Here is a 56568-nt window from a genome sequence, read left to right as displayed (position 1 = left end):
GCTGTTGCTGGTCGGACTGCTGATCATACTTTTCGCCGTGTTCACCGTGCTCAAGGCCGTGCGGATCGTCCCGCAGGCGCGGGCGCGCAACGTCGAGCGGCTCGGCCGCTACCACCGCACGCTCAAGCCGGGTCTCAACTTCGTCATCCCGTACATCGACCGCGTCTACCCCATGATCGACCTGCGCGAACAGGTCGTCTCCTTCCGCCCGCAGCCCGTCATCACCGAGGACAACCTCGTCGTCGAGATCGACACGGTCCTCTACTTCCAGGTCACCGACCCGCGGGCGGCGGCGTACGAGATCGCCAACTACATCCAGGCCGTCGAGCAGCTGACCGTCACCACACTGCGTAACGTGGTCGGCTCCATGGACCTGGAGAAGACCCTGACCTCGCGTGACACCATCAACAGCCAGCTACGCGGCGTGCTCGACGAGGCCACCGGCAAGTGGGGCATCCGCGTCAACCGCGTCGAGATCAAGGCCATCGACCCGCCCAAGACCATCAAGGACGCGATGGAGAAGCAGATGCGGGCCGAACGCGACAAGCGCGCCGCGATCCTCACCGCCGAGGGCCAGCGACAGTCGCAGATCCTCACGGCACAAGGTGACAAGCAGAGCCGCATCCTGCGCGCCGAGGGCCAGCGCACGGCGGCCATCCTCGAGGCCGAGGGCCAGTCCCGCGCCATCGACCAGGTCTTCCAGGCGGTCCACCGCAACGACCCCGACCCCAAGCTGCTGGCGTACCAGTACCTGCAGGTGCTGCCGCAGCTCGCGCAGGGCGACGGCAACACGTTCTGGGTGATCCCGAGCGAGGTCACTTCGGCGCTGCAGGGTGTCTCGAAGGCGTTCACGGAGGCGCTGCCGCGGTCGGCGGCGACGCGCGAGGAGGTGCCCGAGACGTCGCAGACGGACGAGGAGGTGCTCAAGGCCTCGGAGGCGGCCGCCGAGGCGGTCGCGGACGCCCAGGAGGCGGAGAGCCCCAGGGGGCCGCGCCAGCTCACCGAGGGCGCCCAGGAGCCGTCACCGTTCCCGGAGCTCGACCGGGAACGCAAGGAGGCCGAGCGCTGACCCTTTCCCGGCGGACGGCAGGTCAGTTGAGGAGTGAGCCGTCCGCCGGGATCAGCAGGCGATCTCGTAGATGTGACCCACTTGGGCCTGCTGATTACTCTCCCGGGCGCGGCAGGCCAGTTTGACCGCGGCATCGGCGATGACGATGTCGCGATTCACCGGCGGGATGTCATCGCCCATCTCGGTGCGCAACCACTCCGAGATTTCGGCCCAGGAGTAGAGGCTGATGTTGTCGGCCTCGATCAGCGGCTTCGGGAAACCACCGGGACCGCGCTGCCCCGTGGCGAGCTGCCGCAGGCTGGCCTGCGTGCGCCCCCCGTGGCGGCGCGCCGCGTCCCCCAGCGTCACCCCGTCGTCCTCTCCGACGCCGGTCGCCCAGAGACCCGGGACTGTCCTGATCTGGATGAGAACGGATTCGATCGCGTCCATCAGGCTCTCCGCCTCACGGTCGCACATGACGTAGCTGTTGCCGTCTCTGAAGCCCGATATGGAGCAGTCGTCCAGACCTGCTTCGTAGAGGGCGTCCAACTCGTCATCGGTGGGCGCTCGATTCAGAGTGATGCGGAAGTCCCACGTGATCATGACGTCTCCTCGTTCTTTGCGCACTCCGCGTGCTCCTCGATCCATCGGAAAATGCGCTTCGCGTGGTTGCCCGGGTTACGCGGCGTGCACCAGATTGGTTGCGGACCCACGCCACAGGCGCACTCGATCCGTCCCCAGCGGTGCCCGTTGTGGGTTTCCACAACGGTGAACCACTCGATCTCACGGATCGCTCTGAGGGCCGCGTTGATCTCGTTGTGTTGATGTCTTCCTCGACTGACCATGTTCCAAGCTTGCAACAGTGTTACACAATTAGAACGGCAATTCCAACCCTGGAGCCCTGACTAACGACAACGGCGCCCGCCGCACACGAGCGTGCCGCCGGGCGCCGTCGTTTCGCCGGGTCAGTGCGACAGCGGCGCCTCCGTGGTGTCCACGAGCTCGCACTCCGCGATCGGGTCCTGGCCGACGGCGGCCCAGATGCCCGCCACGATGCCCCCACGGTCGTTCTCCGAGACGCTGAACTCCAGCACCCCCGTCTGGCCAGGGCCGATCACGCTCGGGTCGATGACGAAGCCCGGCTTCGAGCCCTCAGGAGCTGGGAAGACCGACAGCCGTGCCTCCTCCTTACTGAGGAAGTGGCTGCTGCGCGGCTGCGGGCTGCACTTCTTGCCGTAGGGGATGTAGTTCACCACCACGTTCGCCCCCATGGCCCGCAGGTCCGCCTGGAGCTTGTCCGGATCCTTGGCCTCTCGGATGCCGATGTGGATGAGGCCGTCGGGACCCTTGGTGACGGCGTACGCGGGGGCGCCGCCGAAGAGCAGCGGTACGGCCACCGCGGCGGCAGCCGCCAGCCCCGCGAGGGGGGCCAGGACGGCGAGGCGCTTCCGCGTGGGCTTGCGATCGATCTCGGTCATCACGAACTCCTTGAGCAGTCGGTGACGGCCCTCGGGAAGATCGCGTTCGGCCGGCCAGTTCATCGGATCTCCTCCTTCTTCTCGGGGCCGAGGTCACCTACTACCTGTCTGTTCGCCGGGGGTGGTTCCGTGGCGAGCTTCTTCCTGGCCCGCGACAACCGGGACTTCACGGTGCCCACCGGGACGCCGAGCGCCTCCGCCGCCTGGGCATAGTCGAGCCCGGCCATGACGCACAGCGCGAACACGTCCTGCTCCTGGCGGCGCAGCCGCCCGTACGCCTCCCGCACCGCCGCCATGCGCTCGGCGTCGTCGATGCGGCCCACGACCTCGTCGGCGAAGTCCGGCACCTCTTCGCCCCGCGGCAGCCGGGCCAGGGCGTCGTCGTGCCTGCGGGCGGCCCGGCGCACGTTCCGGGCGACGTTGGTGGCGATGCCGAGGAGCCAGGGCCGCAGGGACCCGCCCTCGGGGTCGATCCGGCCCCGTAACCGCCAGGCCTCCAGGAACGTCAGCGCCATCACGTCCTCGGCCGTGGACCAGTTGGCGGTCAGGCGGAAGGCATGGTTGTAGACGGATTTCGCGTAGTCGTCGAAGAGCTCGCCGAACGCCGCCTTGTCTCCGTCACGTATACGGGCACGTATCGACATATCCACATCTGTCTACTGTCCGCAGGGCCGGGCCGGGTTCCGCGTCCTCAGCCCGGCGTGGCGGTTGAGGAACGGCACCACGTCCTCGATGGCTCTGGCGTGCCAGTCGGGGATCCGCACCTCAGGAGGCCATCAACCGTGGAATGCGGCGGATCTCGTCGAGCTCCGAGATAGCGCCGAGCTCCGGGAAGGTGAGCTCCCACACCGCTCGGTAGATCGGGTCAAGCCGCCACCACAAGTCGAACCAGTGGCCGATCAGGAGCGTGTGATTGAGCAGGCCGACGATGTCTTCGCGGGTCGGGGAAGGGGGGAGGACGGTCTCGGCGTATTTCCCGTGACCCAGGTGGCAGATCCTCGAAGGTGGTCACCTCCCGGCCCTTCCCGAGACATCTCTCCCCCAGCGTATCCCGGTCAGCCCTGCCCGGCGTCGAAGTACGCGGCCAGCTCCGGATCCAGCGGCGGCACGTCGTACGGCATGCCGCCGTCCCGCAGTGACATCGTGGCCATGTAGCCCGCCGCCACGCTCATCCTGGCCGCCACCGGAGAGGTGTCCGTCGCGCCGCCGTCCCGGACGAACCGGCAGAACTCCGCCATGATCTGCGGGTCCGCGCCCCCGTGCGACCCCTCCGCGAGCGGCACCTTGTACGCGATGTCGCAGTCGTCCCGGTAGGCCGTGGGGCCCGTGTTCCACACCTTGACCGTGTCCCCCGGCCCGTCGCCGAAGTTCTCCAGGCGGCCCTCCGTGCCGATGACCGTGTAGTTGCGCATGTAGTCGGGCGTGAAGTGGCACTGCTGGTACGCCGCGATGACACCGTTGTCGAGCCGCATGTTCATGACCGACACGTCCTCGACGTCCACGATGTGGTGCAGGCCGGTGCGCGAGGCCGGCGGCCACTCGTACTCCTGCAGCCACCCGTCGGGCCGCGGCGTGCCGGGCGCGCGGCGCGGCAGGTCGCCGTAGACCATGAGGTCGCCGAAGGCGTTCACCCTGGTCGTGTAGCCGCCGGCGAGCCAGTGGATCACGTCCAGGTCGTGCGCCGCCTTCTGCAGCAGCAGGCCCGTGGTGCGGGTGCGGTCGGCGTGCCAGTCCTTGAAGTAGTAGTCGCCGCCGTACGACACGAAGTGGCGCACCCAGACGGTCTTCGGCTCGCCGATGACGCCCTTGCGGATGATGTCGCGCATGAGGCGTACCACGCCCATGTGGCGCATGTTGTGCCCCACGTACAGGCGGGTCCCGGTTTCGTGGGCGGCGCGCAGGATGTTGTCGCAGCCCTCCACCGTGATCGCCATCGGCTTCTCCACGTAGACGGGCTTCCCTGCTCGGAGGCAGTCGATCGCGATGGCCTCGTGGGTGTCGTCGGGGGTGTTGACGACGATCGCGTCGAGGTCGCGCCGGTCGAGCAGCTCGCGGTAGTCCCCCGTCAGGAACTCCGCCTCGAACCTCCCGGCCTGCCGTTTGAGCGCCGCCGGGTCGGAGTCGCACAGGGCGGTCACGATCGAGCCCCTGCCCGGCCGGTGCGCGTGCAGGGCGAGGCTCGTCCGCAGGCCGAGGCCGATGACGCCGATGCGCAGGTCTTCCACTGGTGTCCTCTCAAGAGAAATGATCAACCTTTGGCGATGGAGGCCTCGTACTCGGCCCGCATCGCCTCGCCGCCCCTGCTCAGCCACTTCTTCACGAACGCGGGCCAGTCCGACAGCGGCTTGCGGCCGGTGACGATGTCCACGACCATGTCCGAGCCCATGGTGCTGAGCTCGCCGTTCTTCTGCGTGTAGGTGTCGGAGAAATGGCCGGTCGTGACGCGTTGCTGGAGCATCGGCGCGACCTTGGTCTCGAAGTCGTGGATCAGCTTGGTCTGCTCGGGCTGGCCGGGCAGGAAGAGCGCGGAGGGCGAGCCGATCACGAACGAGATCGGCTGGAGCGTGGTGGGCACCTCGGCCCTGCCCTTGTCGGTGAGGCTCAGATCGCCGTCCTTCTTGGTGAAATGGGTGCCCTCCACGCCGAAGTTGACGAGCTGGTACTCCTCGGTGCCGAACGGCGCCGCCATGTAGTTCAGCACGCCCAGCAGCGTCTCGATGCGCTTGGGGTCGACCTTCTTGCTGATCGAGGTGAAGCCCACCGAGCCGAGGCCCGCGTTGTAGACCGGCCTGGACGACGGGGTGGCGGCGAAGGGCACGATGAGCGACTGGTAGGTGTCGATCATCCCGAGTTCCTTGACCATGAGGTAGCTGGGGATCATGCCCGGCGTGAACAGGAACGTGGCCAGCACCATCAGCAGGATCGGCCTGCCGCCGAGCATGCCGCGCCGCGACAGCGCGTACCCGAGGAAGACCGTGCAGATGAGGCTGAGCGCGGTGCCGGTGACCGTGATGCCGATGCTGATCAGCACCGATCTGGTGACCGCGCCGCCGGACAGGATCAGCTCGTACGCCTCGAAGGTCGGGTGGGACGGCCACAACACGTAGCTGCCGCCGTTGGCGATGCTCTCCGCGCGGCTCATCAGGCTGGTCCCGACGGCCAGCCCGAACGGGTACAGCACGGCCAGCGTGATCGCGGCCAGCACCACGAACTTGAGCGTGCGCCCCGCGATCGTCGGGCGCTCCATCCACGGCGGCCTCATCGATAGATCCCCTGCTCTCCGAAGCGGTGCGCGAGCTTGTTCGCCGCGTAGATCAGCGCCGCGCCGATGAGGCCCTTCATGAGGCCGGCGGCGGTGCTCATGCCCCAGTCGCCGTCGCGGATGCCGTGGTAGTAGACGTACGTGTCGATCACCTCGGCGGCGCCCGCGCCCACGGCTTCGCGCTGCAGGACCATCTGCTCGAAGCCGACGGACAGGATGTCGCCCAGGCGCAGGATGAGCATCATGAGGACGACCGAGCGGATACCGGGCAGCGTGACGTGCCACAGGCGGCGCTTCCAGTCGGCGCCGTCGATCGCGGCGGCCTCGTAATGGCTCATGTCGATGGCGGTGATCGCGGCGAGGAAGATGATCGTTCCCCAGCCGCAGTCCTTCCAGATCACCTGAGCCGTCACGAGGAGCTTGAACGTGTCCGGGTTCGACATCAGGTTGCCGATGGTGATCCCGTGCGCGTTCAGGAACGTGCTGACCGTCCCCGCACCCCCGATGACCTGCTGGAACATCGCGACCACGACCACCCACGAGAGGAAGTGCGGCAGGTAGACGACGGTCTGGACGAAGCGCTTGATCCGGTGGCCGACGAGCGAGTTCAGCAGGAGCGCGAGCGCGATCGGGGCCGGGAAGTAGAGGACGAGCTGCAGCACGGTGATCTGCAGGGTGTTGCCGACCGCGCTCCAGAACTCCGGCTCCTCCAGCAGCATCACGAAGTTGTCCAGCCCCACCCACGGGCTGTCCGCGATGCCGAGGAACGGCGCGTAGTCCTTGAAGGCGATCACGTTGCCCAGCAGGGGAACGTAGAAGAACGCTGCGAAATACAGGATGCCGGGCAGGCACAGCACCAGCAGCGTCCAGTCGCGCCTCAGCCGCTCGAGCAGGGGAACAGCGGCCACGCTCACCTCCAGTCCGTACGAGTTGGCTGGAGGCTAGTCCGTATTTATGCAAATAACTAGGCTAAATCTTGCAGCTCTGAGCAAGACAGGCGGATCGATGCCGCTCAGCGACATGGCCGTGACGGAACAGTTATCTAATTAGCCAAGTTGTCTACGTAAAGAGCAGGCGGTCGGCGTGGTCCAGCGCGAACCGCACCGCCCCGAGCGTGATGCACTCGCTGCCCAGCTCCGACGCCACCACCTCGGGCGGGTAAGCACAGAACTCCTCGAACAGCTCCCTGACCGGCTCCACCAGCAGGTCACCGGCCGAGGACAGGCTGCCGCCGATCACCACCATCTCGGGGTCGAGCGGATTGACCACGGTGATCAGCCCGGCGGCCAGGCCGCGTGCGAGCTCCCTGACCGCGTGCCCGGCCTTCTCGTCGCCCGCCCGCGCCCTGGCGATCGCGAACTCCGCGCTCTGCCTGCTGGAGCGGAGCTCCCCCGGCTCCACGGCCATGGCGTAGTCCATCACGTGGCGGTAGGCGGTCCAGTTGTTGTACGGCTGGGCTCCGATCTCGCCGGAGGCGGCGTGGGCTCCCCGGTGCGGGCGGCCGCCGATGAGCAGGCCCATGCCGATCCTGTCGCCGGTGAACAGGTAGATCACGTCGTGGCGGCCCCTGGCGGCGCCGCGCCAGTGCTCGGCCAGCACGGCCAGGCGCATGTCGTTCTCGACCAGCACCGGCGCGGGCAATCTGCGGCTCAGCTCGCCCTGCAGGTCGAGGCCGGTCCAGCCGGACAGCACCATGCTCTTCACGACCCGCCCGGCGCCGTCCACCGTGCCCGTGGTGCCCACGCCGACGACGGCGACGTCCGCGAGCGCGACGCCCGCCTCGGCGGCGGCTTCGGCGGCCAGCGCGGCGACGGCGTCGAGCCGCTCGCCCGCGGGCATCTCGCGGTGGTTGGGCGCGCGACGGCTGACCACGATCGTGCCGTTGAGGTCGGTGACCATGGCACGCAGCCGGGAGCCGCCGATCCCGATCCCCAGCACGTGAGCCGCCGCCGCGCGGAACCTGAACCGCCTGGCCGGGCGCCCCCGCTGGCGGTCGCCCGGCTCCTCGCCGCACTCCTCGGCCCAGCCCTCCGCCACCAGCTCGTCCACGATGACCTCGGCCGTCGGCCTGGACACCCGGGCCGCCCTGGCCAGCTCGGACAGCGTCGCGACCTGGGCCTCGCGCAGGATGCGCAGGATCGCCGCCGAGTTGAGCCTGCGCAGAAGGGAGGCGTCGCCGCTCTGCTGCCGCACCGCGACCTCCATAGCATTAAGTACAAGTTACTTACCTAATTATGCCTGCCTTTGCCGCAGCGTGAAGCAGAGCTGTGGGGGCACTTAAGAATCCCTCGATGGACATGCTCGGAGGTGAGCGGGCACAGTGCGTTAGGTTCGGACTAGGGGGATGCAGCCATGAAAGCGCTGGTCAAGGAGAAGGCCGAGGCCGGCCTCTGGCTGGTCGACGTGCCTGAGCCGGAAGTGGGCCCCGGCGAGGTGAAGATCCGGGTCCTGCGGACCGGCATCTGCGGCACCGACCTACATATCCGGAAATTTGATGATTGGGCGCGGCATACCCTGCGGCTCCCGCTGATCGTCGGGCACGAGTTCTGCGGCCACGTGATCGAGGTGGCGCCGGGCGTCGAGGACGTCTCCGTCGGCGACCTCGTCAGCGGCGAGGGCCACATCGTGTGCGGCAAGTGCCGCAACTGCATGGCGGGGCGCAGGCACCTGTGCCGCAACACGATCGGGCTCGGCGTCAACAGGAACGGCGCCTTCGCCGAATACGTCACGCTGCCCGCCTCCAACGTCTGGGTGCACCGGGTCCCCGTCCACCCCGACGTGGCGGCCATCTTCGACCCGTTCGGGAACGCCGTACACACGGCTCTGTCGTTTCCCCTGGTCGGCGAGGACGTGCTGATCACCGGGGCGGGCCCGATCGGGCTGATGGCCGCGGCGGTGGCCACGCACGTGGGCGCGCGCAACGTGATGATCACCGACGTCAGCGACGAGCGGCTCGACCTGGCCGGCAAGCTCGGCGTCTCCCTCGCCCTGAACGTCTCCAGGTCGTCGATCGCCGACGGCATGCGGCAGCTCCACCTGCGCGAGGGCTTCGACGTGGGGCTGGAGATGTCCGGCAACCCGCAGGCCATGCGCGACATGATCGCGAACATGACCCACGGCGGGAAGATCGCCATGCTGGGGCTGCCCGCGGAGGAGTTCGCGGTCGACTGGGCGACCGTCGTGACGTCCATGATCACGATCAAGGGCGTGTACGGCCGGGAGATGTACGAGACCTGGTACAACATGTCCGTCCTGTTGGAGAAGGGGCTCGATCTCTCCCCCGTGATCACCGACCGGTTCCCGTACCAGGACTTCGACGCCGCCTTCGACACGGCCGCCAGCGGCCGGACGGGCAAGGTCATCCTGGATTGGAGCGGAGGAGCTCGGCCGGAGAGAGCGAGGAACGAGCCAACGGAGGCCGAAGCGGCCGCGACCATGAACCGGAGTGCCTGATGTTCACAAATGTCCGCGAGCAGCTGCGTACGACGCTCGACGAGATCACCGAGGCCGGGCTGCTCAAGCCCGAGCGCGTGATCACCACCCCGCAGAGCTCGTCGGTGAGCGTGGCCGGGCGCGAGGTCCTGAACTTCTGCGCCAACAACTACCTCGGCCTCGCCGACAACCCCACCGTGGTCGAGGCCGCCAAGGAGGCGCTGGACCGGTGGGGGTTCGGCATGGCGTCCGTGCGGTTCATCTGCGGCACCCAGGAGGTGCACAAGGAGCTCGAAACGCGCCTGTCGGACTTCCTCGGCATGGAGGACACCGTCCTCTACAGCTCGTGCTTCGACGCGAACGGCGGCGTCTTCGAGACCCTGCTCGACGCCCAGGACGCGGTGATCTCCGACGCGCTCAACCACGCCAGCATCATCGACGGCATCAGGCTCTCCAAGGCCCAGCGCTTCCGTTATGCCAACCGCGACATGGCCGAGCTGGAGGCCCGGCTGAAGGAGGCGTCGGAGGCGCGGCGGCGGCTGATCGTGACCGACGGCGTGTTCTCCATGGACGGATATCTCGCGCCGTTGCGGGAGATCTGCGACCTGGCCGAACGGTACGACGCCATGGTGATGGTCGACGACTCCCACGCTGTCGGCTTCGTCGGGCCCACCGGTCGCGGCACCCCCGAGCTGCACGGCGTCACCGACCGGATCGACATCATCACCGGCACGCTGGGCAAGGCGCTCGGCGGCGCCAGCGGCGGCTACGTCTCGGCCCGCAAGGAGATCTGCGAGCTGCTGCGGCAGCGCTCACGCCCGTACCTGTTCTCCAACTCGCTCGCCCCCGTCATCGCCTCGGCGTCGCTGCGCATCCTCGACCTGCTGGAGACCTCGAACGAGGCCCGCGAGCGGCTCCGCTCCAACACCGCGCGCTTCCGCAGCGAGATGGCCAGGGCCGGGTTCGACATCCTGCCCGGCGACCACCCGATCGTGCCCGTCATGATCGGCGACGCCGCCGAGGCCGCCGCCATGGCCGAACGCCTGCTCGACCTCGGCATCTACGTCATCGGCTTCTCGTACCCCGTCGTACCGCACGGCCAGGCCCGGATCCGCGTCCAGCTGTCGGCCGCCCACTCGGAGCAGGACGTGGATCACGCCGTCCAGGCGTTCATCCAGGCCCGCGGGTGAGTATTCTCGCTGCGTGATAGACACGCGGCGGCTCCGCACGCTGCGGGCGGTGGCCGACCACGGCACGGTCACCGCCGCGGCGGCCGCGCTGCACCTCACCCCGTCGGCGGTGTCCCAGCAGCTCGTCGCGCTGGAGCACGAGGTGGGCCACCGGCTGCTCACCCGTGACGGGCGCGGCGTGCACCTCACCGCCGTCGGCAAGATCATGCTCGGCCACGCCAACGAGGTCCTCGCGCAGCTCGAACGCGCCGAGGCCGAGGTGGCCGCGTACACCACGGGAGAGGCGGGCGAGGTCACGGTGGCCTGCTTCGCCACCGCCATCAGCGCCGTGCTCTCCCCCGCCATCGCCGCCCTGCGCGCCACGTCCCCCGGCGTGCACGTACGCGTGCTGGACGCCGAGGGTGACCACAGCCTGGCGATGCTGCTGGACGGCGAGGCCGACCTGGCCATCACGGTCGAGTACCGAGGCGCGCCCGACGCGGCCGACCGGCGCCTGTCGCGTCTGCCGCTGTACGCCGAGCCGTTCGACCTGGTGCTCCCCCAGGACCACCCGCTGGCGGAGTCTGCCACCCTCGTGTCGCTCTCCGATGCGACCTGGATCGGGCCATATCCCGGCAACCCGGTGCACGACATGATCACGTTCGCGTGCCAGCAGGCGGGTTTCACGCCGAACCTCGCGCACTGCTCCGACGACTTCCGCGCCGTGGTCGCCCTGGTCGGGGCGGGGGCAGGCGTGGCTCTCGTGCCGCGGCTGGCCCTGCGCGACATGGCGCTGGCAGGCGTCGTGGTCCGCCAGACGCCGGGGCCCGAGCGCCGCGTCTTCGCCGCCATCCGCCGCGGCGCCGACGCCCATCCTCTCCTGCGCCCGCTCCTCACGGCGCTGCGCACGATCGGCGGCTCCCTCGGGACCGAGTGAAACATCTCGGCTTATCCGGACATCTCCTCCGGTGTGTTCGCCAATTGGAAGGACCGCCACATGGGGCCACCCGAGCCCGAGCAGCGCTTCGCGGCGCCGACCCCGCGTACGAGGCGTTCAAGCGGCTCTCCGACGACGACCGGGAGCTGCTCGCGCTGGTCGCGTGGGAGGGGCTCAGCGGGGCCGAGATCGCGAAGGTGCTCGGCTGCTCGCGCGGTGCCGCCAGGATCCGGCTGCACCGCGCCCGCAAACGGCTCGCCAAGGAGCTGGCGGACCTCGACCCCGACCTCACCGGATACGGGCAGCGTGCCGTGTCCCTCGCGAAAGGCCGGCAATGACCGAGAACATCGACCAGATCGTCGCCCGGTTCGCGGCTCCGCCGGTGCCGGAGGTCAGCGAGGGCGCCCGCGAGCTGATGCACGAGATCACGGCCGGATCACCCGCTCCCGCGCCCGGCCGGAGGCGCAGGCGGCTGAGTCTGCGCGTGGCCGTCCCCGCGGGCGCGTTGCTGACCGCCGGCATCGTGGCGCTGACCTGGCTGCATACGACCTCCCCGGCCGCGGCGCTGGACATCAAGGAGGAGGGCGGCTACTACGTCATCGAGATCAAGGATCTCTACGCCAACCCGAAGATGTACGAGGAGCAGCTACGAAAGTACGGGCTTGACGTCTCGCTCATCGTGCAGCCCGCCACGGCCGCGTTCGAGCGCCAAGTGTTGGCCACCGCCCCGGACCACAATGTCGTGAGCGAGATCCAAGGCATCAACCCACCGGGCCCGTGCGACATGGTGGGGGACGCCTGCGCGATCGGGCTCAAGATCCCCGTCGGTTTCAAGGGCACGGCCCAGGTCTCGGTCAGCAGGAAGGCCAGGCCCGGCGAGAAGTACCAGATATCCACCACCTGGGACGCCAAGGGCGAGCCCCTGCGCTGCGTCCCCTTCTTCAACAAGACGGTCGCCGAAGTGCGGGCCATGCTGAAGGAACGCGGCGTACGCATCGGCGAGTTCGTCGTCCACGACCCCACCAGCAAGGACATCAGCGACATCCGAACGGAGGCATCCGTGCCCGACACCTGGCTGGTGAACGGCGGCTCTCTCACCGAACCCGGAGTCGCCACCGTGCGGGCGCATACGACTCCGGTGCCACAGAAGTTCATCGACAACCGCAACAAGGGCAACGACTGCCCCACGTCCTGATCTTCAGGGATAGCGTGCGGCGTATGGAGCCGGTGCGGGGCTGGCGGCCGTGCTGCTGCGGCCTTCACGTGCCGTCCAGGGCTCGGTTGATCGCCGCCATGAAGCGGGCGTACCGGTCGAGCTCCGCTCTTACGGGAGCCAGCACGAGCTCGTCGCTCACCTGGCCGATGGCCGTACGCAGGGCTCTGGCCGTACGCCTGGCCCTTCTCCTTCCGCCTGCCCACGCGGCCAGCCGGGACAACAACGCGATGAGCACCCCGGCGAGCGCACCGCCCAGCAGCAGCACCGTCGGCCACGGCACCACGCCCACGGTCGGGAGCGGCGGCTGGGGCAGGCGCAAATAGTCCATCGCGAACAACCCGCCCAGCCACAGGGCACCGGCCAGCATGGCCGCGAACACCAGCCACTGCAGCGCGTTCACCGCCCGCCACCACCTGGGACGCCTGGTGGCGCGGAAGGACGTCGTGGCCACCGCGCGGTCCACCTCGTCGGCCAGCTCCCGGGACCGGGACCGCGCCGCCTGCCGCACCGCCGCCGCCCACGGGCCGGGCAGACCCGCCGCGGCCGCCTCGCCGACGTCCCTGATCGCCGTCTCGACCTTCGCCCTCTGTACGGCCGAGGCCGCGGGCACGGACGTACGACCGACGATCCCCACCCCCGGCGGCCGGTCGGCCGATCCCCCCGACGGCTCACCCGGCAGCTCGTCCCGTGGCGCGCCTGCCAGTTCACCCCGTGGCCTGCCCGGCAGCTCGTCCCGCGGCTTGCCCGCCACTTCACCCCGCAGCCTGGCCGGCGGCCGGCTCGGCCGTTCGTCTGCCGGAGCGGCGGTGCCGATGCGCAGCCTGCGGAGCGGGTCGGGCCGGAATTTGCGGATCCAGCGGGTGACGGGCCATCCGGTGGTGACGACAGCACGGTGCCGATGACCTTTCGCCACGGCCTCCACGACCAGCGGCACCCCGGCCGCGTCACACAGCGCAGCGGTGAGCGCCCGGTCCATCCCCGCCGTCCGCCCCGCGCCGCCCTCTGCCACCCCGCTCGCCGTACCGTCCTCCGCTGCTGGTCCGCAGAGGTGGGTGGCGGCGGTGGTGACGTCGGCGGCGAGCCGCGTGGACCAGGACTTGCGGTGCGCGACCCGATCGCCGAGCAGCGAGCGGAGCTCCGCGAGCCCGGCGCCCGTACGGGCCGAGGCGGCAAGGGCCGGGACACCCGTCAGTCCGTCCTCGTCCAGCAGGCGGCGGAGGTCTCCAAGGCAACGCTCGACAGCGTGCGCGGGGAGGCGGTCCGCCTGGTTGAGCACCACCAGCATCACGTCCCGGTGGGCGGAGAGCGGGCGGAGGTAGCGGTCGTGGAGTGCGGCGTCGGCGTACTTCTGCGGGTCCACCACCCACACCAGCAGGTCCACCAGCTCCACCAGGCGGTCCACCTCCAGGCGGTGGGAGAGCTGGATGGAGTCGTGGTCGGGCAAGTCCAGGAGGATAAGTCCGGACAAGTCGGGGGCGGGGGCGGCGGAGTGGCGCTGGGGGATGTCCAGCCAGTCCAGCAGTGAACCGGAGCCCTCGCCGTCCCACAGCGCCGCCTGGGCGGTCGAGGTGGTGGGCCGTACGACGCCCACCGCCGCCAACTCCTCCCCGGCCAGGGCGTTGTAGAGCGACGACTTGCCGCTGCCCGTCGCACCCGCCAGCGCGGCCACCGTGTGGTCGACGGAGAGGTTACGGCGCGCCCCGGCGCGTTCCGCGACCACGCGTGCGCCGGACACCGCCTCTTCGGCCAGCCGCCCCTCGGCCAGCGACGCCGCCTCGAGCAGGGCCGCCAGCCGGGAGTCGAGAGACGGGCCTTCCTTGCGGCGAAGCAGCTTCATGGGCTCTCCCCCGTGGTCAGCGGGAGCTCCGCGCGGTGGATGTGGATGCGCTCGGCCGCCACCCGGAGCGCGTTCGCCGTCCCGTCCGGCGGCTCCACCGCCTCCAGTTGGGCCATGAACCGGTACGACTCCTCCTCCAGCAGCCTTCGCACCCGATCCCGCAGGTCCGCCCGCGCGGCCACGGTCAGCGTACGCACCGCCTGATCCCCGAAGACGGCCTCAAGCAGCTTCTGCGACAGCAGGCTCGTCCCGCCCGCGATGCCCACCTCGATCCCGGTCAACCCGCCCGTCGAGGCGAACGCGCCCAGCATGAGCAGCAGCCCCGCCCCGTTCACCCCGAACGACGCCACGCGGGCGGCCGTCCGCCGCTCGGCCCCCTCCTCTCGTACGAGGTCAAGGACGTACTCCTGCCACCCGCGGACCGCCGACTCCGAACGCTTGCCCAGGTCGGCCGAGGCGGGCGGACTCCATGGGGCCGATCCGTTCCAGCAGGCCGGGTCCGCCGGGCGCGGCCGACCAGCCTTCCAGGGCGCGCTCGGCGGCCCCGTCGGCGGCGCCCCTGATGAGCGCCTCCACGCCGCTCTCCAGGGCGTCCCTGAGCTGGAGCTCCGGCACTCGCCCCGTGAAGAAGCCGACGATCCTGTCGCGCAGCCAGCCGACCCGGCTCTCCAGGGAGCGCATGAGGTCGCCGGTGCCGATGAAGTCCTGCCAGCGGGCCAGCACCTCGCCCCGCAGCAGCGACCCGTCACGCATGCCCGCGTCGAAGTCGGCCAGCCCGCCCGCGTAAGCGCCCGCCACGATGGAGCGCAGGCCGTCGAAGGCTGCCTGCTGGCGTTCGACGGCCTGGGCCAGCGCGGGAACCCGGGTGGCCAGGCTGTCGAGCGCTCCCGACAGCGTCTGGCGTACGACGCGGGATCTCTCCGCGGCGTCGGCGGCCAGCCCGCTGAGCCAGGAGGAGATGGGCCGTACGGTGTCCGCGGGCAGCCTGGCCTTCTCCGCGGGGAGCACGGCCTCGGGGACGGTGAACAGCAGGGTGCCGTCGAGTCCGTTCTCGGCGAGCAGGCGGGAGAGGTCGCGCGAGACCGGGCCGACCGCGTCAGGGGGCACCCGGTCGAGTACGAGGGCCAGGGCGGTGCTGCGTTCGCGGGCGGAGCGCAGGAAGCTCCACGGCACCTCGTCGGCGTACCGGGCGGCGGTCGTGACGAACAGCCAGAGATCGGCGGCGGCCAGCAGCTGGGCGGCGAGCTCCCGGTTGGCGACCACCACAGAGTCGATGTCGGGCGCGTCGAGCAGCGCGAGACCGGCGCCCAGCGCATCCGACGTGACCACCCGCAGCGCCCCCGGCCCGGTGCCCGTGGCACGGGACAGGCCGGGGAGCACGTTCTGGCCCATGAACCAGGCGCGGTCGGCGGGGCTGACCACGAGCGTGGGCACCAGCGTGGTGGGCCGCAGCACGCCGGGCTCCGTCACGTCGGCCCCGACCAGCGAGTTGACCAGCGTGGACTTGCCCGCTCCCGTGGATCCGCCGACGACGGCCAGCAGCGGCGCGTCGAGGGCGCGCAGCCGGGGCAGCAGGTAGTCGTCGAGCTGCCCGGCGAGCTCACGCTGCGCGCGCCGATCGCTCGCCGCCTCGCCCACCGCCAGCGGGAACAGCTCGCGATCCAGCGGCCGGCGCAGCGCCTCCAACGCGGCCAGCAGGTCCATAAACTCAAGCTACCCATGGTTGACCGCGTTCAGCGGTCAACCGCTCAGCCTGCGGGCGGTTCCCTCAGCACGTAGCCGACGCTGCGGAGGGTGTGGATGAGCCGCGGCTCGACGTCGTCCACCTTGCGCCTGAGGTAGGAGACGTACGACTCGACGACGCCGGCATCGCCACCGAAGTCGTAGTTCCACACGTGGTCCAGGATCTGCGCCTTCGACAGGACACGGCCCGCGTTGACCATGAAGTAGTGCAGCAGCTTGAACTCCGTCGGCGACAGACGCACCTGCCGCCCGCCCCGCCACACCTCGCGGGCGTCCTCGTCCAGCTCCAGGTCGGCCACCTTCAGCTTGCTGGCGGGCACGCCCTCCCCGCGCGTGCGCCGCAGCACCGCCCGGATCCTGGCCTGCACCTCCTCCAGGCTGAACGGCTTGGTGACGTAGTCGTCGCCCACCCGCAGCCCCGCGATCTTGTCCTCGGTGTCGCCGCGGGCGGTCAGGAACAGCACAGGGGCGTCGATCCGCCTGGCCACCTCGAACCCGTCCAGATCCGGCAGCATCACGTCGAGCACCACAAGGTCGGGCGAGGCCCGATCGGCCACCTCCACGGCCTCCTGCCCGTCGGCGGCGGTCAGCACCTCGAACCCGGAGAAGCGCAGGCTGGCGGAGAGCAGATCCCTGATGCTGGGTTCGTCGTCCACCACCATGATCAGCGCCTCGGGTTTCGTCACCTACTTAGAGTGACTCAACCACCTGAGGGTTAGCTGAAGGCTCACTCCAAGGCGAGTGGGAGTTCCACCCGGAAGGTGGAGCCGCCTGCCGGTGAGCTGTCCAGCGTCACCGTGCCGCCGTGGGCGCGGACGAGGGCCTGCACGATGGCCAGGCCGAGCCCGCTGCCCCTGTCCTCACCTGAACGGCGGCGCGACCTGGCGGAGTCGGCGCGGTAGAAGCGCTCGAAGACGTGCTCGACCTGCTCCGGGGTGAGTCCCGGGCCCTGGTCGACCACTTCGAGGAAGAACGTGTCCGCGCCCGCCCCGGCCCGGACGATGATCGGCGAGCCGGGCTCGGTGTGGATGATGGCGTTGGTGACGAGGTTGCTGATGACCTGGCGCAGCCGTACCTCGTCGCCCGAGACGATCAGGGCCGCGCCGCCGACCACGTCCAGCTTGATGATCCGGTCGGGCGCGAGGATCCTGGCGTCCTGTACGGCGTCCGCGGCCAGGGCCAGCATGTCCACCGGGCGCATCTTGAGCGGCCGCTGCTGGTCCACCCTGGCCAGCAGCAGCAGGTCGTCCACCAGCAGGCTCATCCGGCCCGCGGCCTTCTCCACGCGCTGCATCAGCTCGGCGGGGTCGGCGCCGGGGTTCTGCCTGGCGTACTCGGCGAAACCGCGGATGGAGGTCAGCGGGGTGCGCAGCTCGTGCGAGGCGTCGCCGACGAACTGTCGCATGCGGTCCTCGGAGCGGCGCGCCGCCGCCTCGGACGCCGACCGCGCCGTGAACGCGGCCTCGATCTGGGCGAGCATCCCGTTGAGCGACCTGGCCAGGCGTCCGACCTCGGTACGCGGGTCGGCGTCCGGCACCCGGCGGCCCAGCTCTCCCCCGGCGATGGCCTCGGCCGTGCGCTCGATCTGGCCGAGCGGGCGCATGCTGCGCCGCACGATGGTGATGCCCACGACGGCCAGCAGCAGCAGGATGCCGCCGCCGCCCAGGAGCTCGATGAGCACGAGCCGCCTGGTGATCGCGTCGACCTCCTCCATGTCCACCGCGACCACGAGCGTGCGCCGCTGGACCGTGCTCTCCAGCACCCGCCACTCGCCGGCGCCGCTGATCGCGCGGGTGGTGTACGGATCCGCGCCCGGCGACGGCGACAGCACCGGCTTCGGCTTCACGTCCACGTCGCGGTCGGTCAGCATCGGCACGAACTGGCCGCCCGGCTCCTTGACCAGGGCGATCGCGTCGGACTCGATGAGGATCGGCCGGTCGGAGGTCTCCCTGTCGTTGCGCCAGTCGCTCCTGACCTTCTTGACCATGCGGGCGCTGAGCAGGGTGAGCTGGCTGTCCACCCGATCCATGAGATAGCCGTGCAGCACCGAGACGCTCACCAGGCCGATGAAGGTCAGGCCGAACCCGAGCAGGGCCAGCATCGACGCGATGAGCTTGATCCGCAGCGGCAGGCCACGCATCAGGGACTCGGTGGCAGGCGTAGGACGTAGCCGACACCGCGCAGGGTGTGGATGAGCCGGGGGCTGCGGTTGTCGATCTTCCGGCGCAGCACGGACACGTACGACTCGACGATGCCCACCTCGCCCCGGAAGTCGTAGTCCCACACGTGGTCGAGGATCTGCGGCTTGGACAGGACGCGGCCGGCGTTCGTCATGAAGTAGCGCAGCAGCTTGAACTCGGTCGGCGACAGCGCCACCGCGTTGCCCCCGCGCCACACCTCGTGGCTCTCCTCGTCGAGCTCGATGTCGGCGAACGTCAGCCGCGGCGGTGCCGCCGGGAGGTCGCCGCTCGTACGGCGCAGGACCGCGTGGATCCTGGCGACCACCTCCTCCAGGCTGAACGGCTTGGTCACGTAGTCGTCGCCGCCGATCGTGAGCCCGCGGATCTTGTCCTCGGTCTCGTCACGGGCGGTGAGGAACACCACGGGCGTGTGCAACCCGCCGCCGCGCAGCCGCCTGACGATCTCGAACCCGTCCAGGTCGGGCAGCATCACGTCGAGCACGACGAGGTCAGGGCGGTGCCGCTGCACGGCGGCCACGGCGTCGTGGCCGCTCTTAGCGGTGGTCACGTCGAATCCCGCGAACCTCAGGCTCGCGGCGAGGAGCTCGAGGATGTTCGGGTCGTCCTCGACTATCAGCAGGCGTGATTCCATCACATTCAAGGATGCACTCATCGGACGAGTGCTGGGACAATTCCGGCGATATGCCGGGCAATTGCCAGGCTGGAGGTGGCCGCGGGCGAAGGCGCGTTGCGTACCAGGACGATGTTGCCGTGCACGTCCACCACGAAGTCGTCGAGCAGCTTGCCGTCCCTGGAGACGGCCTGGGCGCGGACGCCGCCGGGAGCTCGTACGAGGTCGGGGGCGGTGAGCTCGGGGACGTAGCGGCGGGCTCCATTGAGGAAGACTTTCTTGACGAAAGATCCGTACGCCTCCTTTATCCCGGTACGCCAGTGGGCCATGGCCATGCGCAACGTCCCGGGCCAGCCAAGTATCTGCCCGAAATCACGGATATTTCGCCATTGGTAGCCTTCGTAAGCCAGGGCGAGCACCGCGTTCGGCCCCACCAGCACCCCGCCATCGATCTGCCGCGTCAGATGCACCCCCAGGAACGGATACCGCGGGTCCGGCACCGGGTAGATCAGCCCGCGCACCAGGTCCTTGGCCGCACCCTGGAGCGCGTAGAACTCCCCCCTGAACGGGACGATCCGCACCTCACCCGGATATCCCGCCATCTCGGCCACCTTGTCGGTCCCCAGCCCGCCGCACACCACCAGGCGGTCGAAGGCGAACTTCCGGTTCGCCGCCACGACCTCGACTTTTCCTGAACGCTCCCGGATCCCCCTGACCGGATGCGAAAGGCGCACAGAACCGCCCATCTCCGCCACATCGAGCGCGAGCCGGCGCGCGACGGCGGGGAAGTCGCAGATCGCCGTGTGCGGCGAGTGGATCGCGCCGACGCCGACCGCGTGCGGCTCGATCTCGCGCAGGCCGAGCGCGTCGAGCTCGGCGATGCCGGGCACGCCGTTGGCGCGCGCCCGCTCGGCCAGCGCGCTCAGCAGCGGCCGCTCGGCCTGGTTACTGGCGACGACCAGCTTGCCGGCCTCTTCGTACGGCAGCGCGTGCGCGGCGCAGTACTCCTTGAGCAGCGCCACACCCTCGCGGCACAACCTGGCCTTGAGCGAGCCGGGCGGGTAGTAGATGCCCGCGTGGACGACGCCGCTGTTGTGCCCGGTCTGGTGGGCGCCGACGCGCGGCTCCTTCTCCAGCACGGTCACTTCGGCGCCCCTGACCTCGGCCAGCTCGCGTGCCACGGCCAGGCCGACGATGCCGGCTCCCACGACCCCGATCTTCTCCGTCACACTGCCGATTTTCCGGCTAACCGGCCGTCCCCGCCATATCTTGACGAATCATGCCCTCCTTTGTCTGGACGCTCTTCTCCTCCTCGCCGCCGCCGACCGGGACTGCCTCGAGCTGCCCTTCTTCCCCCGCGACGAGGAGAAGGCCGCCCCCGCCGCATGACCCCCGCCCCCTCCGGAACGCGGCGGCCCACCGGTCCGCCGCGTTCCCCCCCCGGCTCTCGCGCTTGATCATCCCGAGAACTGTGCCAAGCAGCTGGTTCAGGCCGACGAGGGACCCGCTCGCCTCCCTCGCCCACGCAGGGTCGCGGTGAAGATCTCGCCGCGCAGGGCTTGCCCGACCACCTCGATCGAGCGGGCCAGAACGGCAACCTCCGCAATTGAAAAGAAGGGCTCGTCCATCAGGCCGCTCAGACCCTCTAGCTGATCAAGCTCCCCGCTCGGAGATGACCATGTCGTACGTCATCGAAAGTTGCGCATGGTCGCGGTGAACATGTCGCCACGCAAGGCTTGCTCGACGACGGCGATGGAGCGGGCCAGGCGGACCAGGCGTGGCCCCTCCTCGCGATAGACGTCGAGCACCGCCTCGACAGCATGAGGAGGGAGTTGGCTTTTGAGGTCCACCGCGGCGCTCCGGTATCCCGCCCGAGCGGCTTCAACCGACGCGTTCACGTGGTGAATAGCCATTCTGGCCAAGGCGATTGGGTAGCGTTTCAAAATTTCATAGGCCCTGTAGTCGGGGGGCACGGCGTCGAGCAGCCAGGCCACGGCCGAGGTCTCCCAGTCGGGGACGCTGGGTGGGCGGACCTCGGGCGGCCACTCCGGCGGAAGATACACAAGGACATCGTACTCACGTTCGATTGCCAGAGGGAGGTCTGCCCCTCCGTGCCTCCCCCGCGCGGGGGAGCGGCAAGATCGCCTGCGTCGGCGATGTCGTCAAAGGCTGATTTTTCGAGACTTGTCGGTGTTCGCAGCACTTCGTAGACGGAGAAACACCGATGAAGCTCGTGGCCGCAGCTCTGCTGGCAGCGTCCCTCCACACCCCGGCCACCCATGACGTCCAGCTGAAGACCACCGACGTGACCTTCACGACCGCGGACGGGCAGCGGCTGGGCGGCGAGATCCTCCAGCCCGCGCACGCGACCGGCGAGCTGCCGGGCCTCCTCCTCGTGCACGGCTCGGGCGCCGGCAACAGCCGGCGGGAGCTGAGGGCCGAGGCCGAGGCCTTCGCCAAGCAGGGCATGGTGGTTCTGGCCCCCGACAAGCGCGCCGTCGGCTATGACAAAACTCACCGCGACTACTCACAACTGGCCGATGACGCCCTTGCGGCGCTGGCCGTGCTCAAGAAGCAGCCCGGCGTGGGGCGCACCGGGCTGTGGGGGCTCAGCGAGGGTGGCTGGGTTGCGCCGATCGCGGCCACCCGATCGAAGGACGTGGAGTTCCTGGTCACCGTGGGCGGCCCCGGTCTCGCTCCGCTACGCACCCAGTCCTGGAACGCCACGAACAAGCTCGACCGTGCCGGCGTACGCGGGTCGTTGCGCGGGGCCTACGCCGGCTTGCACCGGCTCGTGGCCGACGCCGGGCTCTTCCCCGAGGCGCACTACGACCCGGCGCCCACGCTCGGCAAGCTCACGCAGCCGGTGCTGGCCATGTGGGGCGCCGAGGACAACCAGGTGATGCCGGCCGAGAGCGCCGAGCGGTTCCGCGCGTACGTGAACGGCAGCCTGACCGTGAAGTTCTTCCAGGACGCCCCCCACGCCCTGCACTCGGACGAGAACACCCTCACCCCCGGGTACGCCGAGGCGGTGGGCACCTGGGTGAAGAACGTGGCCGCGGGAAATGTGCCGGCCTCCAGCGCGGAGCCCTATCCCGCGCAGGAGTCGCGCAGCGTGGACACTCCGCCGTCGGCGTGGTGGGAGTCGTGGCAACTGATGATCGGCGGCATGGCGCTGATGCTGCTGGCCTTCCTGGCCTACGCCGTCCGCCGGCTGGGTGCGGGCTCCTGGCCCGCCCGCGTCCTCGCCGTCTCGGGCGCCCTGTCGATCGTCGGCACGTCGTACACGCTGATGAGCCTGCTCATGACGTCCAACGGCCGCGGCGTCACGACAGGCCCCATGCTGCTCGGCCGCCCCGTCACCTGGCTCGCCTCCCAGTTGCTCGCCGCCGTCGCCGCCGTCGCCGTGATCGCCTGTCTCTCCCGGTGGCGTACGGCCTCGGCCAGGGTGCGCATGGTCGCGGTCGCCGGCACGCTGTTCCTCCCCTGGGCCCTGTACTGGGGGCTCCTCGTCCCGTGACCGCGTCAGCGGGTGCGGCGGGCGATGAAGGCGATGGTGCCGAGGGCGGTCGCGGCGGCGGCGAGCCAGATCAGGATGTTCTTGGCCGTGAAGCCGCCCTCCGCCGCACGTGCCTGGCCCGTGTCCGCGGCCGCCGGAGTGGCCGGGATCGAGGCCTTTGCAGAGGTGGACGGGGTGGGAGTGGCGCCGGCGGGGAGAGGGACGCGGTAGACCGGGCTGCGCGAGCCCTCCGTGCCCGTGAGGAGGGCCTTGCCGTCGGCCGTGTACGCGATCGACTCCGCCTGCTTCAGCTCCGGCATCGACACCTTGGCGATCGTCTCGCCGGACGGGCGGTAGAGGGTGGCCGAGAAGTACGTGCGGATGACGTACGAGGAGCCGTCGGGGGCGTACGCGGCGTCCGTGGCCATGAGGGGGGCGGAGGCCACCTTGCGCAGGATGTTCGTCTTGTCGGTGCGGAGTTTCTTCGGCGCGGCGTAGACCGCCCCCGCGAACTCCTTGGACACCACGTAGAGGCGGCCCGTCCGAGGGTTGACCATGATGCCTTCGGCGTTGCGGCCGCCGTCGGCGTAGCGGAAGCGGTAGCGGGTCGCGGGCAGTGTCGCGTCGTTGAGGGTCTGCGGCTCCATCACCCGGTAGACGGAGACGTCCGGCCACGCCCCGTCGAGGTTGTCGCCGATGTCGGCGAACCAGAGCACGCCCCGCCCCGTCGCCGGGTCCTTGGTCGCCGCCATGGCCTCCCAGTCCCTGGCCTGGGCGCCTCGTACCCGGAAGGTGGCTTTCGTCCGGCCCTTGCCGTCAACGGCGTAGAAGGTGGGGGCGGCGGAGCTGTCGTTGTGCGTGTAGTAGACGCCGTCGTGCGTCGGCGAGACGGCCAGGCCGCTCGACTCGGTGATCCGGGGATCCTTGAAGGTGAAGACCTGGTCCTCGCCATTGTCCGCCCTCGCCTGGGCGGGAACGGCGAGCAGCACGCAGGCCGCCGCCACCACAGCCCCCGACGCCCGGAACACGACATCCCCCACGCGGACATCATGCCCCACGTGCCGACTTCCAACGCGGCCGCTCCCGTTCGCGTTGATGGCTGCCGGGGTTCTGACCTCCCGAGCCCACCTTGGCGCTGTGGCGGTGGAAGCCGGTGCCCTGCAGCACCACCAGCAGCCCGTTGGCCACCGTCATGGCCACCCACAGGCCCGTGATCCCCCAGGTCCTGGCCACGGGTACGGCGGCCACGACCAGCAGCCCGTACCCGATCGCGAAGTAGCCCAGGCTCGCCGCGGACCGCTTGAGCGCAGTGAGTCCGAAGCCCTGCACCGCCTGGGCACCGTCGAGCACCGACGACAGCAGCATCAGCGGCAGCAGTGCGAGCACGCGCTCCCGCACCGCGGCGTCGTCGCTGAACAGCACCAGCAGCCGGTCCCCGAACCCGAGCAGCAAGCCGGCGCCGACGAGCGTCCCTGCGATGGCGAGCAGCGCCGCGCTCCGGTTGGCCCGGCGCGCCCCGGCCGCGTCGCAGGCGCGGGCCACGTCCGGCACGGCCGCCTGGGCGATGGAGAGCGAGGCCAGCATGATGAAGCCGGTGAGCGTGGTCAGCACCGCGTGGGCGGCGGTGTCGCGGGTGTTCGTGGTGCTCGCGGCGAAGGTGACGACCCCCAGCACACCGAACTTGATCAGCACGGTGCCGGCCAGCGGGATGCTGACCTTCGCCAGCTTGACGATCTCGCCGCCCCTGGGCCTGGCCTGCCCGACGGCCCGTCCGAGCGCGCGCCGCACGCTGCAGGTGGCCACGCCCGCCGCCGCCACGCCCGCGATCACCCAGGCCAGGCCCACCCCGTCGAGCCCCAGCGGCGGCACCAGCGCGACGGTCAGCACGCTCAGCAGCACGCCGGAGACCAGCGTCGGCCAGAGCACGCTACGGCTGCGCCCCAGCGCGATCAGGATGGTGCTCGAGCCGCCGGTGGAGGCGAAGACCAGGAGCTGCACCGCGAGGAGATACGGCAGCAGGCCCATCTCGCGCACGACCTCGCCGGGCACTCCGGTGACGCTCGCGAGCAGCGGCACGCAGATCACGGCGAGGGCGCCGACCGCGCCGGTCGCGAGGCTGAGCCAGCGCGCGTCCCGCACGATCGGCACGGCCTTCGCCGGGTCGTCCCGGTAGGGGGCGATGAACGGCCCGAGCCCGCGCAGCGCGCCCTGGACCGCGGCGCTGGCCGGATTGAGCACGGCGGTCACGACCGCGAACGCGGCGAGGGTGACGGTGTCATGCTTGCCCAGCACCGAGGTGACCACCAGCGAGCCGACCGTGCCCGCGATCATCGCCAGGAAGAGCGGCACGGCCGTGCGGAGTAATGCGATCATGAAGCGCGGGTTTCCCGCAGCGCTCCATTCGAGATCACGGACCTAGTGTATGGCCTGGAGTGCACTCCAGCTCTTTAGGGTTGAGTCATGGACTACGTCAACCTCGGACGCAGTGGCCTCCAGGTGAGCCCGCTCTGCCTCGGCACCATGAACTTCGGCCCGCAGACCTCGGAGGAAGACTCCTTCGCGATCATGGACAGGGCCCTTGATCTGGGCATCAACTTCTTCGACACGGCCGACGTCTACGGATGGAAGCTGGGCGAGGGCATCACGGAGCAGATCATCGGCCGGTGGTTCGCGCAGGGCGGCGGTCGCCGGGAGAAGACCGTCATCGCGACCAAGCTCAACGGCCCGATGAGCGACTGGCCCAACGACCGGAAGCTTTCGGCGCTCCACATCCGCAAAGCCTGCGACGCCTCACTGAAGCGCCTGCAGACCGACTACATCGACATCTACCAGGCACACCACATCGACCGGGACACCCCGTTCGAGGAGTTCTGGGAGGCGATGGAGGTCCTGCGCCAGCAGGGCAAGATCATCTACGTCGGCTCCTCGAACTTCGCCGGCTGGCACATCGCCAAGGCCCAGGAGTCGGCCGCCAGGCGCAACTTCAACGGCCTCGTCAGCGAGCAGTCCCACTACAACCTGCTCACCCGCACGGTCGAGCTGGAGGTGCTGCCCGCCTGCGAGGACTACGGCCTCGGCGTGATCCCGTGGAGCCCGCTGGCCGGCGGCCTGCTCGGCGGCGTGCTCCGCAAGATCGACAAGGGCCGCTCGGCCGCCGACCACATGATCACGCAGCTCGAGAAGCACCGCGACAAGATCGAGCAGTACGAGAAGCTCTGCGACGAGCTGGGCGAGGAGCCGGCGTACGTGGCCCTGGCCTGGCTGCTCAAGCAGCGGGCGGTCACCGCGCCGATCATCGGCCCGCGCACCCTTGAGCAGCTCGAGGGCAGCCTGCGCACCCTGGAGATCGACCTCGACGAGGCCACTTTGGCCCGGCTCGACGAGATCTTCCCGGGTCACAAGACGGCCCCTGAGGACTACGCCTGGTAAATCAGCTCAGCAACGCGCCGATCACGACGATGAGCAGCAGCAGGCCGAGCACGATGGGCAGCAGCCATGGGCGAGGACGATCCACGACCTGGAGCCTAGCTCTCGCCGGCGGGTGCCAGCGCCCATTCGGCGAGTGACTCGTACCTCACCTGGGGCCCGGTGTGACTGCGGACGAGATGGACGTGCTCCGCCCGCCACGGCGAGCCGCTGAACCCGGACAGCGACTCCACCAGCGGGCGGAGGTCCGTCTCCGTCTTGGCCCGGGCGAGCGTGAGGTGCGGGTGAAACCGCTTCTCATCGGTCTGTACGGCTCCCGCCCGCCGCGCCCCCGCCTTGACGGAGTCCGCCAGCCTGGTCATGGAGTCGCCGGTGACGCCCACCCAGAAGACCCTGGCCCGGCGGGCGGATGAGAAGGCGCCGAAGCCCTCGAAGGCCAGGTCGAGCACGCTGTAGCGGTGCACGGCGCGGGCCAGGCGCACCTCCAGCTCGGGCAGCGCCTGCTCGGGCACCTCACCGAAGAAGCCCAGCGTGATGTGCCAGGTGGCCCGGTCGGGCCAGCGCAGCCCCGGCACCTGCCCGACGTACGGGGCGATCGCGTGCGAGATCTCGTCCAGCACCTCGTCGGGCGGCACCAGCGCCGCAAAGAGCCTCATGCCACCCGATTCTCCCCCGCCACCGCCCCGGGTCCCCCTTCAGGGGCCGGGCTCAGGCGACGGCGAGTGACGGCCTGGCGACCCGGGAGCTGATCAGCCGCGTCATCAGCACCGCCAGTCCGGTGCCGACCAGGACCAGCACGCCGGACAGGACCACGCCCATCCGCGGACCGCCCAGCTCGGACAGCCACCCGATCAGCGGCGCGCCCAGCGGAGCCCCGCCGGTGAACACCAGCATGTAGATCCCCATGACCCGACCCCGCATGTCCGGCGACGTGGCCATCTGGACGCTGGCGTTCGCGGCCGTGTTGATGGTGATCAGCGCGATCCCGGTCGGGATCAGCAGCAAGAGGTAGACGGGGTAGAACGGGGCCAGCCCGGTGGCGATCTGGAAGAGCCCGAAGCCGAGCGCCCCCGCCATCAGCAGCTTCCGTGTCAGCCGCGCCCTCCGTGCCGCGAGCAGGGCGCCGCCAAGTGCACCCACCGCGAACATGCTGGAGGCCAGTCCGAACGAGGACGCTCCCGCGCCGAACTCCTGGCGGGCCATCAGCGCGATCGACATCGAGAACGACTGCGAGAACATCGACACGAACCCGATCAGCAGCACCGGCATGAGCAGCTCTTCGCGCTGGATCACGTAGCGGAGCCCCTCGCGGAGCTGCCCCTTGGCACGGGGCACGGGCGCGGCGGGGTTCAGCTCGGACGAGCGCATGAAGACCAGGCTCGAGATCACCGCGCCGAAGGTCAGCGCGTTGATCAGGAAGATGGGGCCCGTGCCGCCGAGCACGTAGATCAGCACACCGGCCAGCGCCGGGCCGACCACGCGGGCGAGGTTGAAGATCGAGCTGTTCAGGGCGATCGCGTTGGGCAGGTCGCGCCGTCCGACCATCTCGACCACGAACGCCTGCCGCGTCGGCACCTCGACGCAGGAGATCATGCCGAGCAGGAACGCCATCACGTACACGTGCCAGACCTGGGCGGCGCCCGTCATGGTCAGCACGCCGATGGTGAGCGCCAGCGCGGCCATCAGCGACTGGGCGGCGATGAGGATGGGCCGCTTGGTGTAGCGGTCGGCGAGCACGCCGCCGAACATCCCGAACAGCAGCATCGGCAGGAACTGCAGGGCGGTCGCCGTTCCGAGCGCCGCCGCGCTGCCGTGGGTCAGATCGAGCACCAGCCAGTCCTGGGCGGTGCGCTGCAGCCAGGTGCCGACGTTGGAGACCATGCCCCCGGCTGCGAACATGCGATAGTTACGAACCTTGAGAGACCGGAACATTCCGGTCTTGGGTTCTTCGGGCTCTATATCCTGCTGAGCTTCTCCAGGATCGGTGCCGCCTGCCGGAGAATCGACCGCTCCTCCGGCGTGAGCTCCTTCAGCCGCTGCGTCAGCCACGCCTCCTTGCGGCGCCGCTCTTCCTTCAGCAGCTTCTGGGCGGCCTCGGTCACGCTCACGGTCACCTGCCGCCGGTCGGTCGGATGCGGGGAGCGCGACACCAGGCCGCGCTCCTCGAGCGCGGCGATCACGCGCGTCATCGAGGGCGGTTGTACCTTCTCGAGCTCGGCCAATTCGCCGGGGGTTATCCCGGAATGCCGTTCCACTGCGGCGAGCGTCGCGAACTGTGTGGGAGTCAGCGAGTGGGCTGCCGCCTGTCGTCGTAGGCGCCTGGTCAGCCTTGCCAGTGAGACGCGCAGGGCTGAAGCCAGGCCTGCGTCGCTGCGCAGGTCTGTCTTGTGCTGGGGGTTGGTTAGCATGTGTCATTACCTTTGCTAACTATACGGCATCTCAAGATATTTCCCCAATCAAATATCGGGCTGCCTCCTTGGTACCTCGAAGCCGCCCCGCACGCGCAGGGCGGCTTCTTCCCGCGTACTCAGACTCCGAACAGCGCCCGGATCGGCCCGATCGCGAAGTAGAGGACGAACAGGACCGTGACCCCCCACAGCAGCGGGTGGATCTCGCGCGCCTTGCCCCGCACGGCCTTGACCAGCACGTAGCTGATGAAGCCGGCGCCGATGCCGTTGGAGATCGAGTAGGTGAACGGCATGACGACGATGGTGAGGAACGCCGGGATGGAGATCTCGTAGTCGTTCCAGTCGATGTCGCGGATCGCGGTCATCATCAGGAAACCGACCACGACCAGCGCGGGCGCGGCGGCCTCGTACGGGACGACCGTGACGAGCGGCGCGAAGAAGATCGCCACGAGGAACAGCAACCCGGTGACCACGCTGGCCAGACCGGTGCGCGCGCCCTCGCCGACCCCGGCTGCCGACTCGATGTAGGTGGTGTTCGAGGAGACGGAGCCGGCGCCGCCGGCCGCCGCGCCGATCGAGTCGACGAGCAGGATCTCCCTGGTACGCGGCAGGGTCCCGTCCTCCTGCACCAGGTTCGCCTGGCGGCCGACGCCCACGATGGTGCCCATCGTGTCGAAGAAGTCCGTGATGAGCAGGGTGAAGACGAACAGCACGGCCAGGAGCACGGAAACGCGGCTGAACGCGCCGAACGGGTCGAACTCCGTGAACAGCGTGAGCGGGTTGTGGAAGCCGAAGATCTCTTTGGGGATGGTGGGGACGTTCAGCTGCCAGCCGCCCGGGTTCTTGGCCGAGAACGCGCCGGACTTGGTGAACTGCTCGACGATGATCGCCAGCACGGTGGTGCCCACGATGCCGATGAGGATGGCGCCCTTGACCTTCCGCGCGACCAGCGCCGCCGTGACGAGCAGCCCGGCCACGAACACGAAGATCGGCCACGAGGTCAGGGTGCCCTTGATGCCCATCTCCAGCGGCGGTCCGGCCGGCACCCGCCGCACGAAGCCCGCGTCCACGAAGCCGATCAACGCGATGAACAGGCCGATGCCGACACTGATGGCGGTCTTGAGCTGGGCCGGGATGGCGTGGAACACCGCCGTCCTGAGCCCGGTCAGCACCAGGATGGCGATGATGACGCCTTCGAGGAAGACCAGGCCCATGGCCTCCTCCCAGGTCATCACCGTGGCGATGTTGAAGGTCACGAAGGCGTTCAGCCCGAGCCCGGCCGCCATCGCGAAGGGGACCCTGCCGACGACGCCCATGAGGATCGTCAGCAGGCCCGCCACGAAAGCCGTCCCGGCGGCGACGAGCGCCACGTTGGGCGTCGTGCCGTCGCCGATGACCTGCTTGTCCACGTCCGTGCCGTTGGCAATGATGATGGGGTTCAGCACCACGATGTAGGCCATGGTGAAGAACGTGGCCAGGCCGCCGCGTATCTCACGGGAGACTGTTGAACCTCTTGCGGAGATTGCGAAGAAACGATCTATTGCGTTACGAGTGTCACTCACGACGCGAAGAGTGACAGTCGCGGTGACCTGCGGAAAGAGTCAGTAATGAGATCGAGACCCGATTGGAAGCTAGGCTGGACAACGTGAAGCAGCAGTGGCATCCCGATCCGGAGCCCATCAAGACCAACGACACCGCCGCCATCGCCGTGGGCATCGGGCTCTGGGCCGTCGCCCTGGTCGTCCTGCTGATCTTCCGCCCCGCCCCGGAGCACACGTGGTGGATCTGGACCTGCCTGGTCGGGATCGGGTTCGGGTTCTTCGGCATCTGGTTCGTACGCCGGCCGCGCCGGAATTGACATTAGTCATCTTCAAGTGGTGTTTCGGCCCACTACCTAGGCGGACCCCCGATTGATCATGCTTGTCAGCATGAAGAAGGCCATAGTGACATTCCTCCTGGGCGCGGCCGTCCTCGCCGGATGCGGCGAGGCTCCCGTCCAGGACCCGGGTACGGTCGCGTGGAGCACGTGCACCGACCTGCTCGGCGCGGACGGCAAGCCGGCCGCCCCGGCTTCCGGCATAGAGTGCGGCAAGATCCAGGTCCCGCTCGACCACGCCAAGCCGGACGGCGAGAAGATCGACCTCGCGCTCATCCGCGTCAAGGCCACCGGCGACCGCCTCGGCTCACTGGTCTTCAACTTCGGCGGTCCCGGCGCGTCGGGCGTGGACACGCTGGCACAGGCCGCCAGGGCGTTCGGCAACCTGGGCACCCGCTATGACCTGGTCAGCTTCGACCCGCGCGGCGTCGAGCGCAGCTCCGGCGTCAAGTGCGGCGGCCAGATCGGCAAGCTCATCGACGCCTCGGCGCGGGCCGACGGCGACCGGCTGGCCAAGGAGTTCGCCTCCGCGTGTCAGAAGGACTCCGGCAAGGTCCTGCCGTACGTCGGCACCGTGAACGCCGCCAAGGACCTCGACCTGCTGCGGACCGCGCTCGGGGACAAGAAGCTCAACTACTTCGGCTTCTCGTACGGCACGCACCTGGGCGCCGTGTACGCCACCCAATTCCCCAAGAACGTCGGCCGTTTCGTCCTGGACGGCGCCTTCGACCCCACGGTCACGTGGGAGGACCGCGCGGTGACGCAGGCGGAGGGGTTCCACCAGGCGTTCGGGGCGTTCGCGAAGGACTGCGTGGCGCAGAGCTGCGAGCTCGGCGCCGACCCCGCCGCCGTCGAGAAGGCGGTCGAGGGCCTGCTCGACGGGCTGAAGACCAAGCCGCTCAAGGTGGGGGACCGCGAGCTCACGTACGGGCTGGCCCAGCTCGCCGTCATCACCCCGCTGTACGCCAAGGCCGCCTGGCCGGTGCTGGAGCAGGCCGCCGCGGCGGCGATCAAGGGCGACGGCCGGACCCTGCTCACGCTGGCGGACTCGTACACGGGGCGCAAGGCGGACGGGACGTACACGACGTCGATGACGAGCATGCAGGCGATCAGCTGCGCCGACACCACCGAGCGGCCCACCGCCGCCGAGGTCGCCGAGATCAACGACCGGGTGGAGAAGACCTTCCCGATCCTGGCGGCCGAGGGCTCGGCCCCCTGCGCCCACTGGGCGGTGCGGGGTGACGACGCGGCCAGGCACATCGACGCGACCGGCTCCGGCCCCATCGTGGTCATCGGCGGCAAGGGCGACCCGGCCACCCCGTACCAGTGGGCGACCCGGCTCACGGCCCAGCTCAAGACGGGTGTGCTGGTCACCTACGAGGGCGAGGGACATGGGGCGTACCTGACCGGCGACGCCTGCGTCCTGCGGACGGTGGACGCGTACGTGCTGGAGGGCAAGGTCCCCGCCTCCGCCACCACCTGCGCCGCCTGACCTCGCGGCGGATCGGCATCGGCGGCTCCTGGGGTCAGAGGTCGAGCACCAGTTTGGGGCAGGCGGCGCGGGATACGCAGATGAACATGGTGTCGTTGGCCGCCCGCTCGTCCGGCGTGAGGAGGGCGTCCCTGTGGTCGACCTCGCCCGCGAGCACGGTGGTCTCGCAGGTGCCGCAGGTGCCCTCGCGGCACGACGACAGGATCGGCACGCCCGCCTCCTCCACGACCTCGAGGATCGACTGCCGCGGGGGCACAGTGAGGGTGCGGCCGGTGACGGCCAGCTCGACCTCGAAGGACTCTGCCACGACGGGGGCGCCCGGGTCCTTGGGCGTGAAGCGCTCCATGCGGAGCGTGCCGCTCGGCCGGTCGGCGCAGCGCTGCTCGACGGCCTCCAGCAGCGGCGCGGGACCGCAGCAGTAGATGAGGGCATCCGGCGGCTCGCCCGCCAGGATGGCGTCGAGATCGAGCGGTCCGTGCTCGTCCTGCGGCCTCAAGACCACCCGGTCGCCATGAGCCGCCTGGAGCTCGCGGGCGAAGGCCATGGACGTGGCCGTGCGGCCGCCGTAGACCAGTCTCCACTGCGAGTCCGCGGCGGCGATCATCGGAAGGATGGGGGTGATGCCGATCCCTCCGGCGATGAACAGGTGGCGGGGAGCGGAGTGGAAGGGGAAGTGGTTGCGAGGGCCGCGGGCGAGGATCGTCGTGCCGGGGTGGAGCTCGTCGTGGACGAACGCCGAACCGCCACGGCCGCCCGGCTCACGCAGCACGGCGATGCGCCATGTCGTACGGTCGGCCGGGTCGCCGCACAGCGAGTACTGACGAACGAGACCGTCGGCGAGGATCAGGTCGACGTGCGCGCCGGGCGTCCAGGCGGGCAGCTCGGCGCCGGCCGGGTCACGCAGGTCGAGAGCGACGACGCCGTCGGCCACCTGCTCGCGGCCATGGACGCGCAGCTTGCGCTCGACCTCCGGACCGGCATCGGCCTTCCCGCGGGTCCCGGGCTGCACGGCGGTCATCGTGTGACTCCCGCGGTGAACAGGGCGGGAGCCTCATCCGCGGGAGGGGCGATGTGGCCGGCGGGGTGGGCGAGGAGCCACTCCCACACCTCGGCCGGGCCCTCGGCCACGTGTGTCGCGCCGCAGTGGCAGGTGCCCAGCAGAAGGTCGCTGCCCGGCAGCCAGGTCACCCGGAGCACCTCGCGACCGGCGAGCACCGGCTGGATGGGGATCATGAGCGGTGCACCGCGGCGGGGCCGTCCTGCCCGGCCAGCTCGGCCAGCAGACGCCGGGCCGCCAGCCCTCCGGTGTCGATGTTGATCGACAGCTCCTGGTAGCCCCTGGGCTCGGTGGCGATCACCTGCTCCAGCACGTCCAGCGCGGCCACGTCCTGCAGCACGACTGTGCGGTTCTGCTCGGCCAGGAAGTCCGACACGTCCTGATCGTCGAGGGCGAAGTCGCGTGCGACAGCCCAGAAGTCGTGGGTGGTGTGCTCGGTCTCGGGGGTGATGGCGTAGACGACCTCTACGTGGAAGGCGTGGGGGTCGGTGCCGTCCTCGTTCGGCAGGACACCGAGCGGGGCGATGCGCGAGTGCAGCTTGTACAGGCACGGCGGGGCGTACTCGATGTCCTGCCAGCGCATGATGCGCCCGGTCAGACCGGTCGACTTGGCGTAGAAGGGCGGGCATTCGGCGTCGTCCATGTGGCGGCTGACATGGATGACGCCTGCCTGCTCGTCCACCGCGGTGGTGATCGGGGTGGCGGCCACCTCGGGGGTCCCGATGTAGCCGCCGTGCAGGTACGTCTCGTGCGACAGGTCGAGGAGGTTGTCCACCAGCAGCCCGAACCGCGCCTTGAGCGGCTCCATCCCGGACACCGTGGTGTAGTCCGGCGAGACCAGCCAGGGCGCCCGCGGGATGCGCGCCGCGTCGGCCTTGGCGGGATCGCCGATCCAGACCCAGACGAACGAGTCCTGCTCGACCACCGGATGGCTCTTCAGCCGGGCGGTGCGCGGCACCCGGGTCTGGCCCGGGACGGCGACGCAGACTCCGTCAGCGCCGTAGGTGAAGCCGTGGTAGCCGCACACCACCTGGTCGTCGACCAGCCGGCTGGGCGCCTGCGACAGCGGGAAGCGGCGGTGCACGCAACGGTCCGACATCGCGGTGACGGTCCCGGCACGGGTGCGCCAGAACAGGATCGACTCGCCGCAGACGGTGCGGCTGAACAGCTCCTGGCCGATCTCGCGCCCGTACGCGGCGACGTACCACTGGTCGCGGGGGATGCTCGACATCGGACGGCTCCTTCGGATAATCCCTGATGGGAACGATGGTTACCTCAGGTATGCAGATCACGGAACGTCGTTTCCCGGATGCCGGAAACCGAATGTCCCTAGAACCGCAGGACCGGCTTGATGGTGTCGCCGGCGGCGATGTCGCCCACCGCGCGCTGGATCTCCTCGAACTTGTAGTGCCTGATCAGCCGGTCGATCGGCAACCGCCCGGCGGACACGAGCTCCACGAGGACCGGGATCAGCGACTCCGTCTCGCTGTCGCCCAGAGTCAGGCCCATAACCTTGCGGCCCGGCAGCATGAAGTTGACGTCCACGGGGACTGAGGAGCCGAACGGCGGTGCGCCCACCAGCACCGCGGTGCCGCGGGCGGCGAGTACGGCGACAGCCGCGCCCGCGATCGCCAGGTTGCCGGTGGTCTCCACCACGCCGTCTGCGCCCTGGCCGCCGGTGATCTCGGAGATCGCGTCCGCGAGGTCGGCGGTGCCGGTGTCGACGGTGTGCGTGGCGCCTAGCTCGCGGGCCAGCTCCAGCCGGGACGGGACGCGGTCGACCGCGATGACACGGGTGGCCGGGGTGAGCCGGGCCGCCATGACCGCGGACAACCCGACCGCGCCCGCCCCGGTGACGACGAGGGTGGCGCCGGGGCGGGGGCGCAGGACATTCCATACCGCCCCGGCGCCAGTCTGCACGCCGCAGCCGAGCGGCGCCAGCAGTTCGAGCGGCGCGTCGGCGGGCACCTTGACGAGGCTGCGCTCGTCGACCAGGGCGTGCCTGGCGAAGGACGACTGGCCGAAGAAGTGCCCGCCGATCACCGCGCCGTCCCTGGTCACCGTGGGCGAGCCGTCCGCGCGGGCGCCGCCGAGCAGGTTCAGCGGCAGCCAGACCGCGCAGTAGGCGGGGTGCCCGTCACGACAGTTCGCGCATCTCCCGCACGAGGTGAAGGAGAGCAGCACCTGGTCGCCGGGGCTGACCCGGGTCACCGCGGAGCCGACCGCCTCTACGACGCCCGCGCCCTCGTGCCCGAGAACTCCGGGGAGCGGGAACGGCAGGCCGCCGGCGGCGACGCCCAGGTCGGTGTGGCAGATCCCGGCGGCGACCATCCGGACCAGCACCTCGTCCGGCCGCGGATCGGCCAGCTCGATCTCGCTCAGGTGGAAGCCCGCGCCCGCGGACTCGACGACGGCCGCTGCAGTGGTGGTCATGGCGGTTCCTTTCCCGGTCAGGGCGCGAGGGAGATGACGACGGACTTGACCTTGGTGTACGACTCCAGCACCTCGGGCCCGTACTCCCGCCCGTGGCCGGACTGCTTGACGCCGCCGAAGGGGATCGCGGGGTCGAGCATCGCCCAGTCGTTCACCCAGACGATGCCGGCCTCCAGCCGCGCCGCCACGCGGTGGGCACGGGCCAGGTCGGTGGTCTGCAGGCCCGCGGCCAGCCCGTACGGCGTGCTGTTGGCCATGGACACGGCCTCGTCCTCGGTGTCGAAGGGCTGGACGGTCAGGACGGGGCCGAAGATCTCTTCCTGGACGACGCGGGAGTCGTTGCTCAGGCCGGCGATGACGGTCGGCCTGTAGTAGTAGCCGCCGCCGAGCTCCAGGCGCTCGCCTCCGACGACGACCCGGCCGCCCTCTTCCTTGGCGAGCCGCACATAGTCCTCGACCTTGGTGCGGTGCCGTTCGGCGGCCATGGGCCCCACGACGGTCGCCGGATCGAAGGGGTCGCCGACCGGCACCCCGGCGACGGCTCCCGCCAGGATCTCCAGCACGGTGTCGTGGAGCGAGCGCTGGACGAGCAGGCGCGGCCCGCCCATGCAGAACTGGCCGGTGTTGAAGACGAAGGCCTTGATGACCGAGCCGATCGCCTTGTCGAGATCGGCGTCCTCGAACACGATCTGCGCGGCGTTGCCGCCGAGCTCCATCGTGACGGGCTTGAGGGCCTCTCCTGCCGTACTGGCGGCGTACCGGCCGATCCTGGTCGAGCCGGTGAAGGCGATCTTGTCGACGCTCGGGTGGCGCAGCAGTGCCTCGCCAGCCTCGGCGCCGCCGGTGACCACGTTCAGCACGCCGTCCGGCACACCGGCCTCGGCCAGGATCTCCGCCATCAGCAGGGCGCTGAGCGGGGTCTCCTCCGCCGGCTTGTGCACCACGACGTTGCCCGCGGCGAGCGCCGGCGCGATCTTCGAGCTGCTGAGGATCAGCGGGAAGTTGAACGGGGTGATCGCGCCGACCACGCCGAACGGCTCGCGGCGGGTGTAGGCGTGCGCGGGGATCGGGATCTGCCGGGTCGCGCCCTCGATGGTCTGCGCGAGCCCCGAGTAGTACTCGTAGATCTCGGCGGTCGTGGCCACGTCGACGGCGCGGCACAGGGTCACCGGCTTGCCGACGTCGGCGCTCTCCACCGCGACGAGCTCGTCCTCGCGCCGCCTGATCAGGTCCGCGACGCGGTGCAGAATGCGGGCGCGTTCGCGACCGGTCGTCTGCGCCCACGCGCCGAAGGCCGCGCGCCCGGCGACGACCGCCGCGTCCACGTCGGTGGCGTCGGCCTCGGCGACGGTGGTGATCACCTTCGCGGTGGACGGGTCTGTGACGTCCCTCCTGCCCTTGGCGTTCGCCTCGCACCACGCGCCGCCGACGAAGAGCTTGCCCGGCTCGGCACGCGGCCGGCTCACGCTCGGGACGCTCTCAACTGCGGAGTCGGTCATAGCCCGCCCACCTTCCCGATGCGACCGCACGCCGCACCACGTTGATCCTGGTCACACCACCGCAACCAACAGGTTTCCTGATAATTACGCCTGAATTGTGGTGCTGGCAAGAGGGTGTTGCATAATCAGGAAACCTGATTGTCGAGGGCCAAGGAGAGAACGTGGCGCACACCACGGACAGCACGGTCACGGCAGGCCCGCGCCCGTCGCTGCTGTACGTCGTGAAGCAGGTCGAGCTTGCCGCGCGGTCCCACATGGACGACCTGCTCAAGCCGGCCGGGATCACCGCGCTGCAGTACACCGCGCTCACCGTACTGCGCCGGCGGGACGGGCTCAGCTCGGCGCAGCTGGCCCGCAACTCCTTCGTCACCGCCCAGTCCATGGCCGACATGATCACCACGCTGGAGCGGCGCGGCCTGATCGCCCGCCGCCGCGACCCGGACAACCGCCGCGCCATGCTGATCAGCCTCACCGATGCGGGCCGCGAGCTGCTCGCGACCCACGACGAGGCCATGGGGGCCCTGGAGGAGCGGATGCTCTCCGGCCTCACCCCGCGGCAGCGCCGCGACCTGGAGGCCTACCTCAACCGCTGCCGGACGGCCCTGTCGGACGTGCCACCCCACTAGGGAAGTGACAGGTCGCGGAGCTTGAGTTTCTGGATCTTGCCGGAGCCGGTCTTAGGCAGGTCCTCCACGAAGGTGACGTATCGCGGGATCTTGTACTTGGCCAGACGGGTCTGGAGGAAGTCGCGAAGCTCCTCCCCCGTGACGGCGTGCCCCGGGCGGGTGACCACGAACGCGCGACCGGTCTCCCCCCACCTCTCGTCAGGGACGCCGACCACCGCTGCCTCGGCCACCGCCGGGTGCTCGAAGAGCGCCGACTCGACCTCCGCGGGATAGACGTTCTCGCCGCCGGAGATGTACATGTCCTTGACCCGGTCCACGATGTACAGGTGCCCCTCCTCGTCGAGAGTGGCGACGTCGCCGGAGCGGAACCAGCCGCCCCCGGCGAATGCCGCGGCGGTGGCGGCGGGATCCTCCCAGTAGCCGGGGGTGACGTTCGGGCCCTTGATGAGGACCTCGCCGGGCTCGCCGGTCCGGGCGTCGGTGAGGTCGGGGCGAACGACACGGACGTCGGCGAAGAACACCGGCACACCGGCCGAGCCGGCCTTGCGCTCGCTCTGGCTGGCCTCCAGGAAGGTGGCACCCGGCGAGGTCTCGGTGAGCCCATACCCCTGGCAGAACACCAGCCCCCGCTCCTGGTAGGCACGGATCAGCGCGGGCGGTATCGACGCTCCCCCGGACATCAGCGTGCGCACCGAGGACAGGTCCGCGCCGGCCCAGCGCGGAGAGCCGGCGAGCGCGGCGAACATCGTGGTGACCCCGAACATCCACGTGACGCCGTGCTTCTCGATGAGGTCGAAGCACGCGTCCACGTCCCACGACGGCATGATCACCGAGCGGCCGCCCTTGGCGAAGGTCGGCAGCAGCGTCTGGTTCAGCGCCGCGACGTGGAACAGCGGGGCGCTGACCAGCGTCGTCTCGTCGCCGGCCACGTCCACCCCGATGAGCATGTTGAACGTGTTCCACACCAGGTTCGCGTGGCTGAGCGTGGCGCCCTTGGGGCGGCCGGTGGTGCCGGACGTGTAGAGGACGAGAGCGAGGTCGTCCAGCGCCACCGGCACGTCGATCGGGGTGGGGTCGCCCTGCGCGCACCAGCTCTCGTAGTCGTCGAGCGCCACGATCTCGTCCAGGGCCGGGAGGCCGGTCAGCGCGTGCACCACGCCGGCGCACTGGGGCGAGTGGATCAGGACCTTCGCGCCACAGTGGCCCAGCATGTAGTCGATCTCGGGCGCGGCGAGCCGGAAGTTCAGCGGGACGAAGATCGCGCCGAGCAGGTGCGTGGCGAACATCGTCTCGGCGAACGCGGTGTGGTTCGGGCCGAGGTAGGCGACCCGGTCCCCGGCGCGCACGCCGCTGTCCCGCAGCCGTGCCGCCAGCCTCGTCACCCGCTCGTGGACCTCCGCGTACGTCAGGGACCTTTCGCCGAAGACGAAGGCCGTGCGATCCGGCGTCATCAGGGCCCGCCGGGCGGGCCAGCCGCCGATGCCCGTATTCCGCATGAGCAAGCCTCCCCAGGTCCGGAGGGTCAGGCGTAGTGCCGGTAGACGGCGCGGGCGACGCACGCGGGCTTGGCCACGCCGTCGATCTCAACGGTGAAGTCGAGCAGCATCTGCACGCCGTCCCCCGGCACGTCCTCGACCTCGGCCACCGTGGCGGCCAGGCGGACCTTGCCGCCCACCTTGACCGGACTCGGGAAACGGACCTTCTCCAGCCCGTAGTTGATGCTCATCTTCACGCCCCGGATGTCGAGCAACTCGTTGAACAGCGGGATGAGCAGGGACAAGGTCAGGTAGCCGTGGGCGATCGTGCCGCCGAACGGGCCGTCCTTCGCCTTCTCCGGATCGACGTGGATCCACTGGTGGTCGTTGGTCGCATCGGCGAAGGTGTTCACCCGGTCCTGGGTGATCTCCAGCCAGTCGCTGCGGCCGAGGTGTTTCCCTGCGAGGCCCTTCAGCGCCTCCAGTCCGTTCGCGATGGTGGTCATGGCAGCTCCTTGGGGGTGAGGCCGAGCAGGCGGGCGGCGTTGTCCTTGAGGATCTTGGGGCGGACCTCGGGCTTGATGTCGAGCTTGGCGAAGTCGGCCAGCCAGCGGTCCGGGGTGATCACGGGATAGTCGGAGCCGAACAGCACCTTGTCCTTGAGCAGCGAGTTGGCGTAGCGGACGAGCTGCGGCGGGAAGTACTTCGGCGACCAGCCGGACAGGTCGATGTGGACGGACGGCTTGTGGGTGGCGACGGCGAGCGCCTCGTCCTGCCACGGGAACGACGGGTGAGCCAGGATGATCTTCAGGTGCGGGAAGTCCGCGGCGACGTCGTCGACCAGCATCGGGTTGGAGTACTTCAGCCGGATGCCGGCGCCTCCTGGCACGCCCGCCCCGATGCCGGTCTGACCGGTGTGGAACAGGGCGATCGCGCCCAGTTCCTCGATGACCTCGTACAGCGGATAGGCCATCGGGTCGTTCGGGGAGAAGCCCTGGATGCTGGGGTGGAACTTGAAGCCCCGCACGCCGTGCTCCGCCACCAGGCGGCGGGCCTCCCGGGCGCCCGCCCGGCCCTTCCACGGGTCCACGCTGCCGAACGGGATCAGCACGTCGGCGTGCTCGTTGCAGCTCTCGGCGATCTCCTCGTTGGAGATGCGCGGATGGCCGGTGGCGTGCTCGGCGTCCACGGTGAACACCACGGCCGCCATCTTCCGCTCCCGGTAATAGGCGGCCATCTGCGCGATGGTGGGCCGCTGGTGTGAGCCGAAATACTCCTCGGAGGCGCCGAACAGCTCCGGGCTGAGCGAGCCGTGCCCGTCCCTGGAGACCTCGGCGTGGGTGTGGACGTCGATCGCGACCAGCTCGTCGAGCTTCACGACGAGGGTCCCTTCGGGGCGGGGATGCCGTACGTCTCCGGGTCGGCGCCCACGCCCGTGCGCCACTGCGCGGCGATCGCGCCGGCGCTCCAGCCGCCGTCGGCGAAGGCCACCGCCTTCTCCTTCGGGTGGGCCCACAGGGCCAGCCGGTCCCCGCCGATGCCGATCGCCTGCCCGGTGATGTCCTGGGCGGCGTCCGAGGCGAGGAACGTGATCAGGCCCGCGACGTCCTCGACCGTGCCCAGGCCCTCGTCCCTGCGCAGCCATGCGGGCAGCGGCGCGCCGGTGCGCTCGGCCTCCTCGAGGATCGGCGCGAAGGCGGGGATCGTCCTGGTCATCTCGGTCGCGGCGACCGGGACGACGGCGTTCACCGTGATGTCCGACCGGGCCAGCTCCATGGCCCAGGTGCGGGCCATGGCCACGATGCCGGCCTTGGCGGCGGCGTAGTTGGTCTGGCCGAAGTTGCCGCGCTGGCCGGCGGGCGAGGAGACGAGGATCAGGCGGCCGCCCTCGCCCTGCTCGCGCATGCGTACGGCGGCGGCGCGGGCGCAGGTGAACGTGCCGCGCAGGTGCACCTCGACGACCTTGTCGAAGTCCTCGTCGGACATCTTCCACAGCACCCGGTCCCGCAGGATCCCGGCGTTGGTCACCATCACATCGAGCCGGCCGAACTGCTTGACCGCGCTCTCCACGAGCCGCTGGGCGACCTCGCTCCCGCCGACCGCACCCGCCTCGGCCACGGCCCTGCCGCCCGCGGCGGCGATGGCGCCGGCCACCTGGGCGGCCGCCTCGGCGTCCACATCGTTGACGACGACCGCCGCACCGGCGGCGGCCAGAGCCCGCGCGTACGCCTGCCCGAGGCCGCGCCCGGCCCCGGTGACCACGGCCACCTTGCCCGACAAATCCATCTATTTCACCTCGAACACCTCAGACTTCTGCCGACCCCCTGAATGTAAGTCAGTTTCATGACTGCGGTCAAAGTTCTGCCCAACATTCTTTCCACCTGCCCGCCCGGCCGCACGTGCCGTCCTTCGCTCCCCCTACGCTTTTGCCTGTGGAGCGCGAGGACGGGCAGGACCAGCCGCAGCTGCCGTCGGCGCGCCCCCAGTCCCTGATGTTCAGCTTTCTGGGCATCTACGTGCTGGGGCGCGACATCGCGGTCTACTCGGGCAGCGTCATCGACGTCTTCGCCCGCCTGGGCGTCTCGGAGGAGGCGGTGCGCTCGACGCTCACCCGCATGGCCAAGCGCGACCTGCTGACCAGGCACCGCCAGGGCAAGAGGGTCTACTTCGGGCTCACCCCGCACGCCGTCGACGTGCTCGACGACGGACGCAGGCGGGTCTGGGAGACCGGCGCGGTCAACCGCGGCTGGGACGGCACCTGGACGCTCGTCGGCTTCTCACTGCCGGGCAGCGAGCGCAGCACCCGCCATGACCTGCGTTCCCAGCTCATCTGGGCCGGATTCGGGCTCCTGCAGGGCGGGTTGTGGATCGCGCCGGGCACCAAGGACATCGAGACGACGCTCGCCCCGCTGGGGCTCGGCGACAACGTCACCGTGCTCCAGGCTCGGGCGCTCAAGCCGACGGAGTCGGCCGACCTCGTCCGCCGGGCGTTCGACACCGATCAGATCGCCGCACGCTACCGGGCCTTCCTCGACCGCTGGGACACGCCGCACCCGCTCCCCGCCGCCGACGACCTGGCCAGGCAGCTGCTCCTGCACACCGACTGGCTCCAGCTCGTACGCCAGGACCCGCATCTCCCGGCCGAGCACCTGCCCGCCGGCTGGCCGGCGATCCGCGCCGAGACGCTGTTCCACTCGCTGGCCCACCGCTACGGGCCCACCGCCGCGAAGCTGGCCGAGTCGATCCTCGACGAGCTGCCCCTGCGCCCGTGAAGGGAGCGCCGGGGCAGGAACCGCGTCGTCAGGACAGGTCGGACTCGGCGAGAAGGAGCGGCACCGAGGCGGGGTCGCGCAGCAGGGCCGCCACGGCGAGGCGGTCGTTCCACTGGCCGGTCGCCCAGGCCAGGCCGCGCGCGAGGCCGTCGAGCCCCGTGCAGTGCACCATGCCGTCGAAGAAGCGCCAGGTGCACTCCACCCCGTCCACCAGCAGCTTCTCGTGCTCCACATAGGTGGAAGGCGCCGTGGGCAGCAGGGCCAGCACCTCAGCAGGCACGGAACGCACCTGCCCCTGCGAGGTGACCTCGCCCGACGTCAGCTCGCCGGCGAGCGGCAGGTCCAGCAGCTCCGACAACGACTCCGCCAGATCGTACGGCGCCAGCACCAGCGGCCGGCCGGCCACGAGCTGCAGCAGGTCGGGCGCCTCCACCACCACGGCGTCGTCCGCGGCGGCCACCACGATGGCGCCTTCCAGCACCGCACGCACCCGGGACGGCGGCGCCACGCGAGAAGGATCCACGGCGGCCAGCGCGATCCACAGGGCGCGGAGCTGCGCCCGGTCCACCTCGACGGAGTCGTCGGCCATCAGGTCAAGGAGCTCCTCGGGCCCGCCGTGCGAGGAGAGCAGCTCCGGCAACGTCGTGCGGACGCCCAGCATGGACAGGGCCGTCTCGTCGAGCCCCGCGGGCGCGTCCTCGTACAGGCCCTGGAGCAGCGGGTCGGCCCCGGGGAGCCGCAGCTCCAAGGGCTTGCGCCCGCCCAGCACCGGGTGGTTGGCCAGCCACCACGCCGTATAGGACGGCACCTCCACCCCGGCCACCCGCAGCGGGTGGAGGGCGGCACGCAGCGGCGGGCGGGTCAGCAGCTCCAAGGCCGCCGCCCAGTCGGCCACCAGCTCCAGGTCGCGCACCGCCACGAACTCCGGCACCAGCGGCGGCACGTCGAGCTCCGGCAGCAGGTCGAGCACGTGGTCGAGCCAGTCGTCCTCGCCGTCGAGGTCGTGGTCGCAGTCGTCGTGGTCGAGCAGCACGTCGGCCTCGTGCACCACCGCGAACCCGTCGAGCACGCCCGCCGCCGCCAGCACCCGCGCGCCGTACGCCTCCTCCAGCTCGGCAGCGGCCACCCCGAGATGCGTGTCAGACTCCAGGAGCCCGGCCAGCGCCCCGTGGGCCAGCATGAGCTCCCCGGCCGGGTAGAGCTCGCCGTCCGCGCCGCGCAGGGCCAGCTCGGCCAGCCACGGCGCCTCCCCCGGCGCCAGCGCCGACGCCTCCACCAGCGACAGCACGGCCCGCGCCACCGCTCCGGGGTCGGGGCTGTCGAGCGACTGCGCCACGGCGGCCTTGGTCAGCGGGTCTTCGAGGATCGTACGCGGCGTCGCCTCAGCCGCGCCCAGCCTGAGCAGCGCCGGGTGGGCCGCCTCGGGATGCACGATGCGCAGCCCCAGCGGCGTCAGGTCCAGTTCCGCCCCGCCGTCGGTGAGGATGAGCGTGCCGCGCGGCCCGCGCACCAGCCGGCCGTCGGTCAGCGGCACCGGCAGGGCGCCCAGCGACTCGGGGTCGTCGGCGGGCAGCACCTCGTAGAGCGAACGCCACCACGACGGCTCGCGGGCCTCGACGGCCTCGCCCGACAGCAGATCGACCACGTCGGCCAGCTCGACCCTGCGCACGCCAAGCGCGGCCATGGCCGGGTGCCTGGCGGGCCACCCGGCGGGCAGCAGCCCGGGCACGAAGTCGGCGACCGCCGCCAGCAGCTCGCCCGTGCCGGACGGCACCACGGCCGCCTCACGGCCGGCGACCACCCAACCGTCGCCTTCGGGCTCGCGCGCGGGGTGCTCGACCCGCCACTCGGCGTCGGGCTCGTAGACCTCGGCGTCGGCGAAAGACGGCGTCTGTACGGCGGGCGCGGGCGCGGACAGCGCGGGCAGCAGCGGCGTCGAGGGCAGCCTGGCCAGCACGGCACGGCGGATCCTGGCGTCCAGCTCGCCCTTGCCCATCAGGGACGGCACCAGGTCGAGCAGCTTGGGCGTGCGCGGCAGCTCCCGCAGCAGCCGCACATAGGCGTCGGCCACCCGCTCGACCAGGAAGTCGGCCAGCGGCCCCTTGGCGAAGTGGCGCCGGTCGGTGGCCATCGGGAACGACGCGATCAGCAGCGCGGGCAGGTCGAGCGGCTCGTCGCTGGGCGTGGGCGCGTGCACGACGGGCGGCACCGTGGCGGGCAGCGGCCCCGGCTCGCCGCTGCCGGTGACGGGAACCGCCCAGCGCAGGGACCAGTAGGGGCGGGCGCGCTCCTCGGTGGGCCGGTCGGCGAAGAGCCTGCTCACCTCCTCGGGCGTGAACTCCCCCGACTCCGACACGACGTGCCAGCCGTCGGCGGCCACGGTGCGTACGGACCCGTCGAGGTCGATCTCAATGCTCTCCAGCGCCGGCATGCCGAGCAGCAGCGCCGGGCTGGTCTCGTCCAGCATCCGGCGGACCGCCTCGACGCAGGCCTGATCGCGCAGCGGCAGGCGGACGAGCGTGTCGAAACCCTCGGGCACGTCGAGCGGCGGCGCGTCGAACGGCAGTCTGAGCAGCGGAACGTGCCCCGAGCGGTCGGCCAGCTCGCCCACGAGCGCAGGGATCTCCGACACCGCCGCGGAGGTCTCCACGCGCGACCAGCGGACCGCGCCGCTCCCGCGCGAGCCGATGGACGGCTCGTCGCAGACCGACACCACCGCCGCGAACCCGACACCGAACCGCCCCGCCGCGCCGATCTCGTCGCGCTTGCCGGAGACCCGCAGTGTCGACAGGCCCTCCACGCCGGTGGCGTCGAGCGGGGCGCCGGTGTTGGCGGCCGTCAGCACGTCACCCTTGAGCGTCAACCGCAGCATCCCAGGCACGCCCGCACGCAGGGCCGCGTCGGCGGCGTTCTGGGCGAGCTCGACGATCAGCCGGTCGCGGTAGCCGCCGAGCGCGAAGTCCTCCTCGGCGTTGGCGTCCTCGCGGAACCTGGCGGGCGAGGCCGTCCACGCGGACAGGACGGCGGCTCGCATCCGGTCAGTGCCGTAGGTGCCAGAGTTGTCGAGCGTCATCGATCACGATCCTGATTGAGAGGTTGAGGCCAGGCGTAGGGTAGCGGCCTTCGCGATCAGGAGTGGCCGAGTTCTTCGGTGGCGGATTCGTCGACCGAGCCCGCCGCCTCCTCCTCCATCAGGTCGTAGCCCAGGTCGTCGAGGATGGGAGTGGCCTGCTCGACGGGCGGCGGCAGCACGGCGGCCTCCGAATGGGCGCCGCAGCCGTGGTCGGCGGCCACGACCTTGCCGTCGTCCGGCGCGTACTCATTGGCGCAGACCCCGAACATGTGCCGCAAGCCACCCGCGAGCAGCCAGAAGAAGCCGCAGGTGGAGCACTGCGCGGGAGCGGCGTGTGCGATCGGCGTGTGCGGCCCGTGCTCGCCCGAGTGCCAGCGCCTGGCCGCCCGGTCCTTGCCGATGGCCGAGAGCACACGGGCCCGGCCCAGGCCGTACTCGAAAACCGCCTGTCGCTCTGCGTCGTCGTCGGTGTCGGTGAAACCGGGCGTGAGCCTGTCGTCGTCTTCCGGGGTCGGCAGCAGGTCGCCCACGCCGAGATCGCCGGGGCGCAGCCGCTCGCTCCACGGCAGCCACTCGGGCGCGAGCAGCGCTCCCGAGCCGGGCAGCAGGACGGCCTCGCTGACCGTGACCTTCTTGGCCCGCGAGGCGCGCGTGACGGTGACGGCCCAGCGCCAGCCGCGATAGGCCTTGTCGAGACAGGCGAAGTAGTGGGTGACGATCCGGTCGCCTTCGCTCTCGAAGCCGAGGTGCTCGCCGGGCTCCCCCGGGCGCGCGAGCTCCTCCGCCGCGGCACGCGCCAGATCGACCGCGGCGACACAGGCCTGGTCGGGAGCGGAGACGCGGGCCCTGGTGCGGCTCATCGGGCAGCCTCCGCCGAAAGGTGCTGTTCGCTCACACTTCATTCTCACCCATGGGCGGACCGGAGACGCCCACAACGTGGGATCCGGCTCCGAGATCGCGGACTAATCGGGTAAGACTGGTAGGCGTGGAGGGAGGCTGGGGCCGGGCACGTGAGGTCTCGCGGCGGGTGGCGCGCGGCGTCGCCGACGCGGGGCGCGCGACTGCGCGCGCTAGCCGGGCCACGGCCAGCGGCACGGCCAGGGCGAGCAGGGCCACGGCAAAAGGTGCGCGAAAAGTCGGCAAAGCGACGCGCCGCCTCACGTACGCCAACGGCGCCGACCGCACCGGGCTCGGCCGCCTGATCGAGCTGTCGGCGGGCAACAGCGCGAGCGACGCGCTGGTCACGGTGGCGCTGGCGAGCACGGTGTTCTTCGGCGTGCCCGTGGGCGAGGCCCGCGGCTCGGTGGCCCTCTACCTGGTCATCACCATGCTGCCGTTCGCGTTGCTCGCGCCCTTCGTGGGGCCGATTCTCGACAGGTTCAGGTCGGGGCGGCGCTACGTGATGGCGGGCACGCTGTTCGGGCGGGGGCTGCTCTGCTTCGCGATGGCCGCCGCGGTGGGTCCTGGCGACCTGCCGACGCTGTTCATCGGGGCGCTGGGCGTGCTGGTGCTGTCGAAGGCGTACAACGTGTCGCGGGCGGCGATCATGCCGAGCGTGCTGCCCGCCGACATCACGCTGGTGTCGGCGAACGCGCGGGTGGCGCTGTTCACGTTGGTCTCCGCGGGAATCGCGGTGCCGATCGGCGCGGGGCTGACCGCCTGGCTGGGCAGCGCGATGGTGCTGCGCGTCGCGATGGTGGGCTTCCTGCTGCTCGGAGTCGTCGCGGTACGCCTGCCGCGCCACATCGACTCACCTGACCTGGAGGAAGAGGGCGCGGCGCCCCGATGGCGCACCCTGCTCAAGGTGGGCCCCGCGGTCGCCGAGGCCGTCTGGGCGAACGTGGCGCTCCGGGTCTTCTCCGGGTTCCTGCTGTTCTTCCTGCTGTTCCTGGTGCAGGACAGGGCGGTGCCCTGGCTGGCCGCGGGGGCGCAGGACCCGTTCTTCGACATCCCCAAGACGATCGCGCTGCTGGCGGCCGCCGCCGGGCTGGGCGGCCTGGTCGGCGCCGCCGTGGCCAACTGGACGCGCAACCACGCGCCGCAGGTCATCGTGCTGGTCACGCTGGCCGTGACCGTCGTGACCAGCATCGTGAGCGCGATCTTCTTCGGCCTGTGGACCGCGCTGGCCATCTCGCTGGTCACGGCCTTCGCGCAGGAGCTCGGCAAGCTGGCGCTCGACGCGATCGTGCAGCGGGAGATCGGCGAGGAGGTGCGCTCGTCCACGTTCGGCGTGGTCGAGGCGGTGCTCCAGCTCGCCTGGGTGTTCGGCGGCCTGGTCGGGCTGGTGCTGTCGCTGACCCAGAGCAGCCTGGCGGGGCTGGTCACGCTGGCCGTCGCCCTGACGGGCGCGCTCGGCTGGCTGCTGATCTCCAGGCGGAAGCGCGTGCGCGCGACCGACGCCAAGCTCCGCAAGGAACGCGCCGAGGCCGGCGGGCACCCTCAGCGGGCCGACACCCTCGACCCGACCAAACCCCTCACCAACCCCAACGGCTGAGCCCGGCCCTCAGGCGTCGAGGTCGTCGGCGACGGCTCTGAGCACCTGGGCGATCTTCTTGGCGTGCGCCGCGTCCGGGTGCTTGCCCCGCTGGTACGAGGTCGAGACGCCGTCGAGCAGCTTGATCAGGTCTTCGACGATGACGACCATCTCGTCCGGCTTCTTCCGCTTGCCCTTGGGCTTCGTCTTGGCCAGGGTCGGCGGCTGCTCCAGAATCCGCACCGAGAGCGCCTGCTGGCCGCGACGCCCCTCGGCCACCCCGAACTCGACCTTCTGGCCGGGCTTGAGCGGGGCAGCACCGGTGGGCAGCGCGGATGAATGCACGAAGACCTCACCGCCGTCGTCGCGGGTGAGGAAGCCGAATCCCTTGTCGGCGTCGTACCACTTGACCTTGCCACTCGGCACAGGAGGACCTCGTTCAAACAGTCGAAAAGATGGATGGATGTAGGTTATGCCCCTGAGCGCGCCAGGGCGACCGGGTAAATCCCGAACAATTACCGGAGTTCATCATGCTTGCGCCAACCGGCGAACCAGGTGGCGAATTCGGTCAGGTCGGCCAGTGCCACATCCGTTCCGTGTTCACGCAGCTCTCCCACCGTGTAAGGGCCGGTCGCGACTGTCACGCTCACGGCGCCGCCCGCACGTGCCGCCTCGATGTCCGCGACATGGTCACCAACATAAGCCGCCGCGCCGAACCGCGCGAGTGCCGAACCCTTGGCAGCACCGAAAACCGAGCCGACCACTTCGTCCACGGCGAGGCCGAGGAGCTTGACCGTGCCGATGGCGTCCCGCAGGTTCTTGCCCGTCACCACGATCACCCGGCCGCCGCGGGCGCGTACTGCCTCGATCGCGTCGTACGCCCCCGCCATGGCCGTGTGCACCGGAACCCCCATTTCCGGATACAGCTCCCTAAAGAGGTCGGCGGCCGCCGCGACCTCCTCGACAGGCAGCCAGTTGGCCAGCTCCACCTCCAGCGGCGGCCCCAGCCTGCTCACCACTGCCGCGGAGTCAATGGGGACGCCCAAACGCACGGCCAGCTCGTCGAAAACGGCAGCGATCCCCTCTCGCGTGTCCGCCAATGTCATGTCAAGGTCGAATCCCACCGAAGTCGTCACATGTGCAGGATGCCAAACGGCGCCCAAGCGCACGTAACGGCGGTCCCCTCTGACACCCCTTGTTGTGGGACCGTAGGAATGGGATGAAAGGAATTACTTATCGGAGAGGAGCGGCTGTGACTGACACCCCCAAGCCGCCACATGTCGGAGACCGGCTCGTCGCCTCCTCCGCCCCGCCCCGCCCGCACAGACCCGCCCGGCCGGGCGGCCCGACCGTGACGCTCTGGAGCCGGACCGTGTCGGCCCTGGCCTACCTGGTCAAGGTCGCCTCCAGGCTGGCCGCGCTGGTCGTGGTGCTCTACGCGGTGTTCACGGTGTTCAAGGCCAACCCCGCCAACGCCTGGTACCAGTTCGTGGAGTCATTCGCCGCGTCGCTGTCCCTGGGCCTGGCCAACCTGTTCGAGCTCGGCGACCCGCGCTGGACGGCGCTGGTCAACTACGGCCTCGCCGCGGTCGTCTGGCTGATCATCGGCTCCGCGCTCGCGGGTCTGATCCGGCGTGCCGCTCCATGACCGCAGCCCCCGCTACTTGCAGTAACGACTACTCTCTATGCGGAGGTAACAGGATAGACATGACCAGATCAACCCGTGAGCGGATCATCGATGAGGCCCTGCGGTTGTTCGCCGAGCGGGGTTACTCCGCCACTTCCGTGGCGGAGATCGAGGCCGCCTCAGGGCTGTCCCCCGGCGCCGGAGGGCTCTACAGGCACTTCAAGTCCAAGTACGAGGTGCTGGCCGCGGCGATCAACGAGCACGCCAGCCGTACCAGGAGCCAGGTGGCGGAGAGCCTGGCCGAGCTGAGCGCCATGGAAGCGTCGGTGGAGCTGGAGGAGCGACTGTCCCACGTGTGCCGCGCCGGGCTGGCCAAGGTACGCGAGGAGTCCGAGCTGACGCGGGTGTTCTTCCGCGACCTCAGCCAGTTCCCCGAGCTGGTCGCCGTGGTGCGGGAGGGGCTGCTGCAGCCCATGTTCGACGCGATCGTGACCTGGTTCAGGGCGCAGCCCGAGTACAAGGACGTCGAGCTCGACTGGACGGGCATCTCGGCGGTGCTCGGCGGCGCCGTGGTGCACTACCGGCTGTTCCAGGAGACCGTGGGCGAGCTGCCGGGTTACGCGGAGAAGGACCAGTTCGTCACCGCCTGGGTACGCCTGGCGGTCGGCCTCCTGCCAAGCCCCGCGCCCGTCAGCTGACGTCGAGCAGCCGGTAGGCCAGCCACACCACGCCCAGCCCGGTCCCGATCATGAACATCGTGCCGCTGACGTCGTAGAACTGCGTGAAGAACGCCTGCAACCCCGGCTCGCTCCCCACCCGCAGGCCCCCGACGAGCACGCCGCCCACCGAGTAGCCGAGCAGCGGCGCGCCGATCCCGAGCAGCTTGTCACGCAGGTTCCAGCTCTCGCTGAACAGCACGATCACCGCGCCGGCCGCCCACACCAGCACGGGAACCTCGAAGATCGCCACCGGCGGCAGGTCGAACGGCAGCAGCAACGCCGCCACCACCAGGATGACCATCGCGGCGGTCTCGCGCGAGTGCTCCTTGACGATGGTCCTGGCATCTCTGCCGCCGGTCGCCATCGGGTTCGCGCTTGACATGGCCATCCGGCGCAGACCCGCGAACGGCAGCCCTCGGCTCGGCCGCCTGCCGAGGCTCTCCTGAGCGATCCTCCGGTACGCCTGCACGCCAGGAGGCACGTCACCGTCGTCCACGATCGTGGGGAAACGCATCGTGGAGCCCGACTCCTGGCGCAGGACCGACCCCGACTCAGGCGTCCCTGGACGCTGCTCGGGCGCCGCTGTGCTCACTTGCGGCGGACCTCCAGCCGCGGCGCCAGCCCCCGCCCCGGCGACGCCCGCCGCCGGGTCGCGCTTCGTGGGGACGCCCGCCTCGGCGAGCCTGCGGGCCTCCCGCTCCACCAGTGCCACCGGATCGCCGAACCTGGCCAGCACCTTCGACACCTCGCGGGCGTTCTGGCTGCCGCGCCGCTCCACCTCGATCCTGGCCCGCAGCCGCTTGGCGAAGTCGAGCCGCTGGTCGGCCCTGAGCACGCCGTGGGCGGCATCGGCCGCCCTGGAGACGTAGTTCAGCACGAGCTGGTCCGCGCGCTCTATCACGTCTAGCAATGCTGCCCCAATCAGGGGGGACATACCATGGCAACGATGGAGTTCACGGAGTGGATCAGGGGGCGCACCGACGAACAGCTACGGGCGCTCGTCTCCGCGCGGCCCGAGCTGATCACTCCGGTGCCCGCACATCTGGAGGGGCTGGCGTCGCGGGCGGGCAGCCCGTCGGCGATCGGCAGGGTGCTCGACCGGCTCGACCGTTTCACGCTCGCCGTCGTGGAGACGCTGGCCGTACAGGACGGGCCGATGGCCAAGGAACGGCTGCGCGAGCTCGTGAGCGCGGCCCTGTCCGCCGGCGCCGAGCCCGGCACGGCTGGCGGCGGGGGCGACGCCGAGCCCGCGCTGTCGGCGGCGCTCGACCGGCTGTACGACCTGGCGCTGGTCTACGGGCCCGACGGCGCGCTCGAGCTGGGCCCCGGTGTGCGCAAGGTGCTCGAGGACCCGGCCGGGCTGGGGCCCAGAGCGGTCGACGCGTTCCGGCACCACCCGCCGGAGCAGCTCGACGAGATGGCCGACGACATCGCGCCGGACACCCGGGGCTCCGGCAAGGAACGGCTGGCGGCCGCGCTGGCCGAGCCCGCCGCACTCGTCGAGTCCGTCTCGCCGGAGGCCAGGGGCGCTCTCGACCAGCTCGCCTGGGGCCCGCCGACCGGCCGCGTGCCCAACGCCAGGCGCGAGGTACGCGTGGCGTCCGCCCGTTCGCCCATCGAGGAGCTGCTGGCCAGAGGGCTGCTGGCGGCCACGGGCGAGGAGAGCGTGACGCTGCCCCGCGAAGTGGGGCTCTACCTGCGGGGCGGCCGGGTGCACCGCGACCTGCTGGCCGTTCCCCCGCCGCTCGAAGGGTCCACGCGTGACAAGGACCTGGCCGATCGCACGGCGGCCGGGCAGGCGTTCTCGTTCGTCAGGTCGGTCGAGGAGCTCTGCGACCGGTGGAGCGTCGATCCGCCGGGCGTGCTGCGTACCGGCGGCCTGGGCGTGCGCGACCTGAAGCGCACGGCGGGCGAGCTTGACCTGCCCGAGTGGGTGGCGGCGCTGGTCATCGAGGTCGCGCACGCGGCCGGGCTGATCGCGGCCGGGGGCGGCGTGGACGGCGAGTGGCTGCCGACCTCCGGCTACGACCTGTGGCGGGTCAGGGCGACCGCCGACCGGTGGGTCGCGCTCGCGACCACGTGGCTGCACATGGACCGCGTGCCCGGCCTGGTCGGAGAGCGGGATGAGCGGGACAGGCCGCTCAACGCCCTGCACACCGATCTGCGCCGCGCCTCCGCGCCCGGAGTCAGGGCGGCCACGCTGGGCGTGCTGGCCGCCGCGCCGGGACTCGCGCCCGCACGTGACTCCGTGCTCGAACGGCTGGCGTGGGAGCAGCCGCGCCGCCGGGGGCCGTTGCGGGAGCGGCTCACCGAGTTCGCGCTGCGGGAAGCCGAGCAGGTGGGCGTGACGGGGCTGGGTGCGCTGTCGGCACATGGGCGGGCGCTGCTCGAGGGCGGCGAGCCGGCGGAGGCGCTGGCGCCGCTGCTGCCGGAGCCCGTCGATCACGTGCTGCTCCAGGCCGATCTGACCGCCGTCGCCCCCGGGCCGCTCACGAGCGAGCTCAACCGCTGGATGACGCTCACCGCCGACGTGGAGTCGAAGGGCGGCGCGACGGTCTACCGGTTCAGCGAGAGCTCCGTCCGGCGGGCTCTCGACGCCGGGCACGGAGGCGAGGAGCTGGTGTCGATGCTGGCCCGCCACTCGGCCACGCCGGTGCCGCAGGCGCTGTCGTACCTCGTGACAGACGTGGCCAGACGCCATGGCCGCATCCGCGTGGGCACCGCCAGCGCGTACATCCGCTGCGACGACCCCGCGCTGCTCGACCAGATCACCGCCGACCGGCGCTCCGCCGCGCTGCGGCTGCGCCGGCTGGCCCCCACCGTGATCGCCTCCCGCTCGTCCAGGGCGGCGCTGGTCGACTCGCTTCGTGCCATGGGGTACGCGCCCGTGGCCGAGTCGCTCGACGGCGATGTGATCGTCTCGCAGCTCGACAGCCGCCGTACCGAGGGGCCTGCGCCCGTCCGTACCGTCTCCTCAGGCAACGGGCTGGATCCCGAGGTGGCGGCGGCGGCCGTACGCGCGCTGCGGGCCGGCGACGCGGCGCACCTGGCGCGGCGCGAGCCCGTCGAAGCGCCGGGCGGCCAGGTGCCGCGCGGGCCCGCGACGGCCACCATCTCGGCCCTGCAGGAGGCGATCAAGCAGGGCGTGCGCGTGTGGATCGGCTACCTCGACTCGCAGGGCAACGCGACCTCGCGCATCCTGGAGCCGGCCCGGATGGAGGGCGGCTATCTGACCGCGTACGACGAGACCCGGGCCGCCGTCCACCGCTTCGCCCTCCACCGCATCACCGGCGTCGCCGGCCTCTGACCTCTGCCAGGACCATGCCGGGTCAGGGGCCCGTCGCGGTGGTGGCGGCCAGGGCGATCAGCGTGCGGGCGTGCGCGTCGTCGCGCTTGGCAGCCTGCTTGAGCAGCAGCGCCAGCGCCCCCTTGGCCGCCCTCGCCACGGGCTCGTCGCAGGATGCCAGCCGCCGCAGGTGGCGCAGCGAGTCGGCCGGGTACCGGACGGACAGCCCGCCGCCCAGCGCCACCACCGCCGCCATGGCCCGCGGGTCGGCGGGGTCGGCGGCCCAGGCCAGCGCGAGCCTCAGCGCCTCGGGGGCGAGCGTGTCGTCGGCGCACATGTACGACAGCGCGTTCCCGGCGGCCAGCCGCTCCGCGCCCGCGCCCCGTGCCCACACCTCGAGGAACTCCTCGCGGGCCTGCCCCAGCGAGTACGCCGCCAGCACCGCCACGCCCTCCGAAGCCCGTGCCGACACGTCGAGCCCCTCCAAGGCCAGCGACCGCACCCATTCGTGCAACGGCTGCCACAGCCAGAACCCGTACCGCCCGACCAGCTCGGCGAGCACCTGCCCCCGGTGATGCGGCGCCAGGAAGCCCGCCCGCCCCTCGGCGGAGCCGATCAAGGGGTGGGGAGCCCCGACCGGCCGGGGACCGCGCTTCTCATGTGTCTGGCAGATCTGCTCGAGCCGGGCGAACTGCTGCTTGAAGACGGGCTCGGCAACCCGGTGCAGGAACGCCAGCGCCGCCGCCTCCCGCACCTCGTGCAGCGGCGGCTTGGTGTCGAACCAGGCCGCCACCTCCTCCCCCGCCGGCTCGTCGTCCCGCGCCAGGCTCACGACCTCAGCCGGCGTCGGCAGGGTCAGCGCCAGGTCCCTGGCCCGGGCGAGTTCCTCTGAGGGCCGCCTCGCGCGCACGCCGTACGTGCTGAGGCAGAAGTCGAACAGCTCCCCCGGGTCGGGCGCGGACCACTGCTGCTCCACCTCGACCGCATCCGAGAGCGCGCCGTTCCTGGTGATGACGAGGTACGAGCCCTGCTCCGCGAGCTTGCGCGCCAGGTTGACCAGCTCGATCCTGTCGGTGCTCTCCGCGATCCAGTCGTGCAGCAGGTACGCCCTGCCCGGCTCGTACTCGACCCTGGACAGCAGCTCCGCGGCGGTACGGGCGGGCGACAGCACGGTGATCGCGCCGTCGGCCAGGGACATGCGGGAAAGCAGGGCCATGGCGCCTAATCGTTTGCCCGACTCCTCCTTGCCCACGAGAACGAGCAGGTGGCGGATGGAGAGCCGGCGCACCGCCTCGGGGAAGCAGTCCGGCTCCAGGTAGGAGCGCAGGAGCGCGTCCGCCTCCCGCCTGTTGAGGTCTCTGGTGACCGGCGCGGCGACCGACCGGACGAAGTCGGAGACGGTTTTGAGGCGCTGGCGGAGCGCCCTGTCGTCGAGATCGATCTCGCCCGATTCAGGCGTTTCGGTCACGAAAGTCACCCCAGGGTTGACTGGAAACTTTTCTACAGAAAATATCTTCGCCTAACAAGTTTTTTCGCTTAATACGGGGCGGTCGCGCAACGTCACGAGGCCGTTCCGAACAGGGGTTTCGCGCGAGCCTAACAGTCAGAGCCACCGACCAGGACATGTCGACCATGCCCTCCATCGCTCTCGGCAGGTCCTACGCGCCCTGAGCTCCAACCATTACACGATCCAGGCCAGCGAGAAAACACGAATACCCATAAAAGGCGATTTTTCGCTATTTACCCCCCAGCCCAGCGCCGTCCACTGCGGCGAGTCAAGGGTTGACTGCGCCACCTTGATCGCATCAGGTTGGGCATGTGATGACCGAGCAGACGCTGGGCCGGCTGGCCGAGGAGTCATGGGGCCGATTCGACGACCACGACGCGATCTTCTACGAGGGAGTCTGGCATCGCAGCCACGCGCTCGCCGAACGGGCACGCCGGATGTGCGGCGGGTTCGCCGAGGCGGGGATCAGGCCCGGCGACCGGGTGGTCGTGATGATGGCGACCTCGCCCGAGGTGCCGCTGATCTACCAGGCGCTCTGGGCCGCGGGCGCAGTGGTGACCCCGGTGGTGTTCCTGGTGGGCGCCGAGGAGCTGCGGCACATCCTGCTCGACAGCGGCGCGTCCGCGATCGTCACCTCGCCGGAGCTGGCGGAGACCGTACGCGCCGCCGCCGTCGATATCCCGATCCATGTGGAGACGGGCGAGCTGGAACGGGCCTCAGAACGTGGCCCGGTGGCCAGGGACCCCGGCGATCTGGCGGCGCTCATGTACACCGGCGGCACGACGGGCAAGGCCAAGGGCGTCATGCTGAGCCACCGGGGACTCTGGAAGGTGGCCAAGGATGCCTGGGACATGTCCCACCAGGAGGGGAAGAACCGCGCCCTGTTGCCCGTGCCACTCTCGCACGCGTACGGGCTGATCATCTCGGTGGCCTCGATGCACGCCACGGAGCCGCAGCAGACGGTGCTGATGCGCTGGTTCGAGCCGAAGGCCTTCCTCGAGCTGGCCGCCGGGCAGCGCGTCCAGTACGGCACCGTCGTGCCCACCATGATCCAGCAGCTCCTCGACGAGCCGCTCGAGTCGCACCCGCTGCCCGACCTCTCCTACCTCACCTGCGGCGCGGCGCCGCTCGCGAGGGACGTGCTGGAGGAGTTCGAGCGCAGGATGCCGGGCGTGCAGATCCTCGAGGGGTACGGCCTGACCGAGACCAGCGCTGTCACCACGTTCAACCCCCCGGGCAGGCGCAGGACGGGCAGCGTCGGCCTGCCGCTGCCCGGCTACACGATCACCATCCGCGACGGCGACGGCGAGGCGATGGAGATCGGGGACGTCGGCGAGGTCTGTGTCTCGGGAGACTCGCTGATGCAGGGTTACTGGGGTGAGCAGGAGCCGGACCCCGAGGGCACCGCGCTGGTCGGCGACGAGCTGCGTACCGGAGACATCGGCTGCCTGGACGACGACGGCTACCTCTACATCGTGGACAGGAAGAAGGACCTGATCATCCGCGGCGGGTTCAACGTGTTCCCGCGCGACGTCGAGGACGCGCTCAACCGGCACCCCGACGTGGTGATCTCGGGCGTCGTGGGCCGGCCGGACCCGCGCGTCGGCGAGGAGGTCGTGGCGTTCGTCCAGCTCAGGCAGGGAGCGTCGGCGACGGCCGAGGAGCTGGTCGAGTGGGCGCGCGAGCGGGTGGGCCGGGTGAAGTATCCGCGCGAGGTGAGGTTCGTGGACTCGGTCCCGGTCACGAGTGTGCTCAAGCTCGACAGGAAGGCCCTGCGGGCGCGGCTCTAGCTCCAATGCCGTTTAGTTTGGCTTCACGCTGGTTTGTCAAGGTTCATCGGGCATGTGGATGTTGATGCTGATGGTGGCCTTGTAGCTGGTTCGGTCG

The 56568-nt window shown here is 70.5% G+C and carries 53 protein-coding genes (1 of these 53 only partly in view); 17 read left to right on the top strand and 36 right to left on the bottom strand.

Features of this window, described 5'->3' with window-relative positions; translation table 11 throughout:
* On the top strand, positions 1-1069 hold the 3' portion of the coding sequence (locus tag ACIBVN_RS12155) for an SPFH domain-containing protein (protein WP_397135428.1). The gene continues 8 nt to the left of window position 1, outside the view; only the last 1069 of its 1077 coding nucleotides appear in the window; its start codon lies beyond the left edge, outside the window; its stop codon occupies positions 1067-1069.
* Positions 1070-1120: 51 nt separating this feature from the next.
* Here ACIBVN_RS12155 and ACIBVN_RS12150 read toward each other — a convergent pair whose 3' ends face one another.
* The 7 genes from ACIBVN_RS12150 to ACIBVN_RS12120 all read right to left on the bottom strand — a co-directional run bounded on the left by ACIBVN_RS12150 (position 1121) and on the right by ACIBVN_RS12120 (position 7993).
* On the bottom strand, positions 1121-1651 hold the full coding sequence (locus ACIBVN_RS12150) for a hypothetical protein (RefSeq protein WP_397135426.1): 531 nt from the start codon (positions 1649-1651) through the stop codon (positions 1121-1123).
* Positions 1652-2013: 362 nt separating this feature from the next.
* Positions 2014-2589 (bottom strand): hypothetical protein, encoded by a 576-nt coding sequence (locus ACIBVN_RS12145; protein WP_397135424.1) that lies wholly within the window; start codon positions 2587-2589, stop codon positions 2014-2016.
* Entirely contained in the window at positions 2586-3170 is a 585-nt protein-coding gene (locus ACIBVN_RS12140) for an RNA polymerase sigma factor (RefSeq protein WP_397135422.1), read from the bottom strand. Before ACIBVN_RS12140 ends, ACIBVN_RS12145 begins: the two co-directional genes overlap by 4 nt.
* Positions 3171-3581: 411 nt before the next feature.
* A complete protein-coding gene (locus ACIBVN_RS12135; RefSeq protein WP_397135420.1) occupies positions 3582-4751 on the bottom strand; it encodes a Gfo/Idh/MocA family protein in 1170 nt (389 codons plus the stop codon).
* 23 nt (positions 4752-4774) lie between these two features.
* A complete protein-coding gene (locus ACIBVN_RS12130; protein ID WP_397135418.1) occupies positions 4775-5773 on the bottom strand; it encodes a hypothetical protein in 999 nt (332 codons plus the stop codon).
* Between the two features lie 11 nt (positions 5774-5784).
* Complete coding sequence (locus ACIBVN_RS12125) at positions 5785-6696, bottom strand: ABC transporter permease (RefSeq protein WP_397135416.1); 912 nt, start codon at positions 6694-6696, stop codon at positions 5785-5787.
* A 151-nt stretch (positions 6697-6847) separates the two neighbouring features.
* Positions 6848-7993, bottom strand: coding sequence for an ROK family protein (locus ACIBVN_RS12120; protein WP_397135414.1), 1146 nt, complete (start codon positions 7991-7993; stop codon positions 6848-6850).
* Positions 7994-8140: 147 nt separating this feature from the next.
* Here ACIBVN_RS12120 and tdh point away from each other — a divergent pair, with 147 nt between their 5' ends.
* The 5 genes from tdh to ACIBVN_RS12095 are packed head-to-tail and all read left to right on the top strand — an operon-like array spanning position 8141 to position 12521.
* Complete coding sequence (gene tdh, locus ACIBVN_RS12115; protein ID WP_397135412.1) at positions 8141-9241, top strand: L-threonine 3-dehydrogenase; 1101 nt, start codon at positions 8141-8143, stop codon at positions 9239-9241.
* Complete coding sequence (locus ACIBVN_RS12110) at positions 9241-10410, top strand: glycine C-acetyltransferase (RefSeq protein ID WP_397135410.1); 1170 nt, start codon at positions 9241-9243, stop codon at positions 10408-10410. The genes tdh and ACIBVN_RS12110 overlap by 1 nt, the downstream gene beginning before the upstream one ends.
* A gap of 13 nt (positions 10411-10423) precedes the next feature.
* Positions 10424-11326 carry a LysR family transcriptional regulator gene (locus ACIBVN_RS12105; protein ID WP_397135408.1) on the top strand — a complete coding sequence of 301 codons (903 nt, stop codon included), beginning with the start codon at positions 10424-10426 and terminating at the stop codon, positions 11324-11326.
* A gap of 44 nt (positions 11327-11370) precedes the next feature.
* Complete coding sequence (locus ACIBVN_RS12100; RefSeq protein ID WP_397135406.1) at positions 11371-11664, top strand: RNA polymerase sigma factor; 294 nt, start codon at positions 11371-11373, stop codon at positions 11662-11664.
* Entirely contained in the window at positions 11661-12521 is an 861-nt protein-coding gene (locus tag ACIBVN_RS12095) for a hypothetical protein (RefSeq protein WP_397135404.1), read from the top strand. The genes ACIBVN_RS12100 and ACIBVN_RS12095 overlap by 4 nt, the downstream gene beginning before the upstream one ends.
* A gap of 64 nt (positions 12522-12585) precedes the next feature.
* Here the strand turns inward: ACIBVN_RS12095 and ACIBVN_RS12090 are convergent, their stop codons facing one another.
* From ACIBVN_RS12090 to ACIBVN_RS12055, 8 genes are all read right to left on the bottom strand, one after another.
* A complete protein-coding gene (locus ACIBVN_RS12090; RefSeq protein ID WP_397135402.1) occupies positions 12586-14379 on the bottom strand; it encodes a YfjP family GTPase in 1794 nt (597 codons plus the stop codon).
* Positions 14376-14729, bottom strand: a complete 354-nt coding sequence (locus tag ACIBVN_RS12085; protein WP_397135400.1) for a hypothetical protein — start codon at positions 14727-14729, stop codon at positions 14376-14378. The genes ACIBVN_RS12090 and ACIBVN_RS12085 overlap by 4 nt, the downstream gene beginning before the upstream one ends.
* A 43-nt stretch (positions 14730-14772) precedes the next feature.
* Positions 14773-16083 carry an ABC transporter gene (locus ACIBVN_RS12080; RefSeq protein ID WP_397135398.1) on the bottom strand — a complete coding sequence of 437 codons (1311 nt, stop codon included), beginning with the start codon at positions 16081-16083 and terminating at the stop codon, positions 14773-14775.
* A 44-nt stretch (positions 16084-16127) separates the two neighbouring features.
* Positions 16128-16784, bottom strand: coding sequence for a response regulator transcription factor (locus ACIBVN_RS12075; protein ID WP_397135964.1), 657 nt, complete (start codon positions 16782-16784; stop codon positions 16128-16130).
* A gap of 65 nt (positions 16785-16849) precedes the next feature.
* A complete protein-coding gene (locus ACIBVN_RS12070) occupies positions 16850-18262 on the bottom strand; it encodes a sensor histidine kinase (protein WP_397135396.1) in 1413 nt (470 codons plus the stop codon).
* Positions 18262-18954 (bottom strand): response regulator transcription factor, encoded by a 693-nt coding sequence (locus tag ACIBVN_RS12065; RefSeq protein WP_349449128.1) that lies wholly within the window; start codon positions 18952-18954, stop codon positions 18262-18264. The genes ACIBVN_RS12070 and ACIBVN_RS12065 overlap by 1 nt, the downstream gene beginning before the upstream one ends.
* Positions 18955-18971: 17 nt before the next feature.
* A complete protein-coding gene (gene lhgO / locus ACIBVN_RS12060; protein ID WP_397135394.1) occupies positions 18972-20162 on the bottom strand; it encodes an L-2-hydroxyglutarate oxidase in 1191 nt (396 codons plus the stop codon).
* Positions 20163-20621: 459 nt separating this feature from the next.
* Positions 20622-20927: a hypothetical protein gene (locus tag ACIBVN_RS12055; protein WP_397135392.1), complete on the bottom strand. Its 306-nt coding sequence runs from the start codon at positions 20925-20927 to the stop codon at positions 20622-20624.
* A 230-nt stretch (positions 20928-21157) separates the two neighbouring features.
* On the opposite strand from ACIBVN_RS12055, the gene ACIBVN_RS12050 reads away from it, so the two are divergent.
* Positions 21158-22453 carry an alpha/beta hydrolase family protein gene (locus tag ACIBVN_RS12050; protein WP_397135390.1) on the top strand — a complete coding sequence of 432 codons (1296 nt, stop codon included), beginning with the start codon at positions 21158-21160 and terminating at the stop codon, positions 22451-22453.
* A gap of 5 nt (positions 22454-22458) precedes the next feature.
* Here the strand turns inward: ACIBVN_RS12050 and ACIBVN_RS12045 are convergent, their stop codons facing one another.
* Both ACIBVN_RS12045 and ACIBVN_RS12040 read right to left on the bottom strand, forming a co-directional pair.
* Positions 22459-23472, bottom strand: coding sequence for a hypothetical protein (locus ACIBVN_RS12045; RefSeq protein WP_397135388.1), 1014 nt, complete (start codon positions 23470-23472; stop codon positions 22459-22461).
* A gap of 7 nt (positions 23473-23479) precedes the next feature.
* A complete protein-coding gene (locus ACIBVN_RS12040) occupies positions 23480-24805 on the bottom strand; it encodes an MATE family efflux transporter (RefSeq protein ID WP_397135386.1) in 1326 nt (441 codons plus the stop codon).
* A gap of 87 nt (positions 24806-24892) precedes the next feature.
* On the opposite strand from ACIBVN_RS12040, the gene ACIBVN_RS12035 reads away from it, so the two are divergent.
* Complete coding sequence (locus ACIBVN_RS12035; protein WP_397135384.1) at positions 24893-25861, top strand: aldo/keto reductase; 969 nt, start codon at positions 24893-24895, stop codon at positions 25859-25861.
* 95 nt (positions 25862-25956) lie between these two features.
* Here ACIBVN_RS12035 and thpR read toward each other — a convergent pair whose 3' ends face one another.
* The 4 genes from thpR to ACIBVN_RS12015 all read right to left on the bottom strand — a co-directional run bounded on the left by thpR (position 25957) and on the right by ACIBVN_RS12015 (position 29828).
* The gene (thpR, locus tag ACIBVN_RS12030) at positions 25957-26514 is read right to left on the bottom strand and encodes an RNA 2',3'-cyclic phosphodiesterase (protein ID WP_397135382.1); all 558 of its coding nucleotides are present in this window, start codon (positions 26512-26514) and stop codon (positions 25957-25959) included.
* A gap of 52 nt (positions 26515-26566) precedes the next feature.
* Positions 26567-27790 (bottom strand): MFS transporter, encoded by a 1224-nt coding sequence (locus tag ACIBVN_RS12025; RefSeq protein ID WP_397135380.1) that lies wholly within the window; start codon positions 27788-27790, stop codon positions 26567-26569.
* Positions 27791-27813: 23 nt separating this feature from the next.
* Positions 27814-28266, bottom strand: coding sequence for a MarR family winged helix-turn-helix transcriptional regulator (locus tag ACIBVN_RS12020; RefSeq protein ID WP_397135378.1), 453 nt, complete (start codon positions 28264-28266; stop codon positions 27814-27816).
* Between the two features lie 119 nt (positions 28267-28385).
* Positions 28386-29828: an NCS2 family permease gene (locus ACIBVN_RS12015; protein WP_397135376.1), complete on the bottom strand. Its 1443-nt coding sequence runs from the start codon at positions 29826-29828 to the stop codon at positions 28386-28388.
* A gap of 83 nt (positions 29829-29911) precedes the next feature.
* Between ACIBVN_RS12015 and ACIBVN_RS12010 the strand changes: the two genes are divergently transcribed.
* Together ACIBVN_RS12010 and ACIBVN_RS12005 are read left to right on the top strand one after the other, a co-directional pair.
* Positions 29912-30124, top strand: a complete 213-nt coding sequence (locus ACIBVN_RS12010; protein ID WP_397135374.1) for a DUF2530 domain-containing protein — start codon at positions 29912-29914, stop codon at positions 30122-30124.
* A 70-nt stretch (positions 30125-30194) separates the two neighbouring features.
* A complete protein-coding gene (locus tag ACIBVN_RS12005; protein ID WP_397135372.1) occupies positions 30195-31634 on the top strand; it encodes an alpha/beta hydrolase in 1440 nt (479 codons plus the stop codon).
* A 34-nt stretch (positions 31635-31668) separates the two neighbouring features.
* Here ACIBVN_RS12005 and ACIBVN_RS12000 read toward each other — a convergent pair whose 3' ends face one another.
* From ACIBVN_RS12000 to ACIBVN_RS11980, 5 genes are all read right to left on the bottom strand, one after another.
* Positions 31669-32652: a PDR/VanB family oxidoreductase gene (locus tag ACIBVN_RS12000; protein ID WP_397135370.1), complete on the bottom strand. Its 984-nt coding sequence runs from the start codon at positions 32650-32652 to the stop codon at positions 31669-31671.
* On the bottom strand, positions 32649-32867 hold the full coding sequence (locus ACIBVN_RS11995; protein ID WP_397135368.1) for a hypothetical protein: 219 nt from the start codon (positions 32865-32867) through the stop codon (positions 32649-32651). The genes ACIBVN_RS12000 and ACIBVN_RS11995 overlap by 4 nt, the downstream gene beginning before the upstream one ends.
* Positions 32864-33922 carry an aromatic ring-hydroxylating dioxygenase subunit alpha gene (locus ACIBVN_RS11990; RefSeq protein WP_397135366.1) on the bottom strand — a complete coding sequence of 353 codons (1059 nt, stop codon included), beginning with the start codon at positions 33920-33922 and terminating at the stop codon, positions 32864-32866. Before ACIBVN_RS11990 ends, ACIBVN_RS11995 begins: the two co-directional genes overlap by 4 nt.
* Positions 33923-34020: 98 nt before the next feature.
* A complete protein-coding gene (locus ACIBVN_RS11985) occupies positions 34021-35124 on the bottom strand; it encodes an NAD(P)-dependent alcohol dehydrogenase (RefSeq protein WP_397135364.1) in 1104 nt (367 codons plus the stop codon).
* Positions 35125-35141: 17 nt separating this feature from the next.
* Positions 35142-36623 (bottom strand): aldehyde dehydrogenase family protein, encoded by a 1482-nt coding sequence (locus ACIBVN_RS11980; RefSeq protein ID WP_397135362.1) that lies wholly within the window; start codon positions 36621-36623, stop codon positions 35142-35144.
* Between the two features lie 161 nt (positions 36624-36784).
* Here ACIBVN_RS11980 and ACIBVN_RS11975 point away from each other — a divergent pair, with 161 nt between their 5' ends.
* A complete protein-coding gene (locus tag ACIBVN_RS11975) occupies positions 36785-37249 on the top strand; it encodes a MarR family winged helix-turn-helix transcriptional regulator (protein ID WP_397135360.1) in 465 nt (154 codons plus the stop codon).
* Here the strand turns inward: ACIBVN_RS11975 and ACIBVN_RS11970 are convergent.
* From ACIBVN_RS11970 to ACIBVN_RS11955, 4 genes are read right to left on the bottom strand one after another with little or no spacing between them, the layout of a single operon-like run.
* Entirely contained in the window at positions 37246-38745 is a 1500-nt protein-coding gene (locus tag ACIBVN_RS11970; protein ID WP_397135358.1) for a long-chain fatty acid--CoA ligase, read from the bottom strand. The genes ACIBVN_RS11975 and ACIBVN_RS11970 overlap by 4 nt on opposite strands.
* A gap of 26 nt (positions 38746-38771) precedes the next feature.
* On the bottom strand, positions 38772-39230 hold the full coding sequence (locus ACIBVN_RS11965; protein WP_397135356.1) for a MaoC family dehydratase: 459 nt from the start codon (positions 39228-39230) through the stop codon (positions 38772-38774).
* Entirely contained in the window at positions 39227-40102 is an 876-nt protein-coding gene (locus ACIBVN_RS11960; protein WP_397135354.1) for an amidohydrolase family protein, read from the bottom strand. Before ACIBVN_RS11960 ends, ACIBVN_RS11965 begins: the two co-directional genes overlap by 4 nt.
* Positions 40099-41010 (bottom strand): SDR family oxidoreductase, encoded by a 912-nt coding sequence (locus tag ACIBVN_RS11955; RefSeq protein ID WP_397135352.1) that lies wholly within the window; start codon positions 41008-41010, stop codon positions 40099-40101. Before ACIBVN_RS11955 ends, ACIBVN_RS11960 begins: the two co-directional genes overlap by 4 nt.
* A 146-nt stretch (positions 41011-41156) precedes the next feature.
* On the opposite strand from ACIBVN_RS11955, the gene ACIBVN_RS11950 reads away from it, so the two are divergent.
* The gene (locus tag ACIBVN_RS11950) at positions 41157-41996 is read left to right on the top strand and encodes a PaaX family transcriptional regulator C-terminal domain-containing protein (protein ID WP_397135350.1); all 840 of its coding nucleotides are present in this window, start codon (positions 41157-41159) and stop codon (positions 41994-41996) included.
* A 28-nt stretch (positions 41997-42024) separates the two neighbouring features.
* Here the strand turns inward: ACIBVN_RS11950 and ACIBVN_RS11945 are convergent, their stop codons facing one another.
* Entirely contained in the window at positions 42025-45069 is a 3045-nt protein-coding gene (locus ACIBVN_RS11945) for a sacsin N-terminal ATP-binding-like domain-containing protein (RefSeq protein WP_397135348.1), read from the bottom strand.
* 56 nt (positions 45070-45125) lie between these two features.
* Positions 45126-45929, bottom strand: coding sequence for a DUF3027 domain-containing protein (locus tag ACIBVN_RS11940; protein ID WP_397135346.1), 804 nt, complete (start codon positions 45927-45929; stop codon positions 45126-45128).
* Between the two features lie 125 nt (positions 45930-46054).
* Here ACIBVN_RS11940 and ACIBVN_RS11935 point away from each other — a divergent pair, with 125 nt between their 5' ends.
* Positions 46055-47563, top strand: coding sequence for an MFS transporter (locus tag ACIBVN_RS11935; RefSeq protein WP_397135344.1), 1509 nt, complete (start codon positions 46055-46057; stop codon positions 47561-47563).
* Positions 47564-47572: 9 nt separating this feature from the next.
* On the opposite strand, the gene ACIBVN_RS11930 is transcribed toward ACIBVN_RS11935, so the two are convergent.
* Complete coding sequence (locus ACIBVN_RS11930; RefSeq protein ID WP_397135342.1) at positions 47573-47968, bottom strand: cold-shock protein; 396 nt, start codon at positions 47966-47968, stop codon at positions 47573-47575.
* 89 nt (positions 47969-48057) lie between these two features.
* The gene (locus ACIBVN_RS11925) at positions 48058-48678 is read right to left on the bottom strand and encodes an HAD family hydrolase (protein ID WP_397135340.1); all 621 of its coding nucleotides are present in this window, start codon (positions 48676-48678) and stop codon (positions 48058-48060) included.
* Between the two features lie 116 nt (positions 48679-48794).
* On the opposite strand from ACIBVN_RS11925, the gene ACIBVN_RS11920 reads away from it, so the two are divergent.
* Positions 48795-49190 carry a hypothetical protein gene (locus tag ACIBVN_RS11920; RefSeq protein ID WP_397135338.1) on the top strand — a complete coding sequence of 132 codons (396 nt, stop codon included), beginning with the start codon at positions 48795-48797 and terminating at the stop codon, positions 49188-49190.
* A gap of 59 nt (positions 49191-49249) precedes the next feature.
* Positions 49250-49867, top strand: coding sequence for a TetR/AcrR family transcriptional regulator (locus ACIBVN_RS11915; RefSeq protein WP_397135336.1), 618 nt, complete (start codon positions 49250-49252; stop codon positions 49865-49867).
* Here the strand turns inward: ACIBVN_RS11915 and ACIBVN_RS11910 are convergent.
* Positions 49860-50789, bottom strand: coding sequence for a hypothetical protein (locus tag ACIBVN_RS11910; RefSeq protein ID WP_397135334.1), 930 nt, complete (start codon positions 50787-50789; stop codon positions 49860-49862). The two genes, ACIBVN_RS11915 and ACIBVN_RS11910, sit on opposite strands and share 8 nt — an antisense overlap.
* 45 nt (positions 50790-50834) lie before the next feature.
* On the opposite strand from ACIBVN_RS11910, the gene ACIBVN_RS11905 reads away from it, so the two are divergent.
* Positions 50835-53195: a helicase-associated domain-containing protein gene (locus ACIBVN_RS11905; RefSeq protein ID WP_397135332.1), complete on the top strand. Its 2361-nt coding sequence runs from the start codon at positions 50835-50837 to the stop codon at positions 53193-53195.
* A gap of 22 nt (positions 53196-53217) precedes the next feature.
* Here ACIBVN_RS11905 and ACIBVN_RS11900 read toward each other — a convergent pair whose 3' ends face one another.
* Positions 53218-54642: a hypothetical protein gene (locus tag ACIBVN_RS11900; protein WP_397135330.1), complete on the bottom strand. Its 1425-nt coding sequence runs from the start codon at positions 54640-54642 to the stop codon at positions 53218-53220.
* Positions 54643-54995: 353 nt separating this feature from the next.
* On the opposite strand from ACIBVN_RS11900, the gene ACIBVN_RS11895 reads away from it, so the two are divergent.
* Positions 54996-56471, top strand: coding sequence for an AMP-binding protein (locus tag ACIBVN_RS11895; protein WP_397135328.1), 1476 nt, complete (start codon positions 54996-54998; stop codon positions 56469-56471).
* Positions 56472-56568: the final 97 nt, after the last annotated feature.

The organism is Nonomuraea sp. NPDC049400 (assembly GCF_044466425.1).
Classification (GTDB): domain Bacteria; phylum Actinomycetota; class Actinomycetes; order Streptosporangiales; family Streptosporangiaceae; genus Nonomuraea.
Note: the sequence above shows the minus strand (reverse complement) of the source record. Positions and strands in the feature narration are given on the sequence as shown.

Coding starts and splice junctions, on each gene's coding strand:
- tdh (WP_397135412.1), top strand. CDS start 8,141: ATGAAAGCGCTGGTCAAGGAGAAGGCCGAGGCCGGCCTCTGGCTGGTC.
- ACIBVN_RS12000 (WP_397135370.1), bottom strand. CDS start 32,652: ATGACCGCCGTGCAGCCCGGGACCCGCGGGAAGGCCGATGCCGGTCCG.
- ACIBVN_RS12070 (WP_397135396.1), bottom strand. CDS start 18,262: ATGCGTGGCCTGCCGCTGCGGATCAAGCTCATCGCGTCGATGCTGGCC.
- ACIBVN_RS12065 (WP_349449128.1), bottom strand. CDS start 18,954: ATGGAATCACGCCTGCTGATAGTCGAGGACGACCCGAACATCCTCGAG.
- ACIBVN_RS11905 (WP_397135332.1), top strand. CDS start 50,835: ATGGAGTTCACGGAGTGGATCAGGGGGCGCACCGACGAACAGCTACGG.
- thpR (WP_397135382.1), bottom strand. CDS start 26,514: ATGAGGCTCTTTGCGGCGCTGGTGCCGCCCGACGAGGTGCTGGACGAG.
- ACIBVN_RS12095 (WP_397135404.1), top strand. CDS start 11,661: ATGACCGAGAACATCGACCAGATCGTCGCCCGGTTCGCGGCTCCGCCG.
- ACIBVN_RS11980 (WP_397135362.1), bottom strand. CDS start 36,623: ATGACCGACTCCGCAGTTGAGAGCGTCCCGAGCGTGAGCCGGCCGCGT.
- ACIBVN_RS12020 (WP_397135378.1), bottom strand. CDS start 28,266: ATGCTAACCAACCCCCAGCACAAGACAGACCTGCGCAGCGACGCAGGC.
- ACIBVN_RS11915 (WP_397135336.1), top strand. CDS start 49,250: ATGACCAGATCAACCCGTGAGCGGATCATCGATGAGGCCCTGCGGTTG.
- ACIBVN_RS12050 (WP_397135390.1), top strand. CDS start 21,158: ATGAAGCTCGTGGCCGCAGCTCTGCTGGCAGCGTCCCTCCACACCCCG.
- ACIBVN_RS11895 (WP_397135328.1), top strand. CDS start 54,996: ATGACCGAGCAGACGCTGGGCCGGCTGGCCGAGGAGTCATGGGGCCGA.
- ACIBVN_RS12145 (WP_397135424.1), bottom strand. CDS start 2,589: ATGAACTGGCCGGCCGAACGCGATCTTCCCGAGGGCCGTCACCGACTG.
- ACIBVN_RS11970 (WP_397135358.1), bottom strand. CDS start 38,745: ATGCGGAATACGGGCATCGGCGGCTGGCCCGCCCGGCGGGCCCTGATG.
- ACIBVN_RS11940 (WP_397135346.1), bottom strand. CDS start 45,929: ATGAGCCGCACCAGGGCCCGCGTCTCCGCTCCCGACCAGGCCTGTGTC.
- ACIBVN_RS11995 (WP_397135368.1), bottom strand. CDS start 32,867: ATGATCCCCATCCAGCCGGTGCTCGCCGGTCGCGAGGTGCTCCGGGTG.
- ACIBVN_RS12090 (WP_397135402.1), bottom strand. CDS start 14,379: ATGAAGCTGCTTCGCCGCAAGGAAGGCCCGTCTCTCGACTCCCGGCTG.
- ACIBVN_RS12035 (WP_397135384.1), top strand. CDS start 24,893: ATGGACTACGTCAACCTCGGACGCAGTGGCCTCCAGGTGAGCCCGCTC.
- ACIBVN_RS12120 (WP_397135414.1), bottom strand. CDS start 7,993: ATGGAGGTCGCGGTGCGGCAGCAGAGCGGCGACGCCTCCCTTCTGCGC.
- ACIBVN_RS12150 (WP_397135426.1), bottom strand. CDS start 1,651: ATGATCACGTGGGACTTCCGCATCACTCTGAATCGAGCGCCCACCGAT.
- ACIBVN_RS12025 (WP_397135380.1), bottom strand. CDS start 27,790: ATGTTCCGGTCTCTCAAGGTTCGTAACTATCGCATGTTCGCAGCCGGG.
- ACIBVN_RS11990 (WP_397135366.1), bottom strand. CDS start 33,922: ATGTCGAGCATCCCCCGCGACCAGTGGTACGTCGCCGCGTACGGGCGC.
- ACIBVN_RS12040 (WP_397135386.1), bottom strand. CDS start 24,805: ATGATCGCATTACTCCGCACGGCCGTGCCGCTCTTCCTGGCGATGATC.
- ACIBVN_RS11985 (WP_397135364.1), bottom strand. CDS start 35,124: ATGACCACCACTGCAGCGGCCGTCGTCGAGTCCGCGGGCGCGGGCTTC.
- ACIBVN_RS12005 (WP_397135372.1), top strand. CDS start 30,195: ATGAAGAAGGCCATAGTGACATTCCTCCTGGGCGCGGCCGTCCTCGCC.
- ACIBVN_RS12080 (WP_397135398.1), bottom strand. CDS start 16,083: ATGGACCTGCTGGCCGCGTTGGAGGCGCTGCGCCGGCCGCTGGATCGC.
- ACIBVN_RS12130 (WP_397135418.1), bottom strand. CDS start 5,773: ATGGAGCGCCCGACGATCGCGGGGCGCACGCTCAAGTTCGTGGTGCTG.
- ACIBVN_RS12140 (WP_397135422.1), bottom strand. CDS start 3,170: ATGTCGATACGTGCCCGTATACGTGACGGAGACAAGGCGGCGTTCGGC.
- ACIBVN_RS11945 (WP_397135348.1), bottom strand. CDS start 45,069: ATGACGCTCGACAACTCTGGCACCTACGGCACTGACCGGATGCGAGCC.
- ACIBVN_RS11965 (WP_397135356.1), bottom strand. CDS start 39,230: ATGACCACCATCGCGAACGGACTGGAGGCGCTGAAGGGCCTCGCAGGG.
- ACIBVN_RS12075 (WP_397135964.1), bottom strand. CDS start 16,784: ATGGTGGTGGACGACGAACCCAGCATCAGGGATCTGCTCTCCGCCAGC.
- ACIBVN_RS11955 (WP_397135352.1), bottom strand. CDS start 41,010: ATGGATTTGTCGGGCAAGGTGGCCGTGGTCACCGGGGCCGGGCGCGGC.
- ACIBVN_RS12110 (WP_397135410.1), top strand. CDS start 9,241: ATGTTCACAAATGTCCGCGAGCAGCTGCGTACGACGCTCGACGAGATC.